The organism is Stenotrophomonas maltophilia group sp. Smal32 (genome assembly GCF_030237085.1).
Classification (GTDB): domain Bacteria; phylum Pseudomonadota; class Gammaproteobacteria; order Xanthomonadales; family Xanthomonadaceae; genus Stenotrophomonas; species Stenotrophomonas maltophilia_Q.
On record NZ_JASJSI010000017.1, the window covers coordinates 1 to 57,671 of the forward strand.

The 57,671-nt window shown below is 66.5% G+C and carries 49 protein-coding genes and 1 tRNA gene (1 of these 50 running past the window's edge); 23 read left to right on the plus strand and 27 right to left on the minus strand.

What is annotated here, in order from left to right; genetic code table 11:
• The first annotated feature begins 227 nt into the window (after positions 1–227).
• The 5 genes from QRO91_RS06195 (at position 228) to QRO91_RS06215 (ending at position 8,507) form a co-directional block, all read left to right on the plus strand.
• Positions 228–2,663 carry a TonB-dependent siderophore receptor gene (locus QRO91_RS06195; protein ID WP_049429155.1) on the plus strand — a complete coding sequence of 812 codons (2,436 nt, stop codon included), beginning with the start codon at positions 228–230 and terminating at the stop codon, positions 2,661–2,663.
• 242 nt (positions 2,664–2,905) lie between these two features.
• The gene (gene otsB, locus QRO91_RS06200) at positions 2,906–3,664 is read left to right on the plus strand and encodes a trehalose-phosphatase (protein WP_049429154.1); all 759 of its coding nucleotides are present in this window, start codon (positions 2,906–2,908) and stop codon (positions 3,662–3,664) included.
• Positions 3,665–3,704: 40 nt separating this feature from the next.
• Positions 3,705–5,486, plus strand: coding sequence for a glycoside hydrolase family 15 protein (locus QRO91_RS06205; RefSeq protein ID WP_049429158.1), 1,782 nt, complete (start codon positions 3,705–3,707; stop codon positions 5,484–5,486).
• Positions 5,483–6,847 carry an alpha,alpha-trehalose-phosphate synthase (UDP-forming) gene (gene otsA / locus QRO91_RS06210; protein ID WP_049429153.1) on the plus strand — a complete coding sequence of 455 codons (1,365 nt, stop codon included), beginning with the start codon at positions 5,483–5,485 and terminating at the stop codon, positions 6,845–6,847. The genes QRO91_RS06205 and otsA overlap by 4 nt, the downstream gene beginning before the upstream one ends.
• 358 nt (positions 6,848–7,205) lie before the next feature.
• Entirely contained in the window at positions 7,206–8,507 is a 1,302-nt protein-coding gene (locus QRO91_RS06215) for an OmpA family protein (RefSeq protein ID WP_049429152.1), read from the plus strand.
• Between the two features lie 121 nt (positions 8,508–8,628).
• Here QRO91_RS06215 and QRO91_RS06220 read toward each other — a convergent pair whose 3' ends face one another.
• From QRO91_RS06220 to rluD, 4 genes are read right to left on the minus strand one after another with little or no spacing between them, the layout of a single operon-like run.
• Positions 8,629–9,066 carry a thiol-disulfide oxidoreductase DCC family protein gene (locus tag QRO91_RS06220; RefSeq protein ID WP_049429151.1) on the minus strand — a complete coding sequence of 146 codons (438 nt, stop codon included), beginning with the start codon at positions 9,064–9,066 and terminating at the stop codon, positions 8,629–8,631.
• The gene (locus tag QRO91_RS06225; protein WP_049429150.1) at positions 9,041–9,547 is read right to left on the minus strand and encodes a DUF4166 domain-containing protein; all 507 of its coding nucleotides are present in this window, start codon (positions 9,545–9,547) and stop codon (positions 9,041–9,043) included. Before QRO91_RS06225 ends, QRO91_RS06220 begins: the two co-directional genes overlap by 26 nt.
• Before the next feature lie 20 nt (positions 9,548–9,567).
• Positions 9,568–10,338 (minus strand): peptidoglycan editing factor PgeF, encoded by a 771-nt coding sequence (pgeF, locus tag QRO91_RS06230; protein WP_049429149.1) that lies wholly within the window; start codon positions 10,336–10,338, stop codon positions 9,568–9,570.
• Positions 10,338–11,327: a 23S rRNA pseudouridine(1911/1915/1917) synthase RluD gene (rluD, locus tag QRO91_RS06235; RefSeq protein WP_019660164.1), complete on the minus strand. Its 990-nt coding sequence runs from the start codon at positions 11,325–11,327 to the stop codon at positions 10,338–10,340. Before rluD ends, pgeF begins: the two co-directional genes overlap by 1 nt.
• Before the next feature lie 112 nt (positions 11,328–11,439).
• Between rluD and QRO91_RS06240 the strand changes: the two genes are divergently transcribed.
• Entirely contained in the window at positions 11,440–12,327 is an 888-nt protein-coding gene (locus QRO91_RS06240) for an outer membrane protein assembly factor BamD (RefSeq protein ID WP_024956778.1), read from the plus strand.
• Positions 12,328–12,522: 195 nt separating this feature from the next.
• Positions 12,523–13,716 (plus strand): lipase family protein, encoded by a 1,194-nt coding sequence (locus tag QRO91_RS06245; protein ID WP_049429148.1) that lies wholly within the window; start codon positions 12,523–12,525, stop codon positions 13,714–13,716.
• Between the two features lie 113 nt (positions 13,717–13,829).
• On the opposite strand, the gene QRO91_RS06250 is transcribed toward QRO91_RS06245, so the two are convergent.
• The 3 genes from QRO91_RS06250 to sucC form a co-directional block, all read right to left on the minus strand.
• Positions 13,830–15,464, minus strand: a complete 1,635-nt coding sequence (locus tag QRO91_RS06250) for an NAD+ synthase (protein WP_049429147.1) — start codon at positions 15,462–15,464, stop codon at positions 13,830–13,832.
• Between the two features lie 239 nt (positions 15,465–15,703).
• Positions 15,704–16,579 carry a succinate--CoA ligase subunit alpha gene (gene sucD / locus QRO91_RS06255; protein ID WP_005410793.1) on the minus strand — a complete coding sequence of 292 codons (876 nt, stop codon included), beginning with the start codon at positions 16,577–16,579 and terminating at the stop codon, positions 15,704–15,706.
• Between the two features lie 21 nt (positions 16,580–16,600).
• On the minus strand, positions 16,601–17,770 hold the full coding sequence (sucC, locus tag QRO91_RS06260) for an ADP-forming succinate--CoA ligase subunit beta (protein ID WP_004154430.1): 1,170 nt from the start codon (positions 17,768–17,770) through the stop codon (positions 16,601–16,603).
• 357 nt (positions 17,771–18,127) lie between these two features.
• Between sucC and QRO91_RS06265 the strand changes: the two genes are divergently transcribed.
• Entirely contained in the window at positions 18,128–19,741 is a 1,614-nt protein-coding gene (locus QRO91_RS06265; RefSeq protein ID WP_049427898.1) for a PAS domain-containing sensor histidine kinase, read from the plus strand.
• Between the two features lie 60 nt (positions 19,742–19,801).
• A complete protein-coding gene (locus QRO91_RS06270; protein WP_005410795.1) occupies positions 19,802–21,175 on the plus strand; it encodes a sigma-54 dependent transcriptional regulator in 1,374 nt (457 codons plus the stop codon).
• 110 nt (positions 21,176–21,285) lie between these two features.
• On the opposite strand, the gene pilB is transcribed toward QRO91_RS06270, so the two are convergent.
• From pilB to QRO91_RS06285, 3 genes are all read right to left on the minus strand, one after another.
• Entirely contained in the window at positions 21,286–23,019 is a 1,734-nt protein-coding gene (pilB, locus tag QRO91_RS06275; RefSeq protein ID WP_005414305.1) for a type IV-A pilus assembly ATPase PilB, read from the minus strand.
• Positions 23,020–23,241: 222 nt separating this feature from the next.
• Positions 23,242–23,649, minus strand: coding sequence for a pilin (locus QRO91_RS06280; protein WP_049429914.1), 408 nt, complete (start codon positions 23,647–23,649; stop codon positions 23,242–23,244).
• Between the two features lie 150 nt (positions 23,650–23,799).
• Complete coding sequence (locus QRO91_RS06285; RefSeq protein ID WP_049429913.1) at positions 23,800–24,231, minus strand: pilin; 432 nt, start codon at positions 24,229–24,231, stop codon at positions 23,800–23,802.
• 353 nt (positions 24,232–24,584) lie between these two features.
• Here QRO91_RS06285 and QRO91_RS06290 point away from each other — a divergent pair, with 353 nt between their 5' ends.
• Genes QRO91_RS06290 through coaE form a run of 3 tightly spaced genes read left to right on the plus strand, consistent with a single transcriptional unit; the run spans position 24,585 to position 27,338 of the window.
• Positions 24,585–25,844: a type II secretion system F family protein gene (locus QRO91_RS06290; RefSeq protein WP_049429912.1), complete on the plus strand. Its 1,260-nt coding sequence runs from the start codon at positions 24,585–24,587 to the stop codon at positions 25,842–25,844.
• Between the two features lie 7 nt (positions 25,845–25,851).
• Positions 25,852–26,715, plus strand: coding sequence for an A24 family peptidase (locus tag QRO91_RS06295; protein WP_049429911.1), 864 nt, complete (start codon positions 25,852–25,854; stop codon positions 26,713–26,715).
• 11 nt (positions 26,716–26,726) lie between these two features.
• Positions 26,727–27,338, plus strand: coding sequence for a dephospho-CoA kinase (gene coaE, locus QRO91_RS06300; RefSeq protein WP_049429910.1), 612 nt, complete (start codon positions 26,727–26,729; stop codon positions 27,336–27,338).
• A 205-nt stretch (positions 27,339–27,543) separates the two neighbouring features.
• Here coaE and QRO91_RS06305 read toward each other — a convergent pair whose 3' ends face one another.
• From QRO91_RS06305 to QRO91_RS06330, 6 genes are all read right to left on the minus strand, one after another.
• A complete protein-coding gene (locus QRO91_RS06305; RefSeq protein ID WP_049429909.1) occupies positions 27,544–28,911 on the minus strand; it encodes a HAMP domain-containing sensor histidine kinase in 1,368 nt (455 codons plus the stop codon).
• A complete protein-coding gene (locus QRO91_RS06310; RefSeq protein WP_005410804.1) occupies positions 28,874–29,551 on the minus strand; it encodes a response regulator transcription factor in 678 nt (225 codons plus the stop codon). Before QRO91_RS06310 ends, QRO91_RS06305 begins: the two co-directional genes overlap by 38 nt.
• An 8-nt stretch (positions 29,552–29,559) precedes the next feature.
• Complete coding sequence (locus QRO91_RS06315; RefSeq protein WP_005410805.1) at positions 29,560–30,030, minus strand: hypothetical protein; 471 nt, start codon at positions 30,028–30,030, stop codon at positions 29,560–29,562.
• Positions 30,031–30,119: 89 nt separating this feature from the next.
• Positions 30,120–30,596, minus strand: a complete 477-nt coding sequence (locus QRO91_RS06320; RefSeq protein ID WP_049429908.1) for a hypothetical protein — start codon at positions 30,594–30,596, stop codon at positions 30,120–30,122.
• Between the two features lie 246 nt (positions 30,597–30,842).
• Positions 30,843–31,721 (minus strand): 30S ribosomal protein S6--L-glutamate ligase, encoded by an 879-nt coding sequence (gene rimK, locus QRO91_RS06325; protein ID WP_005410807.1) that lies wholly within the window; start codon positions 31,719–31,721, stop codon positions 30,843–30,845.
• A 67-nt stretch (positions 31,722–31,788) separates the two neighbouring features.
• Positions 31,789–32,814, minus strand: coding sequence for a GlxA family transcriptional regulator (locus tag QRO91_RS06330; protein WP_100443665.1), 1,026 nt, complete (start codon positions 32,812–32,814; stop codon positions 31,789–31,791).
• 122 nt (positions 32,815–32,936) lie between these two features.
• Here QRO91_RS06330 and QRO91_RS06335 point away from each other — a divergent pair, with 122 nt between their 5' ends.
• Genes QRO91_RS06335 through QRO91_RS06345 form a run of 3 tightly spaced genes read left to right on the plus strand, consistent with a single transcriptional unit; the run spans position 32,937 to position 36,046 of the window.
• Positions 32,937–34,118: a YbfB/YjiJ family MFS transporter gene (locus QRO91_RS06335; protein WP_049429906.1), complete on the plus strand. Its 1,182-nt coding sequence runs from the start codon at positions 32,937–32,939 to the stop codon at positions 34,116–34,118.
• A 27-nt stretch (positions 34,119–34,145) separates the two neighbouring features.
• A complete protein-coding gene (locus QRO91_RS06340) occupies positions 34,146–34,574 on the plus strand; it encodes an acyl-CoA thioesterase (RefSeq protein ID WP_049429905.1) in 429 nt (142 codons plus the stop codon).
• The gene (locus tag QRO91_RS06345; RefSeq protein ID WP_049429904.1) at positions 34,568–36,046 is read left to right on the plus strand and encodes an acyl-CoA dehydrogenase family protein; all 1,479 of its coding nucleotides are present in this window, start codon (positions 34,568–34,570) and stop codon (positions 36,044–36,046) included. Before QRO91_RS06340 ends, QRO91_RS06345 begins: the two co-directional genes overlap by 7 nt.
• Before the next feature lie 121 nt (positions 36,047–36,167).
• On the opposite strand, the gene QRO91_RS06350 is transcribed toward QRO91_RS06345, so the two are convergent.
• A tRNA-Gly gene (locus tag QRO91_RS06350) sits at positions 36,168–36,241 on the minus strand.
• A 117-nt stretch (positions 36,242–36,358) separates the two neighbouring features.
• A complete protein-coding gene (locus QRO91_RS06355; RefSeq protein WP_100443667.1) occupies positions 36,359–38,194 on the minus strand; it encodes an autotransporter outer membrane beta-barrel domain-containing protein in 1,836 nt (611 codons plus the stop codon).
• Between the two features lie 207 nt (positions 38,195–38,401).
• Between QRO91_RS06355 and thiS the strand changes: the two genes are divergently transcribed.
• The 4 genes from thiS (at position 38,402) to QRO91_RS06375 (ending at position 42,123) form a co-directional block, all read left to right on the plus strand.
• Complete coding sequence (thiS, locus tag QRO91_RS06360) at positions 38,402–38,602, plus strand: sulfur carrier protein ThiS (RefSeq protein ID WP_049429902.1); 201 nt, start codon at positions 38,402–38,404, stop codon at positions 38,600–38,602.
• Between the two features lie 117 nt (positions 38,603–38,719).
• Positions 38,720–39,514, plus strand: coding sequence for a thiazole synthase (locus QRO91_RS06365; protein WP_049429901.1), 795 nt, complete (start codon positions 38,720–38,722; stop codon positions 39,512–39,514).
• Positions 39,514–40,248, plus strand: coding sequence for a tRNA (guanosine(46)-N7)-methyltransferase TrmB (gene trmB, locus QRO91_RS06370; RefSeq protein WP_049429900.1), 735 nt, complete (start codon positions 39,514–39,516; stop codon positions 40,246–40,248). The genes QRO91_RS06365 and trmB overlap by 1 nt, the downstream gene beginning before the upstream one ends.
• A gap of 27 nt (positions 40,249–40,275) precedes the next feature.
• The gene (locus QRO91_RS06375) at positions 40,276–42,123 is read left to right on the plus strand and encodes an SLC13 family permease (protein ID WP_049429899.1); all 1,848 of its coding nucleotides are present in this window, start codon (positions 40,276–40,278) and stop codon (positions 42,121–42,123) included.
• Between the two features lie 344 nt (positions 42,124–42,467).
• On the opposite strand, the gene QRO91_RS06380 is transcribed toward QRO91_RS06375, so the two are convergent.
• Complete coding sequence (locus QRO91_RS06380) at positions 42,468–42,803, minus strand: Rieske (2Fe-2S) protein (RefSeq protein ID WP_049429898.1); 336 nt, start codon at positions 42,801–42,803, stop codon at positions 42,468–42,470.
• A 178-nt stretch (positions 42,804–42,981) separates the two neighbouring features.
• Here QRO91_RS06380 and QRO91_RS06385 point away from each other — a divergent pair, with 178 nt between their 5' ends.
• The 4 genes from QRO91_RS06385 (at position 42,982) to QRO91_RS06400 (ending at position 46,179) form a co-directional block, all read left to right on the plus strand.
• Complete coding sequence (locus tag QRO91_RS06385; protein WP_019660189.1) at positions 42,982–43,263, plus strand: hypothetical protein; 282 nt, start codon at positions 42,982–42,984, stop codon at positions 43,261–43,263.
• Between the two features lie 75 nt (positions 43,264–43,338).
• On the plus strand, positions 43,339–44,055 hold the full coding sequence (locus QRO91_RS06390) for a fumarylacetoacetate hydrolase family protein (RefSeq protein WP_049429897.1): 717 nt from the start codon (positions 43,339–43,341) through the stop codon (positions 44,053–44,055).
• Positions 44,056–44,110: 55 nt separating this feature from the next.
• Positions 44,111–44,515 (plus strand): large-conductance mechanosensitive channel protein MscL, encoded by a 405-nt coding sequence (gene mscL, locus QRO91_RS06395; protein WP_049429896.1) that lies wholly within the window; start codon positions 44,111–44,113, stop codon positions 44,513–44,515.
• Between the two features lie 242 nt (positions 44,516–44,757).
• Positions 44,758–46,179 (plus strand): M28 family peptidase, encoded by a 1,422-nt coding sequence (locus QRO91_RS06400; RefSeq protein WP_049429895.1) that lies wholly within the window; start codon positions 44,758–44,760, stop codon positions 46,177–46,179.
• Positions 46,180–46,240: 61 nt separating this feature from the next.
• On the opposite strand, the gene QRO91_RS06405 is transcribed toward QRO91_RS06400, so the two are convergent.
• From QRO91_RS06405 to QRO91_RS06440, 8 genes are all read right to left on the minus strand, one after another.
• Positions 46,241–47,692, minus strand: coding sequence for a sodium:alanine symporter family protein (locus QRO91_RS06405; RefSeq protein ID WP_049429894.1), 1,452 nt, complete (start codon positions 47,690–47,692; stop codon positions 46,241–46,243).
• 12 nt (positions 47,693–47,704) lie between these two features.
• A complete protein-coding gene (locus QRO91_RS06410) occupies positions 47,705–48,691 on the minus strand; it encodes a hypothetical protein (RefSeq protein WP_100443668.1) in 987 nt (328 codons plus the stop codon).
• 176 nt (positions 48,692–48,867) lie between these two features.
• Positions 48,868–49,701: a TrmH family RNA methyltransferase gene (locus tag QRO91_RS06415; protein WP_049429892.1), complete on the minus strand. Its 834-nt coding sequence runs from the start codon at positions 49,699–49,701 to the stop codon at positions 48,868–48,870.
• Entirely contained in the window at positions 49,694–51,211 is a 1,518-nt protein-coding gene (locus QRO91_RS06420; RefSeq protein ID WP_049429891.1) for a sodium:alanine symporter family protein, read from the minus strand. The genes QRO91_RS06415 and QRO91_RS06420 overlap by 8 nt, the downstream gene beginning before the upstream one ends.
• Before the next feature lie 240 nt (positions 51,212–51,451).
• On the minus strand, positions 51,452–52,048 hold the full coding sequence (locus tag QRO91_RS06425; RefSeq protein ID WP_049429890.1) for a GNAT family N-acetyltransferase: 597 nt from the start codon (positions 52,046–52,048) through the stop codon (positions 51,452–51,454).
• A complete protein-coding gene (locus QRO91_RS06430) occupies positions 52,041–55,166 on the minus strand; it encodes an efflux RND transporter permease subunit (protein ID WP_049429889.1) in 3,126 nt (1,041 codons plus the stop codon). Before QRO91_RS06430 ends, QRO91_RS06425 begins: the two co-directional genes overlap by 8 nt.
• The gene (locus QRO91_RS06435; RefSeq protein ID WP_049429888.1) at positions 55,163–56,269 is read right to left on the minus strand and encodes an efflux RND transporter periplasmic adaptor subunit; all 1,107 of its coding nucleotides are present in this window, start codon (positions 56,267–56,269) and stop codon (positions 55,163–55,165) included. Before QRO91_RS06435 ends, QRO91_RS06430 begins: the two co-directional genes overlap by 4 nt.
• 300 nt (positions 56,270–56,569) lie before the next feature.
• Positions 56,570–57,671, minus strand: partial view of a TonB-dependent copper receptor gene (locus QRO91_RS06440; RefSeq protein ID WP_049429887.1) — the 3' portion only. 962 nt of this gene lie beyond the right edge of the window; the window shows 1,102 of its 2,064 coding nt (coding positions 963–2,064); the start codon falls outside the window, past its right edge; the stop codon is at positions 56,570–56,572.

Sequence of the window (57,671 nt, forward strand, 5' to 3'; positions counted from 1 at the left end):
CAAGGTGTTTCATCGGTACAGCTCCGGGGAAGGGGGACAGGGCGAGCCGGCAGCGTACAGCGCCACCGGCCCGGCGTGCTGATGCCAGCAGGGCATCAGCTCATGCCGGACCGGCAGGGGCTTGCATCTGCACCGGCCATCACGCGAAGATGATATATCGCTTCATCCGGATGGATGTAAGTGAGTCTATCTCCCCCTTCCCCGTCGTCGTTGTTGCTGGAGCCCCCATGTCCGCCCGCCTGCCCGCGTCGCCGCTCGGCCTCGCCATCGCCCTCGCGCTTTCCTCCGCCGCCGTCCCGGCCCTGGCCCAGGACGCCACCAACCTGGACACGGTGATCGTCACCGGCACCCGCGCCGCCGACCGCACCGTGCTTGAATCCACCTCGCCAGTGGACGTGCTCACCGCCGAGGACATCCGCAAGGCCGGCGTGGTCAACGGTGAGCTGGGCAGCGCACTGCAGGCGCTGCTGCCGTCGTTCAACTTCCCGCGCCAGTCCAACTCCGGCGGTGCCGACCATGTACGCGCCGCGCAGCTGCGTGGCCTGTCGCCGGACCAGGTGCTGGTGCTGATCAATGGCAAGCGCCGCCATCACACCGCGCTGGTCAACACCGACAGCAAGATCGGCAAGGGCACCACCCCGGTCGACTTCAATTCGATCCCGGTCAGCGCGATCAAGCGCATCGAAGTGCTGCGCGATGGTGCTGGAGCGCTGTACGGCTCTGACGCGGTCGCCGGCGTCATCAACGTGATCCTCGACAACGGCGGCGACGGTGGCGAGATCGAAGCCAGCTACGGCGCCAACCACACTGACCTCAAGCCGATCGGGCGCACCCTCACCGACGGCCAGACCGGCAACATCAGCGCCAAGGTCGGCACCTCGCTGGGCGAGGATGGCGGCTTCCTGCGCGTCGGCCTGGAATACAAGCACCGCAACGGCACCAACCGCGCCGGCTTCGACCAGATTCCGCCGTGGGACCAGACTCCAGGCAACCTGGTGCTGCAGGGCAAGCGCAACTACGTGCTGGGCGATGGCAAGAGCAAGGACATCAACCTGTGGCTGAACACCGAGATCCCGGTCGGCCAGACCTCGACGTTCTACGCGTTCGGCACCTTCAACCAGCGTGACACCGAGGGCGCGAACTACTTCCGCTACCCCGACGGCGATGCCAACTGGAAGCAGGTCTATCCGAACGGTTACCGGCCGATCTCCGAAGGCGAGAACCGCGACGTGCAGGCCGTGGCCGGCGTGCGCGGCCAGTGGGGCGAGTGGAGCTACGACGGCAGCCTGGATTACGGCCAGAACGACTTCACCTACCGCCTGCGCGATTCGCTCAATGCCTCGCTGGGCCCGACCAGCCCGACCCGTTTCAAGACTGCCGATTACGAGTACGCGCAGACCGTGGGCAACCTCGACCTGAGCCGCGTGTTCACCCAGAGCGAGAGCATCAGCCACACCCTGGGCCTGGGTGTGGAAGCACGCCACGAGCGCTACCAGACCCGCCCCGGTGACCCCGCCAGCTATGCGGCCGGCCCGTTCACCGACCGCCCGACCGGCTCGCAGGCCGGCGGCGGCCTGACCCCGCAGGATGCGGCGCGTCTGTCGCGCGATGTGGCCAGTGCCTATGCCAGCCTGTCCAGCCAGTTCGGCGAGAAGTTCTCCACCGATTTGGCCGCGCGCTACGAGCACAACGATGATTTCGGCGGTGAACTGACCGGCAAGCTCGGCCTGCGCTACGAATTCACCCCGGCGTTCGCGTTGCGTGGCGCCATCTCCAACAACTTCCGTGCGCCGTCGCTGGCACAGATCGGCTACGAGTCCACCTCCACCGGCTACAACGCTGGCGGTCAGCTGGTGCAGGGACGCCTGTTGTCGGTCAACAATCCGATCGCGCGCGGCCTGGGTGCGCAGAACCTGAAGCCGGAAAAATCGCTCAACACCTCGCTGGGCTTCACCAGCCGCATCGGCGAGCACTTCGACCTGTCGCTGGACTTCTTCCAGATCGACATCGACGATCGCATTGCGCTGTCCGAGAGCATCACCGGTGATGCGCTGACCGACTATGTGGCAGCCAACTACGGCGTCACCGGCCTGCAGAGCGCCAGCTTCTTCGTCAACGCCGCCGACACCCGCACCCGCGGCGCCGAGCTGGTGAGCAACTGGCGCCAGTCGCTGGGCGATGGCCAGCTGCTGCTGGCCGGCACCTATGCGTACACGAAGACCACGCTGAAGAACGTGCTCGCCACGCCGGCCCAGCTGCGTGCACTGAATCCGGACTACGTGCTGTTCGGCATCGAGGAGACCAACACGCTGACCGATGCCACGCCGCGTACCCGCGGCAGTTTCTCGGCGGCCTGGAGCAACGACCATTGGTCGCTGAGCACCCGTGTGAACCGCTATGGCAGCGCCACCCGCGTGTTCAACTTCGGTGACGGCTACATTCCGCGCCAGACCTACCAGGCCGAATGGCAGCTGGATGCGGAGGTCGAGTACCGCATCACTCCGCGCTGGAGCGTGGCCATCGGTGGCCAGAACCTGACCGACAACTACCCGGATCGATCCAACAGCGACATTCACTACTTCGGCAACCTGCCGTATGACGTGCTGTCGCCGATCGGCAGCAACGGCGCGTACTACTACGGCCGCGTCCGCTATACGTTCTGATTCGCAGAATCGACCCGGTAGAGCCGACGGGGTAGAGCCGACGGGGTAGAGTCGACTGTTAGTCGACTGCTCTTCACGCAGATCGCAAAAGTCCCGCGCTGCGCGCGATAGTCGACTAACAGTCGACTCTACCCCGTCGTGGTTTCCCCATCGTCTTCCGTCCCGACCAGCGGTCGGCACCCACCACGAACTGTCGCCCTGCCTCGACCTGCCCTACACGCCCACGCTGGCAAGGTGGGGGCATGGCTGAACCGCTCCCCCTGCGTCCGCCACCGCCATTGCTGGATGACGCCTGTGCGTTGTTCCTCGATGTCGATGGCACCCTGATCGAATTCGCTGCGCGCCCGGATGCCGTGCAGCTGCTGCCGGATGTGCGTGAAGCCATCGGCCGCATCAGCGACCGCCTGGAAGGTGCCGTGGCACTGGTCAGTGGTCGCCCGCTTGAGCAGCTGGACACGCTGTTCGCCCCGCTGCAACTGCCTGCCGCCGGCCTTCACGGCCACGAACTGCGTGGCCAGGATGGTCGCGTCCTGCGCGACGAGCATGACGACGACACCGCCGAATGGCTCCACGCACTGCACCAGCAGGCCATGCGCTTCGCCCATGGGCATCCCGGCGTGCTGGTCGAGGACAAGGGCGTGGGCCTGGCCCTGCATTGGCGCGGTGCGCCGCACGCCGCCAGTGATGTCCGCGCATTCGCCGACCGGCACGTGCGCGGCCGCACCAGCTATCGCCTGCAGCCCGGTGACCACGTGGTCGAGTTCGTGCCCGTAGGCACCGACAAGGGCCGGGCAGTGCGGAGGATGATGCAGTACCTGCCGTTCCGCGGTCGCCTGCCCGTGTTCATGGGCGATGACCTCACCGATGAATTCGGCTTCGATGCCGCCAACGGCCAGCATGGCTGGAGCGTGCTGGTGGGCGAGCGTGAACCCAGCGCGGCGGTGTTCGCACTGCCCGACATACGCAGCGTGCACGCCTGGCTGCGTGAGAATGCCTATTGACCCGGCCCCCCCCACGGCCGCAACCGAGATGTACCGCGTGATGACCCAACCCGATCTTGATCTGGGCGTGGTCGGCAACGGCAGCTTCGGCGCCCTGGTCGACAAACATGCCCGCGTTGTCTGGAGCTGCCTGCCCACCTTCGACGGCGACCCCACCTTCTGCGCCCTGCTCGGTCCCAACCAGCAGACCGGCGGCGACTTCGCCATCGAGCTGGAGGACTTCGCCGACAGCGAGCAGGAATACCTCACCAACACCGCGATCCTGCGCACCGTGCTGCGTGACACGCATGGCGGCGCACTGGAAATCCTCGATTTCGCCCCGCGCTGGCGCCAGAACGACCGCTTCTACCGCCCGGTCAGCCTGATCCGCCAGGTCCGCCCACTGGCCGGCAGCCCACGCATCACCGTGCGTGCGCGCCCGCTGGCCGACTGGGGCGCGCGCGTGCCCGAGTCCACCTGGGGCAGCAACCACGTGCGCTGGATCCTGCCCGAGCACGTGCTGCGGCTGACCACCGACGTGCCGGTACGGTTCGTGCGTGATGGCCTGCCGTTTGTGCTCAACCATCCGATCCACCTGATCCTCGGCGTGGACGAATCGCTCAACCGCTCCATCAGCGGCTATGTGCAGGAAGCCTTCCAGCGCACCCGTGATTACTGGCGTGAGTGGGTGCGCTACCTGTCCATTCCGCTGGAATGGCAGGACGCGGTCATCCGCAGTGCAATCACGTTGAAGCTGTGCCAGTACGAGGACAGCGGCGCGATCATCGCGGCGATGACCACCTCCATTCCGGAAGCGCCCGGCAGCGTGCGCAACTGGGACTACCGCTACTGCTGGCTGCGCGATGCCGCCTTCGTGGTGCGTGCGCTGAACCGTCTTGGCGCCACGCGCACGATGGAACAGTTCCTCGGCTACATCTTCAACCTGGCCACCACCGATGGCACGCTGCAGCCGCTGTATGGCATCGGCTTCGAGGCCAAGCTGGACGAGAACGAAGTCCCCAGCCTGTCCGGCTATCGCGGGATGGGCCCGGTGCGTCGCGGCAACCTGGCCTGGGTGCAGCGCCAGCACGATGTCTACGGCAGCGTGGTGCTGGCCTCCACGCAGCTGTTCTTCGACCGTCGCCTGCAGGACCCGGGGGATGCGCACACCTTTGCCCGCCTGGAACCCTTGGGCGAACAGGCATTCGCCCTGCACGACGTACCCGATGCCGGTCTGTGGGAGTTCCGCGGGCGTACCGAGGTGCACACCTACACCAGTGCGATGTGCTGGGCGGCCTGCGACCGCCTGTGCAAGATCGCCGTACGCCTGAAGCGCGACGACCGGGCGCACTATTGGCGCGAGCGCGCCGACACCATCCACGCACGCATCATGGCTGAAGCCTGGAGTGACGAGCTGGGCCACTTCACCGACACCTTCGGTGGCCACCGACTGGATGCCTCGTTGCTGCTGCTGGCCGACATCGGCTTCATCGATGCGATGGACGCCCGCTTCATCGCCACCGTGGAGGCCATCGGCCGCGACCTCAAGCATGGCAATTCGCTGTACCGCTATGTCGCACCGGATGACTTCGGTGAGCCGGAAACCAGCTTCACCATCTGCACCTTCTGGTACATCGATGCGCTGGCGGCGATCGGGCGCATGGACGAAGCACGCGGGATGTTCGAGCTGCTGCTGAAGCAGCGCAACCACCTGGGCCTGCTGTCGGAGGATCTGGCCTTCGACAGCGGCGAGGCCTGGGGCAATTTCCCGCAGACCTATTCGCACGTCGGCCTGATCACCGCCGCGATGCGCCTGTCGCGGTCCTGGCAGGAGGCATCGTGAGTCGTCTTGTAGTGGTTTCAAACCGGGTGGCGGTGCCCGGCGAGAATCGCGCCGGTGGCCTGGCCGTCGGCCTGCTCGCCGCGCTGAAGGAACGCGGCGGCATGTGGTTCGGCTGGAGCGGCAAGAGCGTGCGCGATGGCAGCGGCACGCTGCACACGCAGAAGGACGGCGACATCGAATTCGTCACGCTGGACCTGAGCAAGCGCGAGGTGGATGGCTATTACAACGGCTTCGCCAACCGCACATTGTGGCCGCTGCTGCACTTCCGCCTGGACCTGGTCGACTACGACCGTGGTACCCGCGAGACCTACCACAAGGTCAATGCGCTGTTCGCCGACAAGCTCGCGCCGCTGCTGCGCGAAGACGATATCGTCTGGATCCACGACTACCACCTGATCCCGCTCGGCGCACTGCTGCGTGAGCGCGGCATCGGCTGCCGCATCGGCTTCTTCCTGCACATCCCGATGCCCTCGGCCGACCTGCTGCAGGCCATGCCCGACCACCTGCGCCTGTTCTCCGCGCTGTATGCCTATGACCTGGTCGGTTTCCAGACCCAGCGCGACGCCGATCGCTTCCAGACCTACCTGCGCCTGTTCGGTGGCGGCCGCGTACTCGACAATGGCGAACTGGAAGCGCCAGGTGGACGCCGCTTCCGCGCGGCCGCGTTCCCGATCGGTATCGACACCGAGCTGATCGCGCGGCAGGCCAGTACCGCCGCGACCAAGGCCGCAGTGAAGAATCTGCGCGCCAGCCTGCGCGACCGCCAACTGGCCATCGGCGTGGATCGCCTGGACTATTCCAAGGGCCTGCCCGAGCGCTTCCTTGGCTTCGAGCGCTATCTGGAGCGCCATCCCGACCAGCGGGGTTCGCTGACGTACCTGCAGATCGCTCCGGTCTCGCGCGGTGATGTCACCGAGTACCGTCAACTGCGCAGCCAGCTGGAACAGATCGCCGGCCACATCAACGGTGGCCACGCCGAACCGGACTGGACACCGCTGCGCTACGTCAACCAGAACTTCACCCACGCCACGCTTACCGGCTTCTACCGGGCGGCGGCAGTGGGACTGGTGACCCCGCTGCGTGATGGCATGAACCTGGTGGCCAAGGAGTACGTGGCCTCGCAGGACCCGGACGATCCCGGCGTACTGGTGTTGTCGCTGCTGGCCGGGGCCGCCGACGAACTGAAGCAGGCGCTGCTGGTGAACCCGCATGATCTGGACGGCGTGGCCGACGCCATCGCCACGGCCGCGACGATGTCGCTGCGCAGGCGCAAGGAACGCTGGCACGCGATGATGGAGCACCTGCGTACCTACGACATCAACCATTGGCGGCGCAGCTATCTGGACGTTTTGGAAGGCTGAGCGACCACCTTCGCTGCGGGCCGGTTCGACACGTCATCGGCGTGCCAGCACGGCCCGCAAATTGTCGCTTTCAGCACTAAAGTGGATGCGAATGAAACCAAATCACCGCACCGGCAACGCGACCGGCCCACGGCCGCGCGGAATGCCGATCCTCATGTAAAGCCAGCTTCGCATAGGGGTTTTTTCCGGTTTCATCACGCCTGCCGCTCATGCGTCCGCAAAAACGAAAGCTGCAGCGCGCACCGGTTTTCATTCCGCATTGACACCCGCTCCCCAAAGTGACGCCCCCAGAACGACCGCACGCCATCGCCACCGCGTTTGCGAGGCGTCGCGCACATCACACCTGGGGAGTCACCGCATGTCCGCTTACGACCGTTTCATCGAAGATGCAGCAACACGCCTTGAACTGGGCCATCGCACCCGTTGGGTGATCGAGGTGATCACCGCCTGGGTGGCCTCGCATCCCCACGGTCTGGACGGCGTGCAGCAGCGCTTCGAACAGGCCGGCCTGGCCGCCCGCTTCCACTCCTGGCGGCACCCGGCCAGCCTGCGCCTGCCCATCGTTGCCAGCGAAATGGAGCGCGCCCTCGGGGCGCACACGCTGGCCATGATCGCCCACCGCAGCGGCATGTCACCCGGGCCGTTCCGTGTGGTGATCTGCAACCTGCTGCCCGGCGTCGTCACCCTGATGTCCGCCCCGCACAGCGCCGATGAAGTGGCCGCTGCCGCCGTTCCAGCACGCAGGAACGCCGCGCCCAGGCGCATGCGCAGTCTGGTGCCCTCGCGTGCGATGTACGGCATGGCCCTGCGCGGCCTGCTCTGGACCGTGGCTGTGGTTGCGGTGCTGGGCCTCACCACATGGTTGTTGCTGAAAGCGCGCACACCGCTGTGGACGGTGCAGGACACGCCCGCGCAGCATGAAGCGCACCTGTCCCTCCTTCAGCGCGGCACGCAGGTACAGGTACACGGGCGCCTGCCCAGCGAGAGCGACCGTCGCCGCGTCTGGAATGCGCTTTCCGCCGTGCACGGCGCGCGCAACCTGGAGGGTGGCATCGCACTGGACCCGCACACCCAGGCGCCGCGCTGGCTGGATCGCCTGATCGTGGATCTTCCCCTCCTGCGGGGCGACGGCCTGCACCTTGTGTTTGAAGGCACCCGGTTGCGGATCGATACCCGTTCCATGCAGGAGCCCGAGCGGCTGGCCATCTCGCGGCGGTTGCGCCAGGACTTCCCGTCGCTGGAGATGCGCGGGCTGTGGGGCCCGGGCCTGGCCGCGCTGGCGCAGCTGTCACCTGACGCTGCCCCTGCACAGCGGGTAGCTGCGTTGAACCAGACCACGCTGAAATTCCACGCCGGCTCCTCCGAATTGACCGGTGACTCGCGGCAGACGCTGGAAGCTGCCGCCAACGCGCTGCGTGACACGCCAGCAGGCACGCGCGTGGAAATCGGTGCGCACACCGACAGCCGCGGCCAGGCCGAAGCCAATCTGCATCTCAGCCAGCAACGTGCCGAAGCGGTGTCGCAGGGGCTGCAGGCGCTGGGGGTGGAGCCTGACACGCTGGTCGCCGTGGGCTACGGTCAGGAACATCCCGTGGCCGACAACCGCAGCGACAGCGGCCGCGCGCAGAACCGCCGTATCGATTACCGGCTGCTCGACTGAGCCTGCCGACGCTGCAGGCTTGAAGCACCTGCTCCTGTAGAGCCGAGCCATGCCCGGCTGCCTTTTTCATAGCCTCGACGGGAACAGCCGAGCATGGCTCGGCTCTACAGACGTCCGGTGATCAATCCAGGAACCGCGCGAGGTGTTCCGGCGCCGGCAGATGGCACGCATCGTGGCGTCCGAACCAGCGATAGCGGTTACGCGCCAGCAGGCGATACGCCGCGTCCCGCCAGCTGCGCGGCAGCAGGCGCAGCACGCCGCTAAAACGCCAGGCACCGCCGAGTCCCGCCAGTACGCGCAGGATCGCATCGGTATCGGTCCACGCGCCCCGTGCGTCCAGCAACAGGAACGACGCCGGGTCCTGCGGATCCAGCCCGTGCGCACGCAACAGCGCGCTGCCCTGCGTGCCCTGCATCGCGGCGAAGCGGTAACGCCCCGCGCGATCGAAGCGCAGCAGGAAGCGCACCCATTGGTTGCACAGCGCGCACACACCATCGAACACGATCACCGCGCGGCCGGTCTCGGTGGCAACCTCACTGCGGTTCGAGCCAGCCTTCATAGCGGATCAGGGCTCCGGCCCAGGGCAATGTCACATCGACCAGGAAAGTGTAGCGCTGGCCGTGCCACGCTTCACGGCAGCGCACGCCACCGAACCAGCGTGTTGGCAGCGGCAGCAGGCCCAACGCCCAGACCCGCCGCACCGTCCAGTCGATGCCGCCATCGCGGGCCTGCAGGTCGAACGCGAAACGCACTGCACCCAGCTGCTCGTGCAGATGCCCTTCGTGCTCCCACAACCGCGACACCATCGGCCAGCGTCCGAAGCGTCGCGCCCATTGCTCGCCCTGCCCGTGGGCGCTGAACGCTACCTCGGTCGGCAGCGCATCGCCGTTGTTCGGCAAACGTGCCACTGCGGCCAGCAACGGCACCAGCCAGTGCCGTCCCCGCACGATCCGCGCCTGCCCTGCATAACGGCAGGGCAACGGCGCGGCATGCAGCGCCTGCACCGGGGCGGCCAGGGTGGCGAAGGCCGGCCCCAGCACCCGTGCGAACAGGGGCGTACTCAGGGTGCGATCCAGGCCAGCGTCGCCATGCGTCCGGTACGACGATCGCGCCGGTGCGAGTACAGGTCCGGATCGGCCATGGTCGACACCGTGCCGCCGTATACCTGCGCCGGGTCCATGCCCGCGGCCTGCAGGCGCTGCCGCGCCAGCGCGAACAGGTCCACCTTCCAGTGGCCTGCGCGGGTGGCCACGAACGCCGCCTCGGCGGCCGGATCATGGCCGACGAAAGCGTGGTAGACCTCTTCACCGATCTCGTAATCGGCCGGCCCGGCAGCCGGTCCCAGCCAGGCTCGCAACTGCCCGGGCGGCGTCTGCATGGCCGCCACGGTGGCCTCCAGCATGCCGTCGGCCAGGCCACGCCAGCCGGCATGCGCCGCGCCCACCTCACTGCCATCAGCGGCGGCGAACACCACCGGCAGGCAGTCGGCGGTCAGGATCGCCAGCACCACGCCGGGCACCGAGGTTACTGCGGCATCGGCCACCGGCTCGCTGGCGCCGGGCACTGGTGGCGTGCTGAAGCGCAACACGGTGCTGCTGTGCACCTGGCGCAGCCAGTGCGGCGCGGAGGGCAACGCCAGCCCCTGCTGCAGCAGCTGGCGGTTGTGCTCGACGTTGGCCGGGGTATCACCATCGGCCGCGTGCCGGTTGCCCAGGTTGAACTGCGCGAACGGCGCCGGCGAGATGCCCGCGCCATGCCGGCGCGTCGTCAGCGCATGGACGCCCGCAGGCGCCGGCCAATCGGCCCACAGCAACGGCAGCGCGGCGTCCATTACCAGCGGTCCCGCTCGCGCGCGGCGAAGGCTTCGCTGTCTTCGCGCAGCACCTTCATCAGGTGCAGCATGTCCTCCGGCACCGGCGCGGTGTTGCGCACCGGCTCACCGGTGATCGGGTGCGTGAACTCCAGGGTCTCGGCATGCAGGGCCTGGCGCTTGAAGCCACGCAGCGCGGCCACCAGCTCATCGCTGGCGCCCTTGGGCAGCTTCAGCGCGCCGCCGTACAGCGGATCACCGATGATCGGATGGCGAACGTGCGCCATGTGCACGCGGATCTGGTGGGTACGCCCGGTTTCCAGACGGCACTCCAGCGCGGTGTGCGCACGGAAGCGCTCACGCAGCCGGTAATGGGTGATCGCCTCCTTGCCGTCCTCGCGCACCGCCATCTTCAGGCGGTCGCGCGGGTGGCGGTCGATCGGGGCATCGGCGGTACCGCCGGCCACCAGCGCGCCCATCACGATGGCCAGGTACTGGCGGTGCACGTCGCGTGCGGCCAGCTGCTCGACCAGCGCGGTCTGCGCTTCCAGGGTCTTGGCCACCACCATCACGCCACTGGTGTCCTTGTCCAGGCGGTGCACGATGCCCGCGCGCGGCAGCACCGCCACCGACGGGTCGCGGAACAGCAGGGCGTTGACCAGGGTGCCGCTGTGGTTGCCGGCCCCCGGATGCACCACCAGGCCGACCGGCTTGTTGATCACCAGCAGGTGCTCGTCCTCGAACAGCACGTCCAGCGGGATGTCCTCCGGCTGGGCGTCGGTCTGGGTTTCCAGCACCACGTTGAGGGTCACCACCTCGCCGCCGCGCAGCGGATCGCGCGGGCGCACCTGGGCGCCGTCCAGCAGGACCTCACCGGCCTTGATCCACTCGGTCAGGCGCGACCGCGAGTATTCGGGGAACAGTTCGGCCACCACGGCGTCGAAACGGCGGCCGGCAGCGGTGTCGGGGACGATGGCCTGGCGGGCCGATTCAGAGGGTTGTTCAGACATGGCAGGGGCATTCTTTGAAATTTTGGGGTCCCGGCGGCCGGTTTCAGTCGCTGGACAGGACACTAGGCTATCATCGACCCTTCGTATTCCAGCCGCGTCCCGCCTCGACCTCATGATCCGACGCTCCTCCATGCTCTCCGCGCCCGTCCGCCTCACCGCCCTGCTGCTGGTGCTGGTCATCGCCGCCACCGGCTGCCACCGTGGCGCCAAGAAGGGCGATCGCCCCGATGAAGGGACGCCGGTCGAACAGTTGTACGAGAAGAGCCACAAGCTGATGCAGGGTGGCAACTGGAGCGGGGCTGAAACCAGCTTCCGCCGCCTCGTGGCCCAGTATCCGTACGGCCCGTATACCGAACAGGCGATGATCGAAACCGCCTACGCGCAGTACAAGGCCGGCAAGCACGACGATGCGGTGTCCAGCATCGACCGCTTCATCCGTACCTACCCGACCCACCGCAACATCGCGTACCTGTACTACCTGCGCGGCCTGGCCAACTCCAACCGCAGTACGGTTTTCCTGCGCCGCGTATGGTCGCTGGACGCCAGCCGCCGCGACCTGTCCACGCCGCACCAGGCGTATTCGGACTTCAACATCGTGGTCGACCGCTACCCGAACAGCCGCTACGCCGCCGATGCGCGCCAGCGCATGCTGGAGCTGCGTGACGTGTTCGCCCAGCACGAGCTGGACAACGCCCTGTACTACATGCGCCGCGGCGCCTGGGTCTCGGCCGCCGGCCGCGCCAACTACCTGCTGGAAACCTATCCGCAGAGCGCGTTCCAGTACGACGCCGTCGCCGTCCTGGCCGATTCCTACACCCACCTGGGCAACAAGACCCTGGCCGACGACGCCCGCCGCGTCCTGCAGCTGAACCAGCCGGACCACCCGTGGCTGGAAGGCAAGTGGCCGAAGTACCCGTGGATGATCCGCAAGCTGAACCCGTTCGCCGGCGAGAAGTCCGCCAGCACCGGCCAGCGCAACGCGCGACTGGAAAAGAAATAAGAAAGCAGAGGGCCCCGCAAGGGGCCCTTTCTTTATCCGGTAGATCCACGCCATGCGTGGATGGCGGGCGCCCCGCTGGACTTGGGGTATTAGGAATTCTACGAATCGGCCGCCGTTGCGATGCCGTTCCCAAACCGGACCCGCACGGCCCTCCACACTCCAGCGCACGGCCATTCCCGCCTGCCTGGAGTCCGAATGAAGACCTCAACCGTTTCCCGCACCCGGCCCCTGCTGGCCACCCTCGCCGCCACCCTGCTGGCCCTGCCCGCTGCAGTCCAGGCCTCAGAGCCGGGCGAGCTGCTCAGCGCAGCGCCCTATCGTGCCGCCTGGGTGCCCTCGAAGGCATCCCAGGCGTACCTGCTCAGCTACCGCACGCCCGATCATCACAACCGGCTGGCGCAGGGCACCGGTCTGCTCTATCTGCCGGCAGGCACGGCGCCAGCGGGCGGCTGGCCGGTCGTTGCCTGGGCGCATGGCACCCAGGGCATTGCCGATCACTGCGCCCCTTCCCGTTCCGGCCCCACCCACGCCGAACGCGATGGGCGCTTCCTGGACGCCTTCCTCGCCCAGGGCTACGCCGTCGTCGCGGCCGACTATCAGGGCCTCGGCAGCCCCGGCGATCACGCCTACCTGCATGTACGCACCGCCGCGCGCAACAGCATCGACATGGTCAAGGCCAGCCATCGGTTCCTGGGCAGCCGCCTGTCACCGCGCTGGGTCTCGGTGGGCTACTCGCAGGGCGGTGCCGCGGCGCTCAGCGCCGGCCACCAGGCTGCCGCCTATTCCGGCCCCGGCCTGCAGTACAAGGGCAGCTTCACCGCAGGCACGCCCACGGCCGTGGAGATGACCGCACTGGTGATGCGCCCCGACAGCCGCAGCGCCAATCCCGGCGCACTCAATGCCTACCATGCCTATCTGCTTGATGGCCTGCTGCAGGTGGCGCCGCAGATCGACCGCGTGCTGAGCCCGCAGGGGCGGGCACGCATTGCCCTGGCCCGACAGCACTGCCTGACCGATCTGGCGGCACAGCTGGAGGGCGCCAGCACCGGCGAGATGTTCAGCGCGCCGTTGACCTCGGTGCCGGGCATCTGGACGCTGCTGCACGACTATCTGGGCGTGCCACGGCACGGGTTCGCCCAGCCGCTGATGCTGGCCCACGGCACGCGCGATCAGGACGTGCCCTATCTGACCACCCTGCTGTATGCCGCCGGCTTGGCCCTGCGCGGCGAACCCGTGGCCTTCCGCCAGTATCCGGTCGACCACCGCGCCACGCTGGATGCGGCCACCGCTGACGGGGTGGCCTTCGTAAAAGCACGCCTGGCAGATGCCCGCTTCGACGAAGCCGCCGAAGCCACCGGCCTGGAAAAACTGCTGGACGCCGCACGGTAGATCCACGACATGCGTGGATGATCTTCGACGATCGTGCGGACCAAGGTCCGCACCCACCGGAGAGGGGCCAACGGGTTGCCGGCCAGCGGCCGGCATTACCCCCCACCGCTACCTCAGCCCTTGTAGCCGTTGCTGATCGGGTAACGACGCTCGCGGCCGAACGCGCGACGCGAGACCTTGGGCCCTGGCGCGGCCTGGTGCCGCTTCCATTCGCTGATGCGCACCAGGCGCAGCACGCGGTCGACCACGGCGGCGGCGTAACCGGCGGCAACGATCTCCGTGCGCGACTGCTCCTGGTCGATGTAGCGGTACAGGATCCCGTCCAGCACGTCGTAGGCCGGCAGCGAGTCCTGGTCCAGCTGGTTCTCGCGCAGTTCGGCCGACGGCGGGCGGCTGATCACCGCCGGCGGGATCACCGGTGCACCGCCCACGGTATTGCGCCACTTCGACAGGCCGAACACTTCGGTCTTGTACAGGTCCTTCAACGGCGCATAGCCACCGCACATGTCGCCGTAGATGGTGGCGTAGCCCACCGCGTATTCGCTCTTGTTGCCGGTGGTCAGCAGCAAGCCGCCGAACTTGTTGGCCAGCGCCATCAGGATCACGCCACGGCTGCGCGACTGCAGGTTCTCTTCGGTCACGTCCGGCGTGGTGCCCTCGAACATCGGCGCCAGCGATTCCATCAGGCCCTTGAACGCCGGCTCGATCGAGACCGCTTCCAGCTTCACGCCCAGTGCCTGGCACTGTTCGGCCGCCAGGTCATTGGACAGGCCGGCGGTGTAGCGCGACGGCAGGCGCACCGCGGTGACGTTCTCCGCCCCCATCGCGTCCACCGCCATGGCCAGTACCAGTGCCGAATCGATGCCACCGGACAGGCCCAGCCACACCTTCCTGAAGCCGTTCTTGCGGCAGTAGTCCTGGATGCCGCGGGTGACGGCACGCCACGCCAGTGCATCCATGCTTTCGTCGCCATCGTCCATCCACACGTGCGGCATGAAGCGGCGCGTTTCGCCGTCGTACTCCACCACCAGCCACTGGTCGACGAAGGCGGCGGCGGCGGGGTGCACCGTGCCGTCACCATCGGCCACCACCGAGGCGCCATCGAACACCAGCGCATCCTGGCCACCGACCACATTGAGATAGGCGATTGCCGCGCCACTCTCGCGGGTACGTGCGGCCAGCACCGCATCGCGCTGGGCGTGCTTGCCGCGCTCGTACGGCGAGGCATTGGGTACCACCACCAGCTGCGCGCCGGCGCGCACGGTGTCGGCCAACGGCTCGGCGAACCACAGGTCCTCGCAGATCAGCAGACCCACCGGAATGCCGTTGACCTCGAACACGCAGCTGCCACCGTCCGGATCGACATCGAAGTAGCGGCGTTCGTCGAACACGGCGTAATTGGGCAGCTCACGCTTGCGGTAGGTCTGCTCGACCAGGCCATCGCGCAGCACGCTGGCGGCGTTGTAGACCACCGCGCCAGCCGCCTGCGGCCAGCCGACCACCGCGGTGATGCCGCGGCAGGCCGCGGCGATGCGCGTCATTGCCTGCTCGCACTCGTACAGGAAGCCCGGGCGCAGCAGCAGGTCTTCCGGCGGATAGCCGCTCACCGCCAGCTCGGGGAACATCACCAGCTCGGCGCCGTACTCGTCGCGCGCCTGGCCGATCATCTCGATGATGCGCTCGGTGTTGCCGGCGACATCGCCGACCGGGAAGTCGAACTGCGCCATCGCGATGCGGATCGAAGCCATGGGAATCCAGCCTGTGGTTGCAATGCCGCCATTGTAACGCCGCGCCATGCGCGCGCCGGGCGCGCTCACTGCGTGGACAGCCCTGGCTCAGTAGATCCACGCCGTGCGTGGATGGAGCCGACCGGGACACTGCCAGACGCAGAACAGCCGCCCGGAGGCGGCTGTTCTATTGAAGCAGGTAGAGCAGTCGACTAACAGTCGACTCTACCGATCGTGCCGGCCGCAGGCCGGCAACAATCTTATTTCACCAGCTTGGCGATGGCAGCGCCCAGGTCGCCCGGCGAGCGGACGGTGACAACACCGGCAGCTTCCATGGCAGCGAACTTGCCTTCGGCAGTGCCCTTGCCGCCCGAGGCGATCGCACCGGCGTGGCCCATGCGCTTGCCGGCCGGAGCCGACGCACCGGCGATGAAACCGACGACCGGCTTCTTCACGTGGTTCTTGATGTACTCGGCGCCGGCTTCCTCGGCGTCGCCGCCGATTTCGCCCACCATGATGATGCCTTCGGTCTGCGGGTCTTCGTTGAACAGCTTCAGGCAGTCGACGAAGTTCAGGCCGTTGATCGGGTCACCACCGATGCCGATGCAGGTGGACTGGCCCAGGCCGACTTCGGTGGTCTGCTTGACCGCTTCATAGGTCAGGGTGCCCGAACGCGACACGATGCCGATCTTGCCCGGCTGGTGGATGTGGCCCGGCATGATGCCGATCTTGCACTCACCCGGAGTGATGACGCCCGGGCAGTTCGGCCCGATCAGCACGGTGTCCGGATGCGAGCGGGTCAGCACGTTCTTGACGCGCAGCATGTCCAGCACCGGGATGCCTTCGGTGATGCAGACGATGACCTTGATGCCGGCAGCAGCGGCTTCCAGGATCGCGTCAGCCGCGTACGGCGGCGGCACGTAGATGACCGAGGCATTGGCGCCGGTGCTCTGCACGGCGTCGGCAACGGTGTTGAAGACCGGCAGGTCGATGTGGGTGGTGCCACCCTTGCCCGGGGTCACGCCGCCGACAACCTGGGTGCCGTACTCGATCATCTGAGTGGCGTGGAAGGTGCCCTGCTGGCCGGTGAAGCCCTGCACGATCACCTTGGTGTTCTTGTTGATCAAAACAGACATTGGAATTCCTTGGTGTCGGTATCAGGCGGCGTTCTTGACAGCTTCAACGATCTTCTTGGCGCCATCGTTGATGTTGTCAGCCGGGATGATGGCCATGCCGCTGTCACGCAGCAGCTGCTTGCCTTCTTCCACGTTGGTGCCTTCCAGGCGCACCACGACCGGAACCTTGACGCCCACTTCCTTCACGGCGGCGATGATGCCTTCGGCAATCATGTCGCAGCGGACGATGCCGCCGAAGATGTTGACGAAGATGCCTTCGACCTTGTCCGAGGACAGGATCAGCTTGAAGGCTTCGATGACGCGCTGCTTGTTGGCACCGCCGCCCACGTCCAGGAAGTTCGCCGGCTCGCCGCCGTTGAGCTTGATGACGTCCATGGTGGCCATGGCCAGGCCGGCGCCGTTCACCATGCAGCCGATGTTGCCGTCCATGGTGACGTAGTTGATGTCCAGCTCCGAAGCGATCACTTCGGTCGGATCTTCCTGGGTCTTGTCGCGCATGGCGACCAGGGCCTTCTGGCGGAACGCGGCGTTGTCGTCGCTGTCGAACTTGCCGTCCAGCGCGTACAGGTTGCCGTCGTCCAGGATGGCCAGCGGGTTGATTTCAACCAGGGCCAGGTCTTTTTCGTTGAACAGGCGGTACAGGTTCACCATGATGCTGGCGAACTGGCCGGCCTGCTTGGCGGTCAGGCCCAGCTTGAAGCCGAAATCACGGCCGTGGTAACCCTGCACGCCTTCGACGAAGTCGACGTTCAGCGAGTGGATCAGCTCCGGGGTTTCAGCAGCGACCTGCTCGATCTCCACGCCGCCTTCCGAAGAGGCGATGTAGGTGATGGTCTTGGTGCCACGGTCGACCAGCACCGACAGGTACAGTTCCTTGACGATCTCGCCGGCTGTGGTCACCAGCACCAGGTTGACCGGCAGTTCAACGCCTGCGGTCTGGTAGGTGGCCATCTTGGTGCCGAGCATCTTGGCCGCAGCGGCCTTCACGTCGTCGGTGGTCTTGCAGAACTTGACGCCGCCAGCCTTGCCGCGGCCGCCAGCGTGGATCTGCGCCTTGACCATCCAGGGGCCCTGGCCCAGGGAGTTGGCAGCGGCAACCGCTTCGTCCGGGGTCGCAGCGACCTTGCCGGCCGGGACCGGGATGCCGTACTCGGCAAGCAGTTGTTTTGACTGGTATTCGTGGAAATTCATGCGTCACCGTGGGAATAGGAACGACCGCACGCAATTCCTCAGGGCCCCGGCGGGGCGCCGGCATGGACCGCGGCGGGCCCACTATTGTGGCCGAGCCGGCGCCGGGGCGCAAAGAAGTCTGTACAAAACGCCGGACGCGGGCAGATTTCCACCATCATTCAGGCAGTTGCACCCGGGCCGGGGCTGGCCACCGGTGTCCGCACCGGGCCAAATGCGCGATCCGGGCCACTTCGGCGGCGCCCGGCCGGGGGCCCTATACTGCCCTTCGCAAACGCGACGTGCCGGCCCGGCTTCAGGGGGCGCCGGCCAGGCCCGCCGCAGAATCCAGACCCAGGCAGCCAGAAGGGGAGTTCCGGCGTGTCACCCAGTGCTTCATTGATCGACCGCATCGAATCGATTCCGCGGCGTGAACTGTATTTCTTCGCGCTGTACCGGGTGCTGATCGCTACGGTCATCGCCGCCCTGCTCTACAGCCCGTTGTCGGCCATGGTCGGTGAAGCCCATCACCCGCGGCTGGCCGACGTCGTTGCGGTCATCTACCTGGCCCTGTCGCTGCTGGCCCTGGCACTCGGCCGCAACGAACGCTGGCTGCGTCCGATCGTGGTCAGCGGCGTGCTGGTGGATATCGTGGCCGCCACCCTGCTGTCGCACGCCCTGCCCGGCGCCAGTGCCGGCATCTCGATGTCGCTGCTGTTCAACATCGCCGCCGCCGCCACCCTGCTCCCGCTCAGCCTGGGGCTGGGCCTGGCGCTGGCCGCCAGTCTGGCCACCGGCGTGGAGTACACATGGAAGCTGCTGGAAGGCGGCGACCCCACCCGCACCCTGGCCGAACTGGCGATGTTCGCCACCAGCTACCTGGCACTGGCCTTCATCAGCTACCAGGTGGGCAACCGCGCTCGCCGCAACCAGCAACTGGCCAACCAGCGCGGCGACGAAGTAGCCAACCTGTTCCAGATCAACGAACTGATCATCCGCCGCATGCGCACCGGCGTGCTGGTGGTGGACGCCGACAACCGCATCACCCTGGCCAACGAAGCCGCCTCGATGCTGCTGGGCGACAACGACGGCAACGGCGAAAGCGGGCGCCTGGACCTGGCCAGCGCCGCACCGGAACTGGCGCGCAGGCTGCAGCGCTGGCGCAATGGCTGGGCACAGGACGAACTGCCGCTGCAGCTCAACCCCGACCAGCCGGAAGTGCAGCCGCGCTTCGCCCGCCTGCTGGCCGGCAGCGACCTTGCGCTGGTGTTCCTGGATGATTCCAGCGTGGTCTCGCGCCGCGCCGAATCGCTCACCCTTTCCGCGATGGGCCGCTTCTCGGCCAGCCTCGCCCACGAGATCCGCAACCCGCTGGCGGCGATCAACTATGCCGTGCAGCTGCTCGAGGAAGGTACCGGCTTCAACGAGAGCGACCGCCGCCTGCTGCAGATCATCCGCCAGCAATGCCAGCGCACCAACGGCATCGTCGAAAGCGTGCTGGGCCTGGCACGGCGCGAGCGTGCCACGCCCGAGAACGTGGACCTGGTCGCCTTCGTGCGCCGCTTCGTGCTGGAGTACAAGCAGGGCCAGACCCTGGAGACCGACAGCATCGAACCGATCATCAGCGATACCTCGGTGATGGCCCAGGTCGACACCAAGCATCTCTACCAGGTGCTGACCGTGCTGGTGCACAACGCGCTGAAGTACGGCCGCATCGGCCAGCAGCCGGCACGGGTGCGGCTGCGCGTGGCCCAGCACGAACGCAGCGCGGTGATCGACGTGATGGACCGTGGCCCGGGTATCCCCGAGAGCGTGGCCGCGCAGCTGTTCCGGCCCTTCTTCACCACGTCCGAGCATGGCACCGGACTGGGCCTGTATATCGCGCGCGAACTGTGCCGGGCCAACCAGGCCCGCCTGGACTACATCGCGGTGCCGGCCGGCGGCTCCTGCTTCCGCCTGGTGCTGCCCGGTCCACACACGCTGCTGCCCAGCTGATTCCCATCCTGTGCGTCAAACATTTGTCGCTTCCAGCCCCCTCGTTTATCTTTCACGCCCATGAATGAAACCCGCAGCGCCCTCGTCGTCGACGACGAACGCGACATCCGCGAACTGCTGGTGCTGACCCTCGGCCGCATGGGGCTGCGCATCAGTACCGCCGCGAACCTGGCCGAGGCACGTGAGCTGCTGGCCAGCAATCCGTACGACCTGTGCATCACCGACATGCGCCTGCCGGATGGCAACGGCATCGAGCTCGTCAGCGAGATCGCCCAGCACTACCCGCGCACGCCGGTGGCGATGATCACCGCGTTCGGCAGCATGGATCTGGCCGTGGAGGCGCTGAAGGCCGGCGCGTTCGATTTCGTCAGCAAGCCGGTGGACATCTCGGTGCTGCGCGGACTGGTCAAGCACGCGCTGGAACTCAACAACGCCGAGCGCCCGGCACCGGGCCCCAACGCCGAACAGGGCGGGCGCCTGCTCGGCCACTCACAGGCCATGGATGTGCTGCGCACCACCATCGGCAAGGTCGCGCGCAGCCAGGCGCCGGTCTACATCCTCGGCGAGTCGGGCGTCGGCAAGGAGCTGGTCGCACGCACCATCCATGCGCAGGGCGCGCGCGCGGCCGGCCCGTTCGTGCCGGTCAACTGCGGCGCCATTCCCGGCGAGCTGATGGAGAGCGAATTCTTCGGCCACCGCAAGGGCAGTTTCAGCGGCGCGCACGCCGACAAGCCCGGCCTGTTCCAGGCGGCGCATGGCGGCACCCTGTTCCTGGACGAAGTGGCTGAACTGCCACTGCAGATGCAGGTGAAGCTGCTGCGCGCGATCCAGGAAAAGTCGGTGCGCGCGGTGGGGGCGGCCAACGAGGAGCCGGTGGATGTCCGCATCCTCTCGGCCACCCACAAGGATCTGGCCGAGCTGGTCGAGGACGGGCGCTTCCGCCACGACCTGTACTACCGCATCAACGTGATCGAACTGAAGGTGCCGCCGCTGCGCGAGCGCCGTCAGGACCTGCCCGAACTGGCCGCGGCCGTGCTGGCCCGATTGGCCCGCAGCCACGGCCGTGCCACCCCGCTGCTGGCGCCGTCGGCGCTGGAAGCGCTGGCGCAGTACGCGTTCCCGGGCAATGTGCGCGAGCTGGAGAACATCCTGGAACGTGCGCTGGCCCTGGCCGAGGAAGACTGCATCGGCGCCGACGACCTGCGCCTGCCGCAGCACGCGCCGCGTGCACCCGGCAGCGCGGCGCCCGCCGAAGCGGTGGCCGACCTGCAGCCGGGCAGCGCCGCCCTGCCCTCCTACATCGAGCAGCTCGAGCGCAGCGCCATCCAGCGTGCGCTGGAAGAGAACCGCTGGAACAAGACCCGTACTGCCGCGCAGCTGGGCATCACCTTCCGTGCGCTGCGCTACAAGTTGAAGAAGCTGGGGATGGAGTAGAGCCGAGCCCATGCTCGGCTGCGCGGTGATTGGGGCCACGTAATCCACGCATGGCGTGGATCTACTGTGGAGCCGAGCATGGGCTCGGCTCTACGGAAAACCGCGTTGCATCAATCCTTGGTGACGCGGTTGATCTCGGCCAGGCTGGTGATGCCCGCTGCGGCCTTCTTCAACGCCGACTGGCGCAGGTCATTCACGCCGATCTGCTGCGCCGCCTCGGCAATCTGCAGCGCATTGCCACCGGCCAGCACGATGGTGGCGATCTCATCGGTCATCGGCATGACCTGGTAGACGCCGGTCCGGCCCTTGTAGCCCTCGGTGCATTCATCGCAGCCCACGGCCTCGTACAGCTCGATGCCCGCATCCAGCTGCGCCTGGGTGAAGCCTTCGGCCAGCAGCGCATGTTCGGGCAGGCTGGACGGGCGCTTGCAGTTGCCGCACAGGCGGCGTGCCAGGCGCTGGGCGATCACCAGCGTCACCGAGCTGGTGATGTTGTACGGCGCAATGCCCATGTTCATCAGGCGCGCGATGGTCTGCGGCGCATCGTTGGTGTGCAGCGTGGACAGCACCATGTGGCCGGTCTGCGCGGCCTTGATCGCGATCTCCGCCGTTTCCAGGTCGCGGATTTCGCCGACCATGATGATGTCCGGGTCCTGTCGCAGGAACGAGCGCAGCGCCGCGGCGAAGGTCATGCCACGCTTGTTGTTCTGCTGTACCTGGTTGACGCCCGGCAGGCGGATTTCCACCGGGTCTTCGGCGGTGGAGATGTTGCGCGTCTCGTCGTTGAGGATGCCCAGCGCGGTATACAGCGACACGGTCTTGCCCGAACCGGTCGGGCCGGTCACCAGCACCATGCCGTAGGGCTTGTGGATGGCATCCAGGAACAGCTTCTGCTGGTCCGGCTCGTAGCCCAGCTTGTCGATGCCCAGCTTGGCCGCGCTGCCATCGAGGATACGCAGCACCACCTTCTCGCCGAACAGGGTCGGCAGCGTGCTGACACGGAAGTCGATCTGCTTGGTCTTGGACAGGTTGAGCTTGATGCGGCCGTCCTGCGGGACGCGCTTCTCGGCGATGTCCAGCTGTGCCATCACCTTCAGGCGGGCGGCGATGCGCTGGTTCAACTTCACCGGCGCGCGCGCGACCATCTTCAGCAGGCCATCGATGCGCAGGCGCACGCGGTAATCGTCTTCGTAGGGCTCGAAGTGGATGTCCGAGGCACCCTTGCGGATCGCATCGACCAGCACCTTGTTGACGAACTTCACCACCGGGGTGTCGTCGCCCTTGGCGTCGATGCCGGAATCGCCGCCGGTGGCGCCGAGATCCTCGTCGCCGGCCGCCACGTCCAGATTGCCCATGCCATCGTCATCGCCACCCAGGGCGTCGCCGAGGGTGTCATGGCTGGCGTGCCACTGTTCCAGCGTGCGGCGGATCTGGTCCTCGTCGACCAGGATCGGCTCGACCACCAGGTTGGTGTGGAACTTGATCTCGTCCAGCGAGTGGGTCGGGTTGCTGGTGCCGACGAACAGCTTGCCGCCGCGCTTGAACAGCGGCAGCACGTTGTGCTTGCGCAGCAGCTCCTCGCTGACCAGGCTCATCGCGTTCTGGCTGGCGTCGAAGGTGGACACGTCGAACAGCGGCATGCCGAACTCGACCGCATTGGCGGCGGCCAGCTGCGAGGCATTGACCAGCTTGTTCTGCGCGAACCACGTCGGCAGTGGCTGGCGGGCGGCCGCGGCCTTGGCCATGGCGTCGCGGGCGGTGGCCTCGTCCAGGGCCCCGTCCTGCACCAGACGACGGGCCAGGCCGGTGATGCCGACAAGATTGGCGGTGGTGACAGCGTTCATATGAATCCTTGGCTCATGGGGTCATGCCATGCCGTGCGTCTTGCACGGACACCGCACGGGGCAGCAGAACCCGCCGCGACCCAATGGCCACCGGCATCGCCAATCCATGAGCAACACTGCCTTGCCCGGCACTCCCGGCCCGGCAGGCACGATCCTGACTCCCCCGGGGATGATAGCCCCGTCAAGGGGCGGCCAGCATCCCATTGAAGCGCTGAAGTGTGATCAGCAGCCGGTCGGGCGATAGCGCGCTTCGAACGCGCTGCCATCGCAGCTCCAGATGCCCTCGGCGGAGCGGCGCAGGATCAGGTCCTTGCCGTCCAGCACGCTGTGGCCCTTCAGGGTGCAGCTGATATGGCCGACACCGGATTCACTGAGCTCGGCCTCGACGTTGGAGCAGTGGGCGTTCTGGGCACCGCCGATAAGATCGGCTGTCACCAGACTGGCCGGACGGTTCTCGTTGACGAGGATTTCCACCTTGGTCTTTCCCGGCGTGATATCCGCAAGCGCCGCCGCCAACTGGGTGCGCACGACGTATGGCTGAAATGCCACAGTCGCAATCGCCGCAAGGATCGCGATGATGGCCACCACGATCATCAGTTCGATGAGCGTGAAACCCTTCTGGGTGTACATGATTCCCCCTGTTTGATCCAGCAATCCCCATTGCTGCCTGCTGACCGGATTTCACGGCCCGGTCAGCACAAGGCCCGCCGAAGCGGGCCCTGTGTTCATCTCATGAAATGAAGGGAGCGTATGCTACGCGCCACTCAGGAAATCATTAGATCAGCTGCAGCCCTTCGGCTTGAACTTGGCGTCAACAGCATTGGTAACGCAGGCGAAGCCGCCAGCAGTCGTGATGGCACCAGTGGTGGCATCAACAACCGAATCCGTGTAAGTCAACGCGATGGTGGAGCCGGTGCCAATGCGGCCCGGATCACGGATGGTGCAAGTCATACCATCACCGTCCACGGCGATCGTCGAGCAACTGCCAGTCGAGGTACCCTGGAAACCAGCACTGTTCGGAGTCGGAACGCGACCCGCGCTCTTTTCCATCTCGAACTGGGTCTTGTGCGAGGCCAGGTCGGCCAGCGCAGCGGTGACCTTCGACTTCGAGGTGTAGTCCTGGTAAGCCGGCAGCGCGATGGCGGCCAGGATGGCGATGATCGCGACGACGATCATCAGTTCGATAAGGGTGAAGCCCTTCTGGTTCTTCATTGGTACATCCCCAAGATAGTGGTGGTTGAGTTCAGTGCACGGGATCGGACCGGACAGCGCCGGCATGAGCGGGCCCCATGCCCTGCGGGTGGATCAACGCAGGTTGCGTGCCAACCCCGGCACGCCTCCCCCTGGATTTCCCCGCGCCCATGATGGCAGCAATTTCGCGGATGGGAACCCCCCGCATCCGAATCTGCGATGGACGCGGCAATGTGACGCAGTGCGTCACCTTTGGTCGGCACCCGGCACGAAATCGCACGCAGGGCCGCCTGCCAACTGCCCATCCGGCCTTGAACCCGCTACCATCGATGGCTAGTTACCCGCCTGGGGATGGCGGGTCTTGGGGAGCCAACATGTCTGTCAGTCGCAGTGCGATCAAGAAAGAGCCGGTGGCGCGCGCCACCATGGAACTGCAGCCGTTTGTCTGGGAGGGGACCGACAAGCGGGGCGTGAAGATGAAGGGCGAGCAGCTGGCCAAGAACGCCAACCTGCTGCGCGCCGAACTGCGCCGCCAGGGCATCAACCCGGGCCAGGTCAAGCCCAAGCCGAAGCCGCTGTTCGGCGCCGCCGGCAGCCCGGTCAAGCCCAAGGACATCGCCTTCTTCAGCCGGCAGATGGCCACGATGATGAAATCCGGCGTGCCGATCGTGTCGGCGCTGGACATCATCGCCAGCGGGCACAAGAACCCGCGGATGAAGAAGCTGGTGGACACCATCCGCACCGACATCGAGGGCGGCTCCTCCATGTACGAGGCGGTCAGCAAGCACCCGGTGCAGTTCGACGAGCTGTACCGCAACCTGGTGCGGGCCGGCGAAGGCGCCGGCGTGCTGGAAACCGTGCTGGACACGGTGGCCACCTACAAGGAGAACATCGAAGCGCTGAAGGGCAAGATCAAGAAGGCGCTGTTCTACCCGATCATGGTGGTGGTGGTAGCCATGCTGGTCAGCGGCATCATGCTGGTGTTCGTGGTGCCGCAGTTCGAGGACGTGTTCAAGAGCTTCGGCGCCGAGCTGCCCGCCTTCACCCAGCTGGTGGTGAACCTCTCGCGGTTCATGGTGTCGTGGTGGTGGCTGATATTCCTGATCGTGGTGGGCTCCGCTGTCGGTGCCATCATGGCCTACAAGCGCTCGCCGAAGATGCAGCACGCGATGGACCGGTTCGTGCTGAAGGTACCGGTGATCGGGCAGATCATGCACAACAGCGCCATCGCCCGCTTCTCGCGCACCACCGCGGTCACCTTCAAGGCCGGTGTGCCGCTGGTGGAGGCGCTGGGCATCGTGGCCGGTGCCACCGGCAACACCGTGTACGAAGAGGCGGTGCTGCGCATGCGTGACGACGTCTCGGTAGGCTACCCGGTGAACATGTCGATGAAGCAGACCAACCTGTTCCCGCACATGGTCATCCAGATGACCGGCATCGGTGAAGAGGCCGGCGCGCTGGATGCCATGCTGTTCAAGGTGGCCGAGTACTATGAGCAGGAGGTCAACAATTCGGTGGATGCCCTGAGCAGCCTGCTGGAACCGATGATCATGGTGTTCATTGGTACCATTGTGGGCGGCATGGTGATTGCCATGTACCTTCCCATCTTCAAACTCGGCGCCGTCGTCGGATAACACATACATGGCTTTTCTCGACCAGCATCCTGGCCTCGGCTACCCCGCCGCGGCCGCCTTCGGACTGCTGCTGGGCAGTTTCCTGAACGTCGTCATCCTGCGCCTGCCCAAGCGGCTGGAATGGCAGTGGAAGCGCGATGCGCGCGAAGTCCTGGAGGAACCGGACTTCTATGAACCGCCCCCGCCGGGGATCGTGGTCGAGCCGTCGCACTGCCCGCACTGCAAGCACAAGCTGAGCTGGTACGAGAACATCCCGCTGTTCAGCTGGATCATCCAGGGCGGCAAATGCCGCCACTGCAAGGCGCCGATCTCGCTGCAGTACCCGCTGGTGGAGGCGATGACCTCGCTGCTGGTGGTGGCCTGCGTCTGGCAGTTCGGCTTCGGCTGGCAGGGCTTCGGCGCCATCGTGCTGACCTGCTTCCTGATCGCCCTGTCCGGCATCGACCTGCGCACGCAGCTGCTGCCCGACCAGCTCACCCTGCCGCTGATGTGGCTGGGGCTGATAGGCAGCATCGACAACCTCTACATGCCGGCCAAGCCCGCCCTGGTGGGCGCGGCGGTGGGCTACCTGTCGCTGTGGACGGTCTGGTGGCTGTTCAAGCAGCTGACCGGCAAGGAAGGCATGGGCCACGGCGATTTCAAGCTGCTGGCGGCCCTGGGTGCCTGGTGTGGCCTGAAGGGCATCCTGCCGATCATCCTGCTGTCCTCGGTGCTGGGCGCCATCATCGGCTCGATCTGGCTGTACAGCCGGGGCCGTGACCGCGCCACCCCGATTCCGTTCGGGCCCTACCTGGCCATCGCCGGCTGGCTGTACTTCATGTGGGGTGCGCCGCTGGTGGAGCAGTACATGGTGATGAGCGGGCTGCGCTGAGGGGAGTCCCCATGAGCCGCTACGTGGTTGGCCTGACCGGCGGCATCGCCGCCGGCAAGAGCGAGGTGACCCGGCGCTTCGAGGCGCTGGGCATCGTGGTGGCCGACGCCGACCTGGCCGCCCGGGCCGTGGTCGCCGCCGGCAGCCCGGCCTTGGCCCGCATCGCCGAGCGCTTCGGCGCCGGCATGTTGCTGGCCGACGGCAGCCTGGACCGGGGTCGCCTGCGCGCCCACGTCTTTGCCGATCCGGCCGAGCGGACGGCGCTGGAAGCCATCACCCATCCGGCCATCCGCCTGCTGATGCAACAGCAGTGCGAGCAGGCTGAAAGCCCGTATGCGATTGCCGCCATTCCGCTGCTGACCGAGGTCGGTGGGCGGAAGGCATACCCGTGGCTGGACCGGGTACTGCTGGTGGATGCGCCGGAAGCCGTGCAGCATGCCCGCCTGATGCAGCGCGATGGCATCGACGCTGCGCTGGCTGACCGGATGATTGCCGCCCAGGCCAGCCGCGCGCAGCGGTTGGCGCTGGCCGATGACGTGGTGGTCAATGATGGACGGCCGGAGGACCTGCAGGCGCAGGTGGAACAGCTGCATGCGCGGTATCTGGGGTTGGCCCGGGGGTGAGGTCTGGTTGCCGGCCAGCGGCCGGCACTACCGGAACGCATCCACCCATGGCGTGGATCTACTGTAACTCTGGTTGCCAGCCAGCGGCCGGCACTGCCGGAGCGCATCCACGCGTGGCGTGGATCTACTGTAGAGCCGAGCCCATGCTCGGCTCCGGAAAGCCAGGGCAGCCGAGCGCAGGCTCGGCTCTACACGAGGCAGGCGCTTACAAGGGTTTCGGCGAGAACGTCAGGGTGGCAATCACGCCGCGCTCGCCACCGGGGCGCACGCTCACCTGCCAGCCGTACAGGTCGCACAGACGGCTGACGATCGACAGGCCGATGCCGCCACCCTGCGAATGGCCGGCGTGCGTGCCGCGGTAGCCACGCTGGAACAGCTTGGCTGCATCTTCCTCGCTCAGGCCTGGGCCGCTGTCCGTCACCGATACCGAATTGGTGCCGACGAAGACGCGCACTTCGCCGTCCTGCGAGTACTTCACCGCGTTGCCGATCAGGTTGCCCAGCGCCACCGACAGCGCCGCCTCGGGTGCATCGATCACCAGGTTGCGCTCGCCTTCCAGCAGCAGCTCCAGCGGCTTGCCGCCCAGCTGCGCGCGGTGCGCATCCAGCAGCTGCTCGGCCACGCGCGCCACGTTGCTGGTGCCCTGCCCGCGCTCGTTGCGCGACAGCAGCAGCAATGCGCCGATCAGGTCGCTGCACTGCTGTTCGGCTCGCTGGATGCGCTGCAGGCGCTGCAGCACCTTCTCGTCCAGGCCGGGCCGGGTCAGCAGCAGCTCGGTGGCCCCGCGGATCACCGCCAGCGGCGTGCGCAATTCATGGCTGACGTCTGCATTGAACTCGCGGTCGCGCTGAACGACTTCGGTCAGCCGCGAGGAATAATCGTCCAGCGCCTGTGCCAGCTGCCCCACTTCGTCATCGGGAAAGCGCGGCGCCAAGGGCTCAGGTTCACTGGTACCGCCACGGTACGCACGCAGCCGCGCGGCCAGGTCCGACACCGGCTTCATCACCTTCGACGCCGACCACCAGCCCAGCACCAGCGACAGCACGCTGAACACCAGCACCGACAACACCAGCGCGCGGTTGAGCTGCTTGCCACCGCGCACGCTGTCGGTCATGTCATAGGCGAGGAAGAACCAGGCGTCGGGCGTCTTCCGCACGGCCAGCTTGTAGGAATAGGGTTCGCCGTGTTCGTCGCCGCTGACGCTGTGGATGCCATCGGAGAAGCCCGCCCACTGCGCGCGCTCTTCGCGCACCCGGTCGAACTTGTCCTTGGAATAGGCATACGCACGGATCTGCAGCACCGGCGCGTCCGGGTTGTGGCCCGGGTGTTCGTAGTAGCGCCGCGCGTACTCGTCGATGTTGCGGTTCATCAGCTCTTCCACCAGCTGGTTTTCCACGCGCAGGCGGGCCCAGTTGGTGGCGAACGCGAACAGTGTTGTCAGGCAGAAGCCCAACAATACGAACGAGACGATGATGCGGCTGCGCAGGCGCCGCCTGTATGGCGTGCGCCGGCGCTCCCCCTTGGTTGCCACGGAATCAGGCTTCCGGGGTGGCGATGCGGTATCCGATGCCATGGCGGGTCTGGATCAGCGGCACTTCAAACGGCTTGTCGACCACCGCACGCAGGCCATGGATATGCACGCGCAGCGAATCCGAGTCGGGCAGTTCCTCGCCCCACACGCGGGTTTCCAGCTCCTGGCGGGTCACCACCGCCGGCGCCGCTTCCATCAGCGCCTGCAGGATCTTCAGCGCGGTCGGGTTGAGCTGCAGCAGCTTGCCCTGGCGGCGCACTTCCAGCGTGTCCAGGTTGTACTCCAGATCGCCGGTTTCCAGCACGCGGGTCTGCACGCCCTTGCCGCGGCGCGACAGGGCGTTCAGACGCACTTCCACTTCCTGCAGCGCGAACGGCTTGATCAGGTAGTCATCGGCACCGGAATCGAAGCCGGCCAGCTTGTTGTCCAGCGAATCGCGGGCCGTCAGCATCAGCACCGGCGTCTGCTTGCGCGCTTCGTTGCGCAGCTTGCGGCAGACTTCGATGCCGTCCATGCCTGGCAGGTTGAGATCCAGCACGATCGCGTCGAACTCGTGCACCACGGCCAGATGCAGGCCGGTGACCCCGTCAGCCGCGAAGTCCACCGTATGCCCCCGGTCCTCCAGATAGTCGCCCAGGTTGGCCGCAATGTCGCTGTTGTCTTCGATTACCAGGATTCTCACTGTCACCTCTAATTGACTGTACTGCCGGCGCGCATGACCTGCCTCATGTCCTGCTGAGCCCGTTCCTTCTGCCGAGCGCGCTCGGCAACGGTCATGCACTGCGTCGTGGTCCGATTGGAACCGATGGGCTTTTCACGTTGGCATATTAGACGACTATCTTCACGCGCCTGTGTCAAAACCGTGTTCACGACCTGCTGATCGTTGAAGACCTGGGTTTGCACCGGTTCAGGCATGGAATCACGTGCCGGGTACTGCTCCACCGCCGCCCGCATGCGTGCCAGGGCGTCGTTGACGCGGGTGCGCTCGTCCTGCTTGAGTTCCGAATAGGTTTCGCCGTCCTTGAGCTCCACCTCGATACGCGCGATCTGCTGCTGCAGCGGCTGACCGGGCACGAACACGTCCTTGCCCCTGGATGCCGATGCGGTACTGACCAAGGCGAGTCCTGACAACAGGACGGCCGACATCAAAGCCTGTTTCATGGCAAACAAATCCTTGTCTGTGGCGAATCCCGACTCTATTCGCACCACCTTCACGCCAGCAAGTGCCAATGGTCGGGGCAGCGGTGGCCCTACCGCGAGCTGGCAGGGTTGAAGTTGTTGAAGGTGCGCTGGTCGTTCAACAGAGCCTTGCCCTTTTCTTCGATCCGGCGGCGCTCCGCCACCGTCAGGCAGCGGCTTTTCGGCATGTTGCTGCCGGTGGTGCGCGTGTGCTGGCAGATCTGCCGGCTGTCCTCATGGGCGCGGGTGAGCAGGGTATTGATCCGCTCCTGGTCGTTGAAGACTTCCCCCTGCACCTGCGGTGGCAGTTCCTGCAGGCTCTGGTGGCCTCCCATCCGCGCGGTGATCCGGGCCAGTGCCTGGCGCACCTCGCTGCGGTCATCAGCGGAAATCTCGCTGTAATCGCCATCACCCAGGGCCTTTTCCACCTGGCGTACCTGCTCGGCCACCGGCGACTGCCGGTCCATCTGCACAACGGATTTCTCCGGCTTGGCCGCAGCAGATCCGGCCAGGGACAGCAACAACGCGATCATCGTGATGCGGTACATCGCCAGCCTCCGATCCATCCAGGAACGATGGGGGCCACTCTACGGGCGTCACGCTGCCTCCACAAGGGACGCCGGGCAGGCATAAAAAAGACCCAGGCGGTGCCCCCGCCTGGGTCTGAAGTTGTATCCCGATACCGATCCTGCTGAGAGGCAGAGCTGCGGTTCGCTGAAGCCTACGCGCGGGCCGATTAAAGGCTTGTTAAAGCCGGCCTCATCCGCCCATGAGAATCTCAAGCAACTGAAATTTCAAGGTTTTTTCAGCTTCTCGACGTGCTCGATGATGCGCGTGGCCACGTCCACCCCGCAGGCAGCCTCGATCCCTTCCAGCCCCGGCGTGGAGTTGACCTCCAGCACCAGCGGGCCGCGCGCGGAGCGGATCAGGTCCACCCCGCACACCGACAGTCCCAGTGCCTTGGCCGACCGCACCGCCACCTGCTGCTCGGCACGGCTGGCCTTGGCCGCCACCGCCGTCCCCCCCGCATGCAGGTTGGAGCGGAAGTCACCTTCCGGCGCCTGACGCTGCATCGAGGCCACCACCTGGTCGCCGACCACGAAGCAGCGCAGATCCGCCCCCTTGGCTTCGCCGATGAACTCCTGCATCAGGAAATTGGCATACAACCCGCGCAGGGCCTCGACAATGCCGCGCGAGGCGCTGGCCTTCTCGGTCAGGATCACGCCCCGCCCCTGGGTACCCTCGTTGAGCTTCACCACATGCGGCGGCGGGCCCAGCATGGACAACAGGTCGACGGTGTCGTCAGGGTTGTCGCCGAACACAGTGACCGGCATGTCGATGCCCTTGGCCGCCAGCAGCTGGTGTGCACGCAGCTTGTCGCGCGAACGCAGGATCGCGTCGGACGGATTCGGGGTACGTGCGCCCATCAGTTCGAACTGGCGCAGTACTGCGGTGCCGTAGCGGGTGATCGAGGCACCGATGCGCGGGATGACCATGTCCACGCCGGTCATCGGCCGGCCCTTGTAGTGCATCGAGAAGCCATCAGCGGCGATGCGCATGTAGCAGCGCAGCGGGTCCAGGATGCGAACGGTGTGGCCGCGCGCGCGCGCCGCCTCGACCAGCCGGCGGGTGGAGTACAGGGAGCTGTTGCGGGACAGGATGGCGAGCTTCATCGCGGCAGGATCGGGCGGCAGGCGCGCAGCATAGCGCGGGCGTGTGGCGCTGCGATGATGGATGTACTCAGAGCCGCTGGCGCAACAGTGCCGGTGTCAGCTGCGTCATCTTCAACGTCAGCTTCCGCAGCGACGTTGCATTGGCATAGCCAACCCGCTCGGCCACATCCTCCACCGAAAGATCTGTCCGCTCCAGAAGCCGCTGAGCCATCCGCATCCGTACTGTCTGCACCAGCACCCGTGGCGAACTGCCGGTAACCCGATGGACGCGTCGGGCCAGGGTACGCGCCGTCAGGTGCAGGCGCCGGGCCGCTTCTTCCATGCCCAGAGCATGCGGAAGGCTGGTTTCGATCAACGATTCGAAACGGCGCACGGTGTCGTCATCGTGGTCGGCATCCTGCCAGGCCATGTAGCGAGCCTGGGTGGTGCGGCTGTCCACCAGCAGGAAACGCATGACCGCCTCGGCAACGTCACGCCCGGAGTACTGGCGCACCAGGTGCAGCATCAGATCCATCTGTGCCATTGCTGCTCCTGCCGTGGTCAGTCGACCTTCCTCTGCCACCATGCAGGCCGGATCCAGCCGTGCCTGCGGGAAGCGCCGACGCAGCAGGCCCGCCAATGCCCAATGACTGGTGACACGACGGCCGTCGAGCAATCCAGCCTCCCCCAGCACCAGTACCCCCGAACAGCTGGCGCAGACCCTGCCCCCGCTCGCGTGGAAGTGGGCAGCCAAGCGTGCCAGATGCTGGGCATCCGGCATGGCCAACCGGCGCAATGCAATACCGTCGGTGTAGCGGGCGTCCAGTCCACATGGCTCGTGCCCGTTGGCATCGAGCATGCCGTCCAGCCCCAGGCTGGGTATGACCAGTACGCCGGCAGCCCCATCGCCGATGCTGGACAGCGGCTCGGCCTTCAGCGTCATGCCATTGCTCAACCGCAACTGGCGACGGCTGCCTGCCACGCGCCAGCGCAGCGCCGGCTGACCGAGGCGCTCGGCCGAGCGATTGGCGAAATCCAGTACATCGAGTGTCGCGCCCACGCTGGCAGCCAACGTCCCGTCGAGCACCGCGATGATGAATTCAGGCTTGTCCATTCTGGATTGTTTTTTGTCAATCAAGACACCTCGCAGTGTAGACCAGCAACGCTTTAATAGGTCACGCGGTCATCACATCGGGGGCTTGAGCAATGCAGACAGAGCCACGCAGCACGGTGTTGATGGGCTCGCCTGCAGTACTGCCATCACTGTGGCCAGCCTTCGCCCTGTGCCTGTCGATGGCGGTTGCCAACGGCCTGGGGCGATTTGCCTACGCACTGCTGCTTCCCGCCATGCGCGAGGATCTGCAATGGACCTATGCGCAGGCGGGTTGGCTCAACACGGCAAATGCGCTCGGCTATGTGCTTGGAGCAGGCACCGCCTATGCGCTTCTGCACCGGGTCAGCGCACGCCGCTTGTTCCAGGCAGGCCTGGGGCTGTGCGTGTTCACTCTGGCCGTGACCGGCGCCAGCGGTGCCCTGCCCTGGCTGAGCACCCAACGCGTGCTCAACGGCGTTGGCGCTGCCTGGGTCTCGGCCTGCGGCAGCACGCTCGTGCTGCTGCACTACCGGCATGCACCCAACCGTCGCGGAGCGGCAACAGGTCTGTTCTTCGGCGGCGCCGGCATCGGGCTCATTGCCGCCGGCCTGGCCGTGGCGCCGCTGCTGGCCATCCATGGGGCCGCAACCTGGCCAACGGCGTGGCTGGTGCTGGGGGCCGTTGGGCTTCTCGCCTCGATATGGCCAATGACACTGGCCGGCCGGATACAGGAATCAACCGCCGTCACTGAAGCCCACGACCATGCGCCGCTGCCACTTCGGCACCTGGGTGCCTGCCTGGCAGCCTACTTCTGCTGGGCCGGTGGCTACATCATCTATCTCACTTTCATTTTTGCGTGGCTGCGCGACCACGGACTGTCCTGGCAGCAGGGCATCGCCGTGTGGACGGTGCTGGGCATCGCAATCCTGTGTTCGGGAATGCTCTGGCGGCGCGCGCTGGGTGCATGGCCTGGCGCGCACGTGCTGTCAGCGTGCTGCGCGGTGTCACTGCTGGGCACGCTGGCACCGTTGCTGGGCGGCACGACGGGCCTGTTTGTTTCCGCTGCGGTGTTCGGCTCAAGCGTCTTCATCGCTGCAGCCGCCATCGCGGTCCTTGTCCGGCAGAACCTGCCCGCAGCGCGCATAGGCCGCGCGATGGCTCTGTTCAACCTCGCCTTCGCCGCCGGCCAGGCCATCGGTCCGGTGGCCGCCGGCGCAGTGGCCGATCGTACCGGTCTGGATGGAGCGCTATGGCTCAGTGCCGCGCTGCATGTCGCCGCCGTCGCCCTGCCGTGGGCGGCACGCGCCCCGCGCGGCGCCGGATGAACCTCACCAGCCTCCAAGGAGCTCCGTGTGCGCATTGTCATCTCTCCGCGATTTTCCGAAGTCGATGTGCTCGGGCATGTCACCAACACCGCGCTGCCGGTGTGGTTCGAGCATGGCCGCCTTCCGATCTTCCTGCATTTCAGCCAAACCGGAAACATGCGCGATCTCAGTCTGATCCTGCGCCGTTATGAGGTCGACTTCCTGAAACAGATCCGCGCAGAGCACGACGTCGAGATCGACACCCGCATTGATGCGATCGGCCGGTCGTCCCTGTCCATCGTGCAGAACGCCTTCCAATGCGGCCAGCAGGTCGCCAGCGGACGCTGCGTGATGGTCCATTTCGACTACGCCGCCAACGCTACGCAGGAGATCGACGGCACGCGACGGCGCGCCCTGTCGATCTTCTTCACCGAGGAGTACGCCCAATCACTTGCGATGAAGGAACCATCATGCTGAACAAGACCCACCGCGACACCGAGAGCTTCCTGCGGCAGATCCAGAACTTGCTGCCCGTGTTCGACAGCAATGCGCTGCCGCAGGAGCCGCTGCCCAAGGAGCGCTGGGCGCAACTGATGGACGAGGGCATCTGCCTGCCCGCTATTCCGGTGTCGCACGAGGGGCGGCACAACCACCGCGAAATGTGCGAAGTGATTGAAATGATGTCGGAGTACAACCTGCCGCTGGGCATGTACACGATGATCGTAACCGTGCTTTTCCTGCGCAACGTAGCGCTCAGCGGATCGTCCCGGCTGCAGGCGGAGGTCTTCGAGGACTTCCTCGAAAACCCCGTGATCGGCGGCATCGCCTTCACCGAGCCGGAGCATGGCTCGAGCCTGTCGCGCATGAAGACTACCTATGAAGAACAGGATGGCAGCTACTACGTGCGGGGCAGCAAGCATTGGCAGGCCTTCAGCGCACAGGCCGACTGGTGGATCGTGTGCGCCCGCCAGTACGCCGGAAAGCAATTCGGCTACTTCGTGCACCGGCGCTCGGACGGTGGCTTCGTTACCACCGAGGTTTACGACAGCCTGGGCCTGAAGAACCTGGGGTACGGGCTGAACGAAATCGACATCCGGGTCGCCCCCCATCGGCGGCTCGACAAGCGTCGCACGGGACTGGGCGATACAGCCGAGATCCTGTGCGCGTCGAGGTTCAGCAAGGCGGCCATGTCCAGCGGCTTTCTGCGCCGTCTCTACCGGGAAGCGCTGTCGCAGACGCAGAACCGACAGATCGGCGAAGGCTCCCTGTATGACATCGAATACGTGCGCTACAAAGTGTCGCGCATCCGCAACCACTACGTGATCTGCAACGCGCTTTACCACCATCTTCTGCTTGAAGAAGACTACACCTGCGATATCTCCGGCAGCATGTTCGCCTCCCTGGCCACCAAGGTGCTGTCGTCGGAACTGATGCTGGATTCCGCCATCGACTACCAACAGCTGTGCGGCGGAGAAGGCTACCGCACCGGTGCGGACAACATCGCTGCACACGCCCTGCTGGATGCACGGGTGTACACGATCTTCGATGGAACCAATGATCTGCTGTGCCAACACCTGGCCGACATTGCCCTGCATGAGATGCATGTTGGCGGGTTCGCGAATCTGCGCGACGTCCTGCAGGCCAACCCCTACAGCCGCTTCGCTGCGGCTCAGGCACCCCAGTTCTACGACATCGATACGCAGAACCTCAACCAGGCAGGCCGGGTTGTTCTGGGGCGGATGCTGTCGCGGATCTTCGGACTGGACTGCCTGGTGCGCCGCGCACAGCGCCTGCACCAGATGCCCGGAGCGGGTCTGGTGGCGCGCGACCACGAGTCACAGGCACGCTACGACCGTCGCGACATTCGACAGGCGTCAAAACTGCTGATGCTCAATCTCAATGCGCTGCGGGAAGAGCTCGATTACGTGCAGAGCGACGCATGCGCATGAAGCAGCGTCGATCAACGGCAGCTGTGGCAGGACCGCGTGGCGCAGCAACGTGGAAACTGCAGGTTGAACCACAGGGCTGTGCGGAAACCCGGAGCATCTGATACTGGCCCAGACCGCAGGGTGGAGCGGGCGATGGGAATCGAACCCACGTCAGTAGCTTGGGAAGCTACAGCTCTACCATTGAGCTACGCCCGCGTTGCGGTGGAAAGTCTATGCGCTGGGGCCGGTGTTGTGCAATGGTGCCCCCCCGCATCAGAGCGGGGTCGGAGCCCTTTGGTTGCCGAAAGGGATCCGACCCCGCCTGGTTTCTGCTTAGAAGCTGCCGCTGAAGTTGGCGAACAGCGTCGCGTCCTGGGCACGCTTCTGCCCGGCCGAAGCGCTCAGGCCGAAGTTGCTCTGCAGGCCGAACAGCTCGGTACGGGCACCCAGCACCACGGTGGCGTAGTCCTTGTCGAACTTCAGGCCCGGCACGCGGTAGCTGCCCAGCTCCGGCAGCGTCTGCAGCCATGCGCTGGCCTGCTTGGTGTCTTCGAACTCGTGGTCGTAGGTCAGCTGCGCGTATGGCTTGACGGTGCCGCCATCGAAGCGTGCCTGCCAGCCGATGCGGCCAACGGTCGAATCAACGTTCTGTCGGTCGTAACCCAGCGCGGTGGCCAGGGTGCCGGCCGCAGCGCTTTCGGTGTAACCATCGATCTTCACCTTCTGCCAGATCACCGAAGCGATCGGACCGTGGCGGAAGCCGCCTTCGGTGCCGAACTCGTAACCGGCGTTCAGGGCGGCAGTCAGGTTGCTGCCGTCCGGCGAACCACCGTGCTCGCGGGTGGCCGGGCCGAGCTGGACCTTGCGGTTCACGTCATACGACAGCCAGGTGTAGCTGACCTGGCCGTTGACCCAGATGCGATCGCCGTACCAGCCGGCGAACAGACCGGCGGTGGTGTCCTTCTGGGTGAAGTCGCCACGGCTGTTGCCGAAATCGGCGTTGAGGCGGCCGAAGCCGGCGAAGCCGCCGACCACCATGCCGTCGCGCGCCCAGTCGATGCCGAACAGGCCGGCCGGCGCCAGGCCGTCGTACAGATCCGCGTGGTCGTAACGCTGCAGGTCACCGCGCACGCCACCCCACCAGGACAGGCCGTCGGCCGAACGACCGCCCAGGTGCATGCTGACCTGATCGGCACGCGAACGACCGATGGTCTGCGCCGAGTGGCTCAGCACCTGCTGCAGGCGCGGGGCTTCCAGCACCGAGACCGCGTACTGGCCCAGCAGCTGGTGGCCCGCCGTGGTCGGATGCACGCCATCGGCAAACAGATAGGTGTTGGCCGCATCCGGGCTGACGTAGCTGGTCGGATTGCAGGTCAGGATGCTCTGCGTCGAGTTGGCCGGATCGATCTTGCAGGCGGTGCTGGTGACGTTGGTGAAGCCATACATGCCTGGATTGGCGGCGACTTCGCCCAGAACGGTGAAGGTATCGAGCGGAATGAACTCGATACCGGCCTGCTTCAGCCCGCCGTACAGCGCCTTGTTGTAGCCGGCCGACAACGCGGTGGCAGCGGCGGCATTCGGGCCGCGGAAGGCCGGAGTCAGGCCGACGTTGGGCAGGTTCGGCACCAGCACGTATTCGGCACCGGCCTGCTTCAGCGCGCCGACCAGGGCGATCTGGTCGGTGACGGCGGCGCCGATGATGGCCTGTGCCTGCGTCGGCGCAGCGGCGGCGGCGAACAGGTCATTGGCACCGCCCCACACCGTATACAGGACATTGGCGTCAGCCTTGCCGCCATTGGCAGCCAGATAACGGGCCGCCTGCGACTTCAGCGACGGGATGGTTCCCATCGGACTCGCCACGTCCACGCCGACGCGGGCACCGCCGACCGCGTAGTTGTCACCGCTCTGGCCGTTGCCATTGGCGGCGCCATTGAGGCCATAGTAGTTGGCGACCTGCTGCGACCACACCCAGCCCGGGTTGGTGGTGAACTGGCCGGTTACCGGGCGCACATCGGCCGGCAGCAGCGGGCGGAAATAGCCGGCATCGGTCAGGCTGTCGCCGAAGAACACGGCCTTGGAATACGGGGATTCGCCTGCCATGGCCGGAAGCGCGGCCAGCGCGATCGCGGCCGCCATCAGGGAGCGGATCGGGTGTTTGCTGAGCTGCATGTAGGAAACTCCTGTGGGGAAATCATTGGGGACCCGGCGCACGTACGCCGGCGCACGGTGAATGGTTTCACTGCGCAGCGTTTTGCTCACGCTGCGCCGCCGCATGGATTGTCGCCCGATCACCGGGAAACCTGCTGTGCCGGAGCTGGCGCCCCGTTCAATTTGCAAGCGTTCCGATCCCGGCGGGCTATCGGCGACAATGCGCGGATGAACATCCAGCTCAATGGCGAACCCCGCACCCTGCCCGCTTCGGCGACCGTCCACGACCTGCTCGAGGCCGAGCAGTTGCTGCAGCGCCGGGTGGCCGTGGAGGTCAATGGCGAAATCGTCAGCCGCAGCCGCCACGGCGAACATGTACTGGCCGAGGGTGATGTGGTCGAGATCGTGCACGCACTGGGCGGGGGTTGAGGCTGCGCGGGTCTTCAGGGGTCAGAGCCCTTTGCCGGTGGCAAAGGGCTCTGACCCCATGCTCGGCCCTGCCCGCTGTATGACCCCATCTTCAGGCGGATAGGCGATAATCGCGCCATGAACGTTCATGTCTCCCCCGATTCGCTGGTGATCGCCGGCAAGACCTATGGCTCGCGGCTGCTGACCGGCACCGGCAAGTTCAAGGATCTGGAAGAAACCCGCCTGGCCACCGAGGCTGCAGGCGCCCAGATCGTCACCGTGGCGATCCGCCGCACCAACATCGGGCAGAACCCGGGGGAGCCGAACCTGCTCGACGTGCTGCCGCCGGAGCGCTACACCATCCTGCCCAACACCGCCGGCTGCTACACCGCCGAAGATGCCGTGCGCACCTGCCGCCTGGCCCGTGAGCTGCTGGACGGCCACAACCTGACCAAGCTGGAAGTGCTGGGCGACCAGAAGTCGCTGTACCCGGACGTGGTGCAGACCCTCAAGGCTGCCGAGCAGCTGGTCAAGGACGGTTTCGAGGTGATGGTCTACACCTCCGACGACCCGATCCTGGCCAAGCGCCTGGAAGAGATCGGCTGCGCCGCGGTGATGCCGCTGGCCGCGCCGATCGGTTCGGGCCTGGGCATCCAGAACAAGTACAACCTGCTGCAGATCATCGAAGACGCCAAGGTGCCGATCATCGTCGACGCCGGCGTGGGCACCACCTCCGACGCGGCGATCGCAATGGAGCTGGGCTGCGATGGCGTGCTGATGAACACCGCCATTGCCGGTGCACGCCACCCGGTGCTGATGGCCAGCGCCATGCGCAAGGCAGTCGAGGCCGGCCGCGAGGCCTTCCTGGCCGGGCGCATTCCGCGCAAGCGCTACGCCAGCGCCTCCTCCCCGGTGGATGGGCTGATCGGCTGATGACCAATCCTTTTGACAGCGCCGGCTCCAAGGCCCCGCCCAAGCCCTTCACCGTGAGCGAGGGCCGCCGCGAGGTGCGCAGCTTCGTGTTGCGCCAGGGCCGCTTCACTCCCGCCCAGCAGCGCGCGTTCGATGAACGCTGGCCGCGCTTCGGCATCGACTACAACGGCCAGCCGCGCGACCTGGATGCCACCTTCGGCCGCCCGGCGCACAAGGTGCTGGAAATCGGCTTCGGCAACGGTGCCGCGCTGCGCTTCGCCGCCCAGCACGACCCGTCGCGCGACTACATCGGCATCGAAGTGCATGCCCCGGGCGTGGGTCGCCTGCTGAACGCGCTGGCCGAGGACAACGCCGACCACGTGCGCCTGTACCACCACGATGCCGTGGAGGTGCTGCAGAACGAGATCGCCGACGGTGCGCTGGATGAAGTGCGCATCTACTTCCCGGACCCGTGGCACAAGAAGCGCCACAACAAGCGCCGCCTGTTGCAGCCGGCGTTCGCCGACCTGCTGGTGCGCAAGCTGCGCCCGGGCGGCCGCCTGCACTGCGCCACCGACTGGGAAGACTACGCCGAGCAGATGTGGGACGTGCTCGATGCCACCGCCGGGCTGGTCAACCGTGCCGGCCCGCGTGGCAGCGTGCCGCGCCCGGACTGGCGCCCGCAGACCCACTTCGAGACCCGCGGCCAGAAGCTCGGCCATGGCGTCTGGGACCTGCTGTACGACCGCACCTGACGATCATCTGAGGACACCGCGCCCCACATGGATACCGCGCTGACGCTGACCAACGACATGAAGCTCGTGCTCGGGCTGGTCGGCTTCACGATGGCGATGTTCCTGTTCGAGCGCATCCGCGCCGACGTGGTCGCGCTGGTGGTGCTGGTGGTGCTGGGTGTCACCGGCCTGATCGCGCCAGAAGAGATCTTCGGCGGCTTCTCCGGTAACGCGGTGATGAGCATCATCGCCACGACCATCCTCGGTGCGGGTCTGGACCGCACCGGGGCGCTGAACCGGCTGGCCGCCTGGCTGCTGCGGCGCGGCCATGGCGTCGAGCAGCGGCTGCTGATGATGACCACGGCCATCGCCGGCCTGAACTCGTCCTTCATGCAGAACCCGTCGGTGATGGCGCTGTACCTGCCGGTCGCTTCGCGGCTGGCAGCGCGCACCGGCCTGACCCTGCAGCGCCTGCTGCTGCCGATCTCGGCGGCGATCGTGATGGGCGGCGCGCTGACCATGGTCGGCAACTCGCCGCTGATCCTGCTGAACGATCTGCTGGCCTCGGCCAACAACAACCTGCCCTCGGGCCTGGCCACCATCGAACCGCTGCGCATGTTCGCGCCGCTGCCCATCGGCGTGGCCCTGCTGATCGCCTCGCTGCTGTATTTCCGCTATTACGGCGACCGCAAGCTGGTCGAAGAAGAAAGCCTGGTCAACGACGGTGTCACGCCGGCGCGCACCGAGAGCTACTTCGCCAAGACCTACGGCATTGAAGGTGATGTGTTCGAGCTGGTGGTCAGTGCCGAAAGCCCGCTGGTGGGCATGACCCTGGGCGAGGCCGAGAACCTGCACGACGCGCCGCTGCTGCTTGCCCTGAAGACCGGCAACGACACCCGCCTGGCGCCGCCGGCGGAAATGCGCATCTGGGTTGGCAGCGTGCTCGGTGCGATGGGGCCGCGTGAGCAGATCAACGACTTCGCGCAGAACCAGTTCCTGCGCATGTCCTCGCGCCTGAAGCACCTGGGCGACCTGTTCAATCCCAGCCGTGCCGGTATTTCCGAGGCGGTGGTGCCGCCGACCTCGAACGTGATCGGCAAGAGCGCGGCCGATCTGCGCCTGCGCAAGGAGCGCGGCATCAGCCTGCTGGCGATCAACCGCGACAAGCAGGTGATCCGCGAGGACGTGCGCGATGTGCAGCTGCGCGCCGGTGACATGCTGGTGTTCCACAGCATCTGGACCGACCTGGCGCAGGCCGCGCGCAGCCGCGACTTCGTGGTGGTGACCGACTACCCGACGGGCGAACAGCGCCCGCACAAGTTCAAGATCGCGATGGCGATCTTCGCGTTGACCATCCTCATCGCGCTGACCAGCAAGCTGCCGGTGGCGCTGACGCTGATGACCGGCGTGGCTGGCATGCTGCTGACCGGCGTGCTGCGCATGGACGAGGCCTACGCCTCGATCAACTGGAAGACGGTGTTCATGATGGCCGGGCTGATTCCGCTCGGCTGGGCGATGGATTCCAGCGGTGCGGCGGCGTGGGTGGCTGGCCATACCATCGACAAGTTGCCCACCGGTATCCCGATCTGGGTGCTGGAAGTGGCACTGGCGCTGCTGACCACGGCGTTCTCGCTGGTGATCAGCCACGTGGGTGCGACCATCGTGATGGTGCCCATTGCGGTGAACCTGGCACTGGCGGCCGGTGGCAACCCGACCGCGTTCGCGCTGATCGTGGCGCTGTCGGCGTCCAACAACCTGATGACGGCGTCGAATCCGGTGATTTCGATGATCACCGGTCCGGCCAATTACACCCCGCGCGAGATGTGGCGGGTCGGCGGACCGTTGTCGCTGATCTACACCTGTGTGGTGGTATTGATGATCAACCTGATGTTCTGAGGGTTGGGGTTTGTTGGCAGGGCTGCGCCCTGCACCCGCAGAAGCCGAAGCAACGGCAACAGCGTGCATTCCGTGGGATGGCGGGGCACTGTGGGTTTGCGGGGACGCCGTGAACCCGTCCATGGGGGCTTGGTCGCGGCATCCATGCCGCTCACACCCCGCAAACCCACAGTGCCCCGCCTTCGACAGGTTCATGCTGCTGATGGTGGGTGCCGACCTTGGTCGGCACGGATCTCGCTCTGGTGGGTGTCGACCGTTGGTCGGCACGGATCTCGCTCTGGTGGGTGTCGACCTTGGTCGACACGGCTTTTGTAGAGTCGAGCCGTGCTCGACTGCTTCCGGCCTCAGGCCAGGTAAACCTGCCCGTCACGCACGTCCACCGGCACGGCGCGCAGGCGGTCGCCCTTGCACGGGCCGGCAATGCAGTCGCCGCTGTCCAGCGCGAACGAGGCGCCATGCGCGGCGCAGACCAGGTGGCCCTCGCGGCTCTTCAGGAACTGGCCCGGGGCCCAATCCAGGCGACGGCCGGCGTGCGGGCAGATATTCAGGAAGGCGCGGACCTGCGCGCCGTCGCGGTACAGAACCAGGGACTCGGCATCGCCATCGACCACCGCTTCGACCTCGGCAAACGCACCATCGGCAATGGCTTCAAGGGCGATCAGGGCGGTAGCGGTAGTCATGGCGAAGGCTCGGACGGTAAACCGGAATTGTCGCATGCCTGCTCAGGTGACTGGCTGCGACATGAACACAAGTCATTGATCCGTAATAAGCACAGGCTATATTTAACGAGTTTTTCACTCAATGACAGTGGCGCGTCCCGATACTCTGGTTTCGCTGATCCCAGCCTATCGAGCCGCCATGTTCAATCGCGCATCCGCCTTCAACCAGTTCCGCACCCTGTTCGCGCCGCGCAAGCCGCGCCATCCGCTGGTGCGCGTTGCCGTGGGCCTGCTTGGCCTGGCGATCCTGGCCGCGATGGTGTTCATCGGTGTGTTCGTCGGTGCGGCGATGATCCTGGTCGGCCTGGCGTGGAAGCTGCTGGCCTCGCGCAAGCCCGGCGCCGCGCGTCCGGTCGACCCGACCGTGGTCGAGGGCGAGTACCGCGTAGTGCGCAAGCCGGTGCTGCCGGCCTCGCGCTGATCCACGTCTTCCGCGCCCGCTGACGGCGGGCGCCATGCGTTCTAGACTGCGGGCCCGCCCTTCCTGGATGCCCGCATGTCCGATGTCTCCGATGTGATCCCTGCCGTAGCCCTGCCGCGTGTGCCGGTAGCCGGTGGCGGCAGCTTCCCCGTGCACCGCATCTACTGCGTCGGCCGCAACTTCGCCGACCACGCCCGCGAAATGGGCGCAGCGGTGCCGGCGGCCGATGACCGCGGCCGCCCGATGTTCTTCAGCAAGCCGGCCGATGCGATCGTGGTCGGTCACGACGATGCCATCCCCTACCCGCCGGCGACTGCCAACCTGCACCACGAAGTGGAACTGGTGGTGGCGATCGGCAGCGATGCACCTGCCGGTGAGCTGGCCGTGGCCGATGCCGATGCACTGGTCTACGGCTACGCCGTGGGCCTGGACCTGACCCGCCGCGACCTGCAGGCCGCCGCCAAGGACAAGGGCCACCCGTGGGACGCGGCCAAGGGCTTCGATGCTTCCGCGCCGATCAGCGAAATCGTCCACGCCGAGGAAGTGGGCGACCTGGCCGCGCTGAACCTGTCGCTGGAGGTCAACGGCGAGGTGCGCCAGCAGGCGCTGCTGGACCAGATGATCTGGAATGTGCCGGAGATCCTGCACGAGCTGTCCAAGCTGTGGCAGCTGCGTGCCGGCGACCTGGTGTTCATGGGCACCCCGTCCGGGGTGGCCGCACTGAAGCCCGGCGACCGCTTCAGTGCCCGCCTGGAAAACGTGGCCGAGCGCCACGGCGTGATCGCCGGCTGACATCACCTGCGCTACCCTGCGCGCTGTCCACTTCCCCCACCGGAGAACAACAACAATGGGAATGCTCACCGAGTTCAAGGAATTCGCGATGCGCGGCAACGTCATCGACCTCGCCGTCGGCGTGGTGATCGGCGCGGCCTTCGGCAAGATCGTGACCGCGCTGGTCGAGAAGATCATCATGCCGCCGCTGGGCTACCTGATCGGCCGCGTGGACTTCTCCAGCTTGGCCTGGACGTTGTCGCCGGCTCACCTGGGCCCGGATGGCAAGGAGATTCCGGCCGTGGTGGTTGGCTATGGCGACTTCATCAACACCGTCATCCAGTTCGTGATCGTGGCCTTCGCCATCTTCATCGTGGTCAAGGCGATCAACCGCCTGTCGCGCAAGCAGGAAGCAGCACCGGCCGCCCCGGCCGAGGAAGTGGTGCTGCTGCGCGAGATCCGCGACAGCCTGAAGAAGTAAGGGTACCGGGTGCCGTCGGCGCCCCTCCCACCTGTAGAGCCGAGCCCACGCTCGGCTGATCTGCAAAAGGCAGCCGAGCATGGGCTCGGCTCTACAGAAGCAGGTGAAAGCCCCGCTCCGGCGGGGCTTTCGCTTTGCCGGACATGGCGGAAAACAGCGTTCGCGCCAGGCATGACCTCCCGCCCATGCGCGGGCCTGAACGACTGTTAAGCTCCAAGGCTTGGTCCCTTCCGGAGTTGCCCATGCGTCGCCGCGTCCTTGCCATCGCATCCTCCCTCGCCCTGCTGGCCGCTCCGGCCTTTGCGGCGCCGCACATCACTACCCTGCCCCCGGCATCGCTGGCCACCGCTGCACAGCTGCGCGATCAGGCACTGGCCGACGACACCGGCTGGAAGGTGGTCGAATCGCTTACCACCGAAATCGGTCCGCGCATTGCCGGCAGCGAAGCCGACGCCCGCGCCGTGGCCTGGGCTGAGGCCAAGTTCAAGGCCCTCGGCTTCGACAAGGTGTGGAAGGAGCCGGTGACGTTCCCGAAGTGGGAGCGCCGCAGTGAACACGCCGCCGTGACCGGCAGGAACCCGCAGCCGCTGCAGATCACCGCACTGGGTGGCAGCCCGGGCGGCACCGTGGAGGCCGAGGTGGTGCGCTTCGCCGACCTGGCCGCGCTGCAGGCCGCACCGGCCGGTTCGCTGAAGGGCAAGATCGCCTTCGTCGATTACCAGATGCTGCCGTTCCGCGATGGCCGCGACTACGGCCGTGGCGGCGCGATCCGCAGCAAGGGCCCGTCCGAGGCGATCCGCAAGGGCGCGGTGGGTTTCCTGATGCGCTCGGCCGGCACCGATTCGCACCGCGTGCCGCACACCGGCATCACCCGTTTTGACGATGGCCTGACCCCCGTGCCGTCAGCCGCACTGTCGGTGCCCGATGCCGACCAGCTGGCCCGCCTGCTGGCCCGTGGCAGCACCACGGTGAAGGTGGCGCTGGACTGCGGCTGGGATGGCACGGCGACCTCGTACAACGTAATCGGCGAGATCACCGGCCGCAGTCTGCCGAAGGAAGTGGTGGTGATCGGCGGCCACCTTGATTCGTGGGACCTGGGCACCGGCGCGGTCGATGACGGCGCGGGCGTGGGCATCACCATGGCTGCTGGTCACCTGATCGGCCTGCTGAAGCAGGCACCGAAGCGCACCATCCGCGTGATCGCCTTCGCCAATGAAGAACAGGGCCTGTACGGCGGCAAGGCCTACGCCGAAGCACACGCCAAGGACGTAGCCCTGCACCAGCTGGCCGCCGAAAGCGACTTCGGTGCGGGCCGCATCTATGCCTTCAATACCGGTTCGCCGAATCCGGAAGGCTCGCGCGAAGCCACCAAGCAGATTGCCGAGGTGATGAAGCCGCTGGGCATCGAGTACCAGGCCGACAAGGGTGGCCCGGGCCCGGACGTCGGCCCGTTGGCCGCCAAGGGCGGCGCGTGGGCGTGGCTGGCGCAGGATGGTTCGGACTACTTCCACCTGCACCACACCGCCGACGACACGCTGGACAAGATCGACCCGAAGGCACTGGCACAGAACGTGGCCGCCTATGCGGTATTCGCGTATCTGGCCGCGGAAGCCGATGGCAGTTTCGGCAGCGAAGCCAAGGCGACCACGCCGCCGAACGAGTGATGCGGTAGCGCCGCAGGGTCAGAGCCCTCGCTATTGGCGAGGGTTCTGACCCCTGATCGCATTAGCCCTCCCAAACCCGCGAATTGCGTATCCCGATCGTCTGCGGCTTGAACAGTGGATCACGCTGCTTGCGTTTCTGCGCCTCGTAATCGCGCAGTGCGGCCAGGGCAGGCCTTTGTAGCAGCAGGATGGCAATGATGTTCAACCAGCTCATCATGCCCACGCCGATATCGCCCAAGGCCCAGGCCACCGTCGCAGTGTTGACTGCCGAGTAGCCTGTGGCAGCCAGGAACAGCAACTGGAAGCCGGTGATGGTCCCCCGCCCGGGACGATCCCGGGACAGGTAGCTGACATTGGTTTCGGCCATGTAGTACAGCGCCAGGATGGTGGTGAAAGCGAACGGCAGGATAGCGAGCGCGACGAACGACTTGCCGAAGCCCGGCAGCGCCGATTCCACCGCATGCTGCACGAAGCGTGGACCGGCCTCGACACCCGGCAGGCTGGCGAACAGCAGGCGCGCTTCATCGGGAACACCCTTCACGGCCGGCTCGTAGACGTTGTACAGCCCGGTGGACAGGATCAGGAAGGCCGTTGCGCTGCATACCACCATGGTGTCGATGTAGACCGAGAACGACTGCACCAGGCCCTGCTTGACCGGATGCGAGACCTCCGCTGCAGCGGCCGGATGCGCACCACTGCCCATGCCCGCCTCGTTGGATAGAACTCCGCGGCGCACGCCCCACTGGATTGCGGTACCGATCATCGCGCCGAACGCAGCATCCACACCGAAGGCACTGCGCAGCACCAGGCCGAAGACCTCGGGGACCTTGTCCACGTTGATCACCATGACCACGGCCGCGACCAGCAGATACGCCACGGCCATGATCGGCACCACCCACTCGGCTACCCGGGCGATGCGCCGCACGCCGCCGTACAGCACGGCCGCAAGTACGACCAGCAACACCGCCGTGGTGCCTGCCACAGGTATGCCCCACGCCTCGTTCACCGCGCTGGTGATGGCATTGGACTGGGTACCCGCCAGCATCGCCCCGGCCAGAACAGTAACGAGCGCGAACATCACCGCGTACCAGCGCTGGCCCAGGCCCTTTTCGATGTAGTAAGCCGGGCCGCCCCGGTACTGGCCGCTGGCGTCGCGCTCCTTGTAGATCTGCGCCAGGGTCGATTCGATGAAGGCGCTGGAAGCGCCGAGGAAGGCCACGACCCACATCCAGAAAATGGCACCCGGCCCGCCGAAGGAGATGGCCATGGCGACACCGGCAATGTTGCCAACGCCGACCCGGCTGGACAGTGACAACGACAAGGCCTGGAAGGGTGAGACGCCCGCAGAAGAGCGTTCGTGACGGAACATCAGGCGCAGCATGTCTGGCAGCGCGCGCAGCTGGATGAAGCGCGTGCGCACGCTGAAATACAGACCTGCCAGCAGGCAGAGCACGACCAGCCAGGGGCTCCAGATGATGCCCAGTACGGCATTGACGATCGATTCGATGCTCATATGCAACGCCCCTCAGAAGAACACGCCCAGGGCGACCTGGGGGCTGACGATGCGGCCGGTGTTGCGTCCATCCACGGTGAATTCCACGCCGGCGATCAAGCCCAGCGACGGACTGAAGTGGTACTCCACTGCCGGTGCCAGAGTGACGCTGCGGCTGGCCGGGCGATGCTCGTCGATGCGCTCGATGGCGCCTCCGGCGTTGCGCGCGAAGCCGCTGAGCCGCTGGCCAGTCTCGCGGCTGGCAGCCACTTCCATCACGCCCACCCAGCGCGGGTTGAAGCTGTACTCGGCCGCCACCGACAGACCCAGCACCGAACCACGCGCGATGTGCCCCTGGAAGCTGTCATCGGTGCCATACACGCTGGCGCCGGAAATGGCGGTGCGCGACGGTGCAGGCCCTGCGCTGAGCTGGGCGCGCCAGCGCATTGGCCGCTCGTTGCCCATCCACACCACCTGCTGCACGCCCAACGCAGCTGTGGTGCGCTGCACGCCATCGCCCTGCGCATCCAGCGCATTGCCGGTGATGCGATCGTGACTGCCGGTACTGAAGCGTTGCACCAGCGCCACTGAAACAGCGGGACGGGTGCCGTCCGCATTCGGTGCCTGCAGCAGGTACTGCAGGCGGGCGGTGGTATCGCCGGCGCGGAAGCCACTGCTGCGCGCGCTGCCGGATTCGGAGCGCGACGCGCTGAGGTTGACCTGGCCCATCATGCGGTCGCTGAAGCCGTACATCACCGGCATGACGACCGCCCACGCACCACTGTCCTGCGCGCTGCGCCGACGCTCGCCGTCAGCGTCGTAGTAGGCGTTGCTGTCGACGCGGACCAGATAGGGTTCGAGGAACCAGCGGCCCTGCGGCAGGCCCGCGGGATTGGGGGTGATCAACGGCCCCATGAAATTGACGTTTTCCAGGCTGCGTTCGTTGGCGCAGGCACTGGCACTGGCCAGCGCGCTGGCCAGCAGCAGGGACACGGACAGGGTGCGTTGCAGATGGGACATGACAGCCACTCCGGGACAACGAGGGTTGGAGTTCCACCCTGCGTCGCCGGGAATGGCGAACCAATAAGGAAAGTTTCAAATCACCAGCACGCCATGCGCGTTGCAAAGCGTACTAAGCTGCCGCCCAGGGTCAGAGCCCCCGCCCTGGGCGAGGGATCTGACCTCGGTCACGGGGCTCAACCGCGTCGGCTGGCCCACTGCGCCAGCAGCACCGCCGTGGCCGAGGCCACGTTCAGGCTCTCCACCGCGCCGCTGCCAGGAATCGAGACCTGCAGATCGCACTGGCTCGCCAGGCCACGGTCCATGCCCTCGCCTTCGGCGCCCATCACGTACACCAGCCGGTCCGGCAGCGACGCGCGGAACACGTCATCACCGCCCTCAACCAGCGTCGCGGCCAGGCCAAAACCGGCGCTGCGCAGCTGTGCCATCGCCTCCGCGGTCTCCGGCAACTGCACCAGCTGCACCGATTCCGCACCGCCTTCGGCCACGCGTGCGGCAGCACCGGACAGCGCCAGCGTGCTGCCTGCCGGCAGCAGCAGCGCCTTGACCCCGAAGTGCGCGGCCGAGCGCAGGATCGCGCCGAAATTGTGCGGATTGCCGACACCGTCCAGCCACAACGCCAGCGCCGGGCCTTCGCCCAGATCGGCCAGCCACTGTGCCAGCGGCACAACCGGCGCGCGCAGCACGTCGGCCACCAGGCCTTCGTGATGGGTGGTGGCAGCCAGCTTGTTCAGGTCGCCTTCCTCGACGACGCGATAGCCCACGCGGTTGGCCACGCACCACTTCAGCACCGGCTGCATGCGCGGAATCAGCGCGTCCACCAGGTACAGCTTGCGCAGCGCCTGCGGGCGCTTGGCGAACAGGGCCTGCACGGCGTTCCAGCCATACAGGCGCAGTTCGTCGTTGCCGCGCCCCGGCGGCGGCGGGGTGCCGCCCTCACGCGGAGGCAGCGGGGTGGCCCGCGGCGGTCGCGACGACGGGCGGCGGGCATTCTTCCAGGGATCATTCACTACGGGACAACTCCAGCTTGCGTTGACGCCAGAAATCGGCGTTCTTGATGCCCAGGGCATCGGGGTCGAAGATCGGATCCAGGCCGAGCTTCTTCTGACGTTCGTAATCACGCAGGGCCAGCATCGCCGGCTTCTGGATGATGAGGATGGCAATGATGTTCAGCCAGGCCATCAGGCCCACGCCGATGTCACCCAGCGCCCAGGCCAGGGTGGCATTGTGGAACGCGCCGAACACCACCATGCCGATGATGCCCAGGCGCAGCAGCAGCACGGTCAGTGGGCGCTTCTTGTTGTGGTTCACATAGCTGAGGTTGGTCTCGGCCATGTAGTAGTACGCCATGATGGTGGTGAAGGCGAAGAAGAAGATGGCGATCGAGACGAACGCCGAGCCCCAGCCCGGCAGCACCGCTTCAACGCCAGCCTGCGCGTAGCCCGCGCCTTCCGGAATGCCGGCCAGGCCCTGGAAGATCGGCGCGGCGCCGGGCACCGGCGAGTACACATTGTAGGTACCGCTGGCCAGGATCAGGAACGCGGTGGCGGTGCACACCATCATGGTGTCGAAGTAGATGGCGAAGGCCTGCACATAGCCCTGCTTGGCCGGGTGCGAGACTTCCGAGGCGGCCGCCGCATGCGGGCCCGAACCCTGGCCGGCTTCGTTGGCGTAGATGCCGCGCTTGATGCCCCACTCCACCGCCAGGCCCATCATCGCGCCGAACGCCGCGTGCGTGCCGAAGGCGCTCTTGAAGATGATGCCGAACATTTCCGGCACGCGGTCGTAGTTGATGATCATGATGACGATGGCCATCAGGATGAAACCGGCTGCCATGAACGGCACCACCACTTCAGCGAAGTTGGCGATGCGCTTGACGCCACCGAAGATCACCACGCCCAGCAGCAGGGCCACGACGATGCCGATGCCCAGCTTCAGCGCCTGCACGGACTCCATGCCGAAGGCCTGGCCATCGAGCGGACCGCACAGGGCAGTGCCGCGGCAGGCGTTGATGATGCTGTCGGCGATGGCATTGGCCTGCACGCCCGGCATCAGGAAGCCGGCAGCGATGATCGTGGCGATGGCGAAGGCCAGCGCGTACCACTTCAGGCCCATGGCCTTTTCGATGTAGTAGGCGGGGCCACCGCGGTAGCGGCCTTCGGCGTCCTTGGTCTTGTAGATCTGCGCCAGGGTGCATTCCACGTACGAGGTGGACGCGCCGAGGAAGCCCATCACCCACATCCAGAAGATCGCACCGGGGCCGCCGAAGGCGATGGCGGTAGCCACGCCGGCAATGTTGCCGATGCCCATGCGGCCCGCCATCGACATGGCCAGGGCCTGGAACGAGGACACGCCGGCGTCGGATTTCTCACCCCTGACGGTGAGGCGGCACATCTCGACGAAACCCCGGATCTGCATGAAGCGGGTGCGCAGGCTGAAGAACAGGCCGGCGGCCAGGCACATGAAGATCAGTGCCTTGCTCCAGATGATGCTGTTGATGAAATGTACGGTAGCTTCCACGCGCGCTCTCTCCAGTCGGCGGGTTGTAAGGACGTCCCGTCGGCTGGAAGGGACCGGTCGATTCTCCCTGATCGAAGGCCACTGCGGTAGCGGCAGAAGGCAGGCGGCCTCGGGAGGGCCGGAATAGCGGCGGTAGAGTCGACTGTTAGTCGACTGCCGTTGGCCCCGGTTGCAAAAGAGCCCGCGCTGCGCGCGATAGTCGACTGACAGTCGACTCTACCCCTCCCCCTCCCCGGCTGCTCAGGGAAGCTGCGTGCGTACCCGGGCGAAGCGGCGCAGGTCGTGCAGCTCGCCCCGCTTGTAGATCGCGCAGCGATCCACGCCCTCTTGCTGGAAACCGTTCTTTTCCAGTACACGTGCCGAGCCGAGGTTGAAGTCGACCACCCCGGCCTGCAGCCTGAACAGGCGCAGCTCGTCCATCACCCATGGCGCGAACAGGCCGACCACGCGGGTCATCAGGCCCTGGCCCCAGTAGGCCTGGCCCAGCCAGTAGCCGAGTTCAGCCATATGACCGCGCTCGGCGCTGCCCTGCTGCGCGCCGACGCTGCCGCAGGCCTGGCCGTCGATCTCGATGGCCAGATTCAGGGTACCGGGCGCCAGCACGCGACCGGCGAGGAAGGCCTCGCCGTCGGCACGCGTGTAGGGGTACGGGAAGCGGTCGCGCAGGCCACGGGACACGTCGGGGTCGTTGGCGTGGCGCAGCAGTGATTCGAGGTCGTCGGGGCGCCAGGGGCGAAGTTGGAAGCCGTCGCCTTGCAGGGGTGGGGTCAGAGCCCTTTCCCGTTGGGAACGGGATCCGACCCCCGATCCGACCCCGTCGGCGCGAGCGTCAGGCATGCCCACCCACCGACGGCGATTCGGCTTCCTGCTTCTCCAGTTCGCGCTTCACCGCTTCCGGCGAGCGGGTGTACGGGGCCAGTCGCGCGTAGAACGCCGGCACCACGAACAGCGACAGGAACGTCGAGAGGGTCACGCCGAAGATGATCACGATGCCGATGGTGCCACGGCTGGCCGAGCCGGGACCACCGGCCACCACCAGCGGGATCGCACCCACCACGGTGGCGATCGAGGTCATCAGGATCGGGCGCAGGCGCACCATCGCCGATTCGATGATCGCCTCGCGCACGGTGCGCCCGTCGTCGCGCAGCTGATTGGCGAATTCGACGATGAGGATGCCGTTCTTCGCCGCCAGGCCGACCAGCATGACGATGCCGATCTGGCTGAAAAGATTCACCGTGCCCCCGCTCACCCACAAGCCGACCAGCGCACCGAGCACGCCCAGCGGCACGGTCAGCATGATGGTGAGCGGGTGGATGAAGCTTTCGAACTGCGCGGCCAGCACCAGGTACACCACCAGCAGGGCCATGGCGAAGGTCAGCAGCACTGCGCCACCGGCACTCTGGTACTCGCGCGATTCGCCCTTCCAGTTCACCTGTGCGTACTGCGGCAGCTCTTCGCGGGCCACGTTCTGCGCCCAGGCAATGGCCTCGCCCAGCGGATAGCCCGGCGCCAGGCCGGCGGTGATGGTGATCGAGCGCAGGCGGTTGAAGCGGTTCAGGGTGCCCGCCTCGGCCACTTCACTGAGCGTAACCAGGTTGGACAGCGGCACCAGCTCACCGGAGGTGGCACGCACGCGGATCGCAGCCAGGTCGGCCGGGCTGGCGCGTCCATCGCGACCGGCCTGCACCAGCACGTCATACTCTTCGCCGTTGTCGACGAAGGTGGTGACGCGGCGCGAACCCATCATGGTTTCCAGCGCCGAACCGATCGCGGTGACCGGCACGCCGAGATCGGCCGCGCGCTGGCGGTCGATGTTCACCCGCATCTGCGGCCGGGTTTCCTTGTAGTCCGAATCCGGGCCGACCAGGCCGGGATTGTCGGCCATGCGCAGCAGGATGCGGTCGCGCCACTGCGCGATCTCCGCGTATTCCGGCCCGCCCAGCACGATCTGGAAGGGCTGGCCGCCACTGCGCACCAGGCCACCACCGACCTGGGTACGCACGCGCACGCCGCGCATGGTATCGAGTTCCTTCTGCAGTGCGTTGGCCACATCCGGGGTGGCCTCGCTGCGCTGGCGCCACGGCTGCAGGAAGATGCTGACGCGGCCGGTGTGCATTTCCTCGCTCGCGCCCCAACCACCCGGCACGCGCGGATTGGCACGCACGATCGGCTTGTCCGGACCGACGTGCGGGGCCAGCAGCGCTTCCACCTGCTGCACCTGCTGCACGGTGTAGTCGTAGCCGGCGCCTTCCGGGCCGTCGATCATGATCTGGAACGAACCGCGGTCTTCGGCCGGCGCCAGTTCCGACGGCAGCAGCTTCAGCAGGCCCCAGCTGGCGGCCAGCGCGGCCACCATCACCAGCAGGTAGATCCAGGTGCGGTCGACATGGTGGTCGAGCACGCGGCCGTAGCCCGAGGCCAGGCGTTCCAGATTGCGGTTGATGAAGCCATGCAGGCCGCGCGGGGCGTGTCCGGTGTGCGGCTTGAGCAGCTTGGAGGCCATCATCGGCGTCAGCGTCAGTGCCACGAACGCGGACAACGCCACCGCTGCCGCCAGCGCCACCGCCAGTTCGCGGAACAGGCGGCCGGTATTGCCTTCCAGGAAACCGACCGGCAGGAACACCGCCACCAGCACGGCGGTGGTGGCGATCACCGCGAAGGCAACCTGCGTGGTACCGCGCTTGGAGGCCACCAGTGGGGGCTCGCCCAGGTCGATGCGGCGCTGCACGTTCTCCACCACCACGATCGCATCGTCCACCACCAGGCCGATGCATAGCACTAGGGCAAGCAGGGTCAGCAGGTTGATCGAGAAGTCGAACGCATACAGTGCGATGAACGCAGCCACCAGGCAGACCGGCACGGTCACCGCTGGAATCAGTGCGGCACGGAAGCTGCCCAGGAACAGCCAGATCACCGCCAGCACCAGGATCATCGCCTCCACCAACGTGGCATAGACGCGGTCCACAGCGGCTTCGATGAAGGTGGTGTTGTCGAACGCCACGAAGATCTGCGTGCCCTTGGGCAGCGACAGCGCAACGCGTTCGGCTTCGGCACGCGCCGTGCGCGCCACGTCCAGCGAGTTGGCGGTGGAGGTCTTGACGATGCCCAGGCCGATGCCCGGCTCGCCGTTGCTGCGGTAGTACGCGCGACGCTCGGCCGAGGCCAGCTCGATCTTCGCCACGTCGCCCATGCGCACCACGTAGCCGTCGCGGCCCTTGCCCAGCGGGATGGTGGCGAAGTCTTCGGGCTTGATGTAGTTGCGCTCCACGCGCAGGGTGAAATCGCGGTCGGTCGACTCGATGCGCCCGGCAGGCAGTTCCACGTTCTCGTTGCGCAGCGCGGTTTCCACATCACCGGTGGTCAGCCCGCGTGCGGCCAGCTGGTCACGGTCCAGCCAGATGCGCATCGCATAGCGCTGGCGACCGCCAATGCGGACCTGGGCCACGCCATCGAGGCTGGAAAAACGATCGACCACATAACGGTCGGCGTAATCGCTCAGTTCCAGCGTGTCCATGGTCGAGGAGACCATGTTGAACCAGATGATCGGGTCGGCATCGCTTTCGACCTTGGCGATTTCCGGCGGCCGCGCTTCTTCCGGCATGCGGTCGGCGACACGGCTGACCGCATCGCGCACGTCATTGGCCGCCGCTTCGATATCGCGGTTGGAAGTGAACTCGATGCTGACCTGCGAGCGGCCGTTGGTGCTGCGCGCGTTGATCGTATCGATGCCTTCGATGCCGGCCAGTGCGTCTTCCAGCACCTGGGTGATGCGGCTTTCGATGACCGCCGCCGACGCGCCGGTGTAGTCCACCGACACCGACACGATCGGCGGATCAATGGCGGGCAGTTCGCGCAGGGTCAGGCGGGTGAAGGACATCACGCCCAGCACCAGCAACAGCAGGCTCATCACCACGGCGAACACCGGCCGCTGGATGGAGATGTCGGACAGCTTCATCCGCCGTGGCCCTCGGCCGCGACCGGTGCCGACGCGTCAGCCGGCTTCGCACCGCTGGCCGGTGCCGCATCCTTGGCCGCGACCTTCAGGCCCGGGCGCAGCTTGCCGGTGCCGTCGACCACGATGCGCTGGCCGGCCTCCAGGCCCTGCTTGATCTCGACCACGCCGGCACGGCGCGCACCGGTCACCACGTCCACGCGCTCGACGCTGTCGTCGTTCTTGATGCGGTACACGAAGGTATCGCGGCCGACCTGCACCACGGCGATTTCCGGCACCACCAGCGCCGGGCGCTCGGGGCGGAACAGGCGCACGTCCAGCAGCATGCCGGGGCGCAGTGCGTGGTCGCCGTTGGCGAAGTCGGCGCGCACGGTCACCGCGCGGGTGGCCGGATCGATGCGTGCGTCGATGGTGCTGACCACGCCCTCGAAGGTACGGCCCGGCCACGCCACGCTGGTGGCACTGACCTTGTCACCGACGCCCAGCGCGGCCAGTTCCACTTCCGGCACCTGGAAATCGATGTGCATGTGCTCGATGTCGTCGAGCGTGGCGATGACCGTGGTCGGGGTCACCAGCGAGCCAGGGCTGACCTGGCGGATACCGAGCACGCCGGCGAACGGTGCGCGCACACGGCGATCGCCGATGTCGGCCTGCATCTGCATCACGCGCGCCTCAGCGGCATCACGGATCGACTTCTGCGTATCCAGCGTGGCGCTGGACACCAACCGCTGGGAGGCCAGCTCGCGCTGGCGCTTGTACAGCTGGTCGGCCTCGTGGAACGTGGCCTGCGCCTGCACCAGCGCCGCTTCCTGGGCCTGGCCGCGCAGGGTCACGATCGGCGCACCGGCGGCGATGTGCTGGCCGCTTTCGAAATGCACCTTCTCGACGATCTCGCTGACCTTGGCGGTGACACTGATCGACTCGCGCGCCTTGGCGGTGCCCAGTGCCTGCAGGGTGTCGTTCCACTGCGTGGGCTGCACCACCTGCGCGGTAACCGGCACTGCTTCGCCCTGCCGACGCGCGGCGGCCTCCTGTTTGCCTGCGCACCCGGCCAGCACGGCCAGGCTGAGGCCAAGGGCCAGGGTCGAAGCGATACGAGCCAACATGAACGGTCCTGATTGATCCACGGCCGCCGAGTGTAGGCAAGGGCCTGCAAAAGCGGTATGTGCCAAGCGTTTACCGGCGTGGAGCCGGCATCGCGATAGCGCCTTGAACCCGTTCCATGCAAGGCTGATGACGGCAGTGTCGGCGTGTGTCGGGGTGTATCCAGCCGTGCACGGCAGGCGTTGCCATCGTAGAGTCGAAGCTGCCCGACCGAGGGCGTTGGGCAGGGGGCGGATCCTGGCGGGGATCCGGCCCCGTTTTTTTGCCCGGTGCATGGGTAGCGCCGGGCCATGCCTGGCGGATCAATACCGGTAATTCACCTTCATCCAGACGCTGCGCCCGGGCTCGTTGATGCGCACCGGATCGGCCGGGAAGCCGAAGTCGGCGCTGCCGGCCAGGTTCAGGTGCTCGCTGTAGGCGCGGTCGAACAGGTTGTCGACACCCGCGCTGAGCTGCAGCTGCGAACTGAAGCGATAGGCGGCGTTGAGCGCGAACGTGGCGAAACCAGCACTGGGACCCAGGTCCTGGGCCACCACGTTGCCTTGGCCATCTGCGACACGATGCTGGTGGGTCACCGCGCGCAGCAAGGCCCCCGCGCTCCAGCGCTGGCCTTCCCAGTTCGCACTCAGGCGCGCTTCCAGCGGCGGCATCTGCGGCAGCGGACGCTGCTGGTCGCGGTTCTCGCCCCAGGCGTAAGCCAGCGTGCCCCCCAGTTTCCATTGCTCGGCCACATTCACTTCCAGCCCTGCCTCGGCACCGGCGATGCGCGCATCGATGTTGCTGGCCTGGCTCATGCCCATCATGCCGCTGCCGTGATAGGTGAACAGGATGTAGTCCTGGATCTGCCCGGCGTAGGCCGAGACCCAGGCCTGCACGCGTGGGCCCTTGTACTGCAGGCCGACGTCGAGCTGGGTGGTGCGCTCCGGCTGGATGCCGGCAAACGCGTTCGGTGCACCGGCCGGACCGTGATCGGGCGAGAACAGCTCCCAGTAATCGGGCATGCGCTGGCTGTGACCGAGACCGGCATACCAGGTCAGGCCGTTGGCCAGGTCCTGTTCGTAACGCAGGAAACCACTGCCCAGCCATTCCTTGCGACGCTGGCCTGCGGTCGGATTGGGCATGTTCCCCATCATGCCGCGGATCGACTGCCGCTCATCGCGCACGCTGGCGCGATCGATGCGCAGGCCACTGATCCAGCGCTGGTCGGTGCCGGCGCCCAGGGTCAGTTCGCTGAACACGCCATAGCGACGGAAGCTGGCATCGGTCTCCCACGCCGCCTGCCGGTAGGTATCGCGGCCCATGCCCATGCGGCCGCGGTGGCGGCTGTCTTCGCCATCCACACCCGCCACCAGCTGCACGTCCTGCCAACGCCACTCGGAACTGACCCGGCCGCCCTGGGTACGG

Bases quoted from the DNA above. Each gene is read 5' to 3' on its own strand.
- QRO91_RS06335 (WP_049429906.1), top strand. From the start codon at position 32,937: ATGGGCTCGCCTGCAGTACTGCCATCACTGTGGCCAGCCTTCGCCCTG.
- QRO91_RS06355 (WP_100443667.1), bottom strand. From the start codon at position 38,194: ATGCAGCTCAGCAAACACCCGATCCGCTCCCTGATGGCGGCCGCGATC.
- QRO91_RS06215 (WP_049429152.1), top strand. From the start codon at position 7,206: ATGTCCGCTTACGACCGTTTCATCGAAGATGCAGCAACACGCCTTGAA.
- QRO91_RS06400 (WP_049429895.1), top strand. From the start codon at position 44,758: ATGCGTCGCCGCGTCCTTGCCATCGCATCCTCCCTCGCCCTGCTGGCC.
- QRO91_RS06380 (WP_049429898.1), bottom strand. From the start codon at position 42,803: ATGACTACCGCTACCGCCCTGATCGCCCTTGAAGCCATTGCCGATGGT.
- QRO91_RS06285 (WP_049429913.1), bottom strand. From the start codon at position 24,231: ATGAAGAACCAGAAGGGCTTCACCCTTATCGAACTGATGATCGTCGTC.
- rluD (WP_019660164.1), bottom strand. From the start codon at position 11,327: ATGTCTGAACAACCCTCTGAATCGGCCCGCCAGGCCATCGTCCCCGAC.
- QRO91_RS06410 (WP_100443668.1), bottom strand. From the start codon at position 48,691: ATGTCCCATCTGCAACGCACCCTGTCCGTGTCCCTGCTGCTGGCCAGC.
- QRO91_RS06240 (WP_024956778.1), top strand. From the start codon at position 11,440: ATGATCCGACGCTCCTCCATGCTCTCCGCGCCCGTCCGCCTCACCGCC.
- QRO91_RS06290 (WP_049429912.1), top strand. From the start codon at position 24,585: ATGTCTGTCAGTCGCAGTGCGATCAAGAAAGAGCCGGTGGCGCGCGCC.
- thiS (WP_049429902.1), top strand. From the start codon at position 38,402: ATGAACATCCAGCTCAATGGCGAACCCCGCACCCTGCCCGCTTCGGCG.
- pilB (WP_005414305.1), bottom strand. From the start codon at position 23,019: ATGAACGCTGTCACCACCGCCAATCTTGTCGGCATCACCGGCCTGGCC.
- QRO91_RS06330 (WP_100443665.1), bottom strand. From the start codon at position 32,814: ATGGACAAGCCTGAATTCATCATCGCGGTGCTCGACGGGACGTTGGCT.
- QRO91_RS06305 (WP_049429909.1), bottom strand. From the start codon at position 28,911: ATGGCATCGGATACCGCATCGCCACCCCGGAAGCCTGATTCCGTGGCA.
- QRO91_RS06280 (WP_049429914.1), bottom strand. From the start codon at position 23,649: ATGTACACCCAGAAGGGTTTCACGCTCATCGAACTGATGATCGTGGTG.
- QRO91_RS06245 (WP_049429148.1), top strand. From the start codon at position 12,523: ATGAAGACCTCAACCGTTTCCCGCACCCGGCCCCTGCTGGCCACCCTC.
- sucC (WP_004154430.1), bottom strand. From the start codon at position 17,770: ATGAATTTCCACGAATACCAGTCAAAACAACTGCTTGCCGAGTACGGC.
- QRO91_RS06220 (WP_049429151.1), bottom strand. From the start codon at position 9,066: ATGAAGGCTGGCTCGAACCGCAGTGAGGTTGCCACCGAGACCGGCCGC.
- sucD (WP_005410793.1), bottom strand. From the start codon at position 16,579: ATGTCTGTTTTGATCAACAAGAACACCAAGGTGATCGTGCAGGGCTTC.
- QRO91_RS06375 (WP_049429899.1), top strand. From the start codon at position 40,276: ATGGATACCGCGCTGACGCTGACCAACGACATGAAGCTCGTGCTCGGG.
- QRO91_RS06315 (WP_005410805.1), bottom strand. From the start codon at position 30,030: ATGAAACAGGCTTTGATGTCGGCCGTCCTGTTGTCAGGACTCGCCTTG.
- QRO91_RS06390 (WP_049429897.1), top strand. From the start codon at position 43,339: ATGTCCGATGTCTCCGATGTGATCCCTGCCGTAGCCCTGCCGCGTGTG.
- QRO91_RS06205 (WP_049429158.1), top strand. From the start codon at position 3,705: ATGACCCAACCCGATCTTGATCTGGGCGTGGTCGGCAACGGCAGCTTC.
- QRO91_RS06250 (WP_049429147.1), bottom strand. From the start codon at position 15,464: ATGGCTTCGATCCGCATCGCGATGGCGCAGTTCGACTTCCCGGTCGGC.
- QRO91_RS06430 (WP_049429889.1), bottom strand. From the start codon at position 55,166: ATGAAGCTGTCCGACATCTCCATCCAGCGGCCGGTGTTCGCCGTGGTG.
- rimK (WP_005410807.1), bottom strand. From the start codon at position 31,721: ATGAAGCTCGCCATCCTGTCCCGCAACAGCTCCCTGTACTCCACCCGC.
- otsB (WP_049429154.1), top strand. From the start codon at position 2,906: ATGGCTGAACCGCTCCCCCTGCGTCCGCCACCGCCATTGCTGGATGAC.
- QRO91_RS06270 (WP_005410795.1), top strand. From the start codon at position 19,802: ATGAATGAAACCCGCAGCGCCCTCGTCGTCGACGACGAACGCGACATC.
- mscL (WP_049429896.1), top strand. From the start codon at position 44,111: ATGGGAATGCTCACCGAGTTCAAGGAATTCGCGATGCGCGGCAACGTC.
- coaE (WP_049429910.1), top strand. From the start codon at position 26,727: ATGAGCCGCTACGTGGTTGGCCTGACCGGCGGCATCGCCGCCGGCAAG.
- QRO91_RS06295 (WP_049429911.1), top strand. From the start codon at position 25,852: ATGGCTTTTCTCGACCAGCATCCTGGCCTCGGCTACCCCGCCGCGGCC.
- QRO91_RS06405 (WP_049429894.1), bottom strand. From the start codon at position 47,692: ATGAGCATCGAATCGATCGTCAATGCCGTACTGGGCATCATCTGGAGC.
- QRO91_RS06435 (WP_049429888.1), bottom strand. From the start codon at position 56,269: ATGTTGGCTCGTATCGCTTCGACCCTGGCCCTTGGCCTCAGCCTGGCC.
- QRO91_RS06345 (WP_049429904.1), top strand. From the start codon at position 34,568: ATGCTGAACAAGACCCACCGCGACACCGAGAGCTTCCTGCGGCAGATC.
- QRO91_RS06195 (WP_049429155.1), top strand. From the start codon at position 228: ATGTCCGCCCGCCTGCCCGCGTCGCCGCTCGGCCTCGCCATCGCCCTC.
- QRO91_RS06320 (WP_049429908.1), bottom strand. From the start codon at position 30,596: ATGTACCGCATCACGATGATCGCGTTGTTGCTGTCCCTGGCCGGATCT.
- pgeF (WP_049429149.1), bottom strand. From the start codon at position 10,338: ATGGACGCCGCGCTGCCGTTGCTGTGGGCCGATTGGCCGGCGCCTGCG.
- QRO91_RS06365 (WP_049429901.1), top strand. From the start codon at position 38,720: ATGAACGTTCATGTCTCCCCCGATTCGCTGGTGATCGCCGGCAAGACC.
- trmB (WP_049429900.1), top strand. From the start codon at position 39,514: ATGACCAATCCTTTTGACAGCGCCGGCTCCAAGGCCCCGCCCAAGCCC.
- QRO91_RS06385 (WP_019660189.1), top strand. From the start codon at position 42,982: ATGTTCAATCGCGCATCCGCCTTCAACCAGTTCCGCACCCTGTTCGCG.
- QRO91_RS06425 (WP_049429890.1), bottom strand. From the start codon at position 52,048: ATGCCTGACGCTCGCGCCGACGGGGTCGGATCGGGGGTCGGATCCCGT.